This window comes from Chryseobacterium viscerum (assembly GCF_002899945.2).
GTDB lineage: Bacteria > Bacteroidota > Bacteroidia > Flavobacteriales > Weeksellaceae > Chryseobacterium > Chryseobacterium viscerum.
The window spans coordinates 1-57671 of the sequence record NZ_PPEG02000002.1 but is presented as its reverse complement, the minus strand read 5'-3'; the positions used below and the strand labels follow the sequence as shown (position 1 = coordinate 57671).

Genomic DNA, 57671 nt, shown 5'->3' with positions numbered 1-57671 from the left:
ATAGGTTGCCAATTTTCCGTTACCATAAATTTTTAATACCCTGCCTTCCGGCAATGGCATTATTTTAAACCCATCGTTGAAGTCTTCCAATAAGCTGTTGAGCCTTGCTTTTGCATCATCATTACCCAGATACATCGATAAAGCCATATTCTTTTCACGGTTTTTTATCAGTTCAAAGAAAGCATCATATTGTTTTGATTCAATCAAGCTGCTTATTCTTTTGTATATGGAATCCAGCTTATTGTTAAGATAAGATGTATCCTTAGAAATTGAAAGCAAGTCACGACTTTCTTCCCATTTCATCATTTCGTAAGGTATCTCAGCCTGAAAAGATGATGTATGGTGTAATGAAGGCTGTTTCTTTTCTGTTTCTTTTTCTGAAAACTGAAAATTACCACAGTCTTTTTCATGAACAAACTTATCATTAAAGACATCGAATAACTTAATGGTATATTCAAATTTTGTTCTTGAATCTATATATTGTCCTCCTGTAACAGGGAGAAGTTTAATCTCTATTTTTTGCTCCCCGGAATTGCTTATTCCGAAATTAACTGGAACATTGGGAGACATCTGCCCTTCGGTTTCCATGGCAATAACAGGGATATCATTCACCAAAACTTCGAATTTGCAATAAACAGCAGTAAAATCAATGGTATAGTAAGGTTCTTTAGCCATCATTGTTATTATTTATTGTAAAACATATCCAGACTGCGGTAAGAAACCCATTCTTTGTATTTTGGGCTTGTTTTATCTAAAGCAAAGATCTTTAATGTATTTTCATTAGGTTTCTTAGAAAGATTAACGGTGTGAATGGTAAAGAATGTTGTTTTAGCTTCTTTATCTTCCCAAACCTGCACTGTTTCTTCTATATGATCTGTTTTGAATTCTCCGTTTTCATCAAGGAAAATAGGTCTTTCTTTTGTATTTACTTTTTTATCTGAAAAGTCTGCTTTATGGCCTGCTTTTTTTTCAATAGCGCTCAGAATAGCATCTGTATTCGGGTTGTTCTGTAGCACCATTTCGTAGCCCCATACTTTTTTATCGTTCTTTGAATAAAGAACGGAAACGTCATCCGTAGCAGATTGTAAGCTGTTATTAAATAACGACAGGTTCAGATTTTTATCTTTGGGAAATTGAAATTCAACATAATCTACTGAGGTATTAAAATCCCCTGAAGCATTGTCATTAACAGTTAATCCAATTCCTTTAAGCAGGTCTTCTCCGTTGGTTCCGAATTTAAGATCTTTAAAATCCATTTTTCCCTGGGCCTGGTTTGCTGTTTTACTGGTTACATTTGTTTGGGCTGTCTGTGAAACAGATTTGCCTGTTCCTTTTTCCTGACAGTTCATGAGAACAAAACTCAATACGATCTGGCATATAACAATCTTTTTCATTCAACTTTTTTATTTAATTTTCTTCTTTATTATATAGACTATACGGATAGCTTTCTACTTTCTTATTATTTTTTATTCTGAATTTCAAGTATTCCGAATATTTTGTAGTCTGCGTGGCATTAATGATCAGTGTGGTAAAGTTAGTATTTAAACACAACAGATCTGATTCTTTTGTTTTCTCTCCTTGTATTTCGGCATTCCCACTATTCAGAATAAAAATCTTTCCGGATTTTTCCCAGATGATATTCCGCTCTCCTTCATTTCCTTTATCAAAAGCTGGTGTTCCTAATTTTTTAAGAAGCAGTTTTTCAAGTTTTTCACTTTCCTTCTGCGTATACAGATGGATTTTATATCCGTTGATATCTTTTGAATCTCCCAAAAGCTCAAGGTAGTTTTTCCCGGCATATGTTGCAGAATTACTTCCAATTTCATTCGCAAAATACTGTCCATACAGGCTAAAAGCATTCATATCTTTTAGCTGATAAGCAGTAAGATTTTCATCTAATGTAGATTTTTTCTCTGTATAGTCAATACCACTTACAATCTTTTCCTTTTTCGTGGGGAAAAGAACATTGGATAGATCCTCTTTTGCACTACTGCATGATATAAACAAGGACATGATTACAAGTAGAAACATATTTTTATTTTTTCTTTTTTTCCCAAAGTAATATTTTGTTGTCATAACCTACTAATTCTGCTAAATATTTCATAATGTCGAATCCGTCAAAAAATGTACGGGTTCTGTTGTAATTCACCGGAGTCCAGTCTGAGCTTACTTTTTTATAGGTAAATCCGGCTTTTACCATTACCACTACCGTTCCTACACATGGGTCTATGCTTAAGCTCGGAATATAATAAATTCCTGCGGTAGAATCATATTTTAATTTGTGTCCTGAAGTAATTCCCATCGTAGCTCCTGCAGTCAGTTTTCCTTCAATATGTCCTTCCAGTTCCGGTTTTTTTGTTGTACCAATGACTACAAACATTCCTTTTAATTCGAGTCCTGATTTTAATTCAACCGTGATGTTTGAAGTTAAATCAAAATTCACTTCTGCTCCATCTTTAACTTTACTGAACGAGCCGTCAATAACACCATCTACTTTCCCTTTTACTTCCAGGTCAATGTACATTTTAAAGTTGATGACCACCTTTTCGGTTTCATATCCTTTACTTGCCCATTCTCTGACCATATTGAATATTTCAAGGGCAAGTACATTTCCTGTTCCTGCAGTGGCAACGGCAACTCCAGCCTGAACGATTAAAGCCAGAAGGTCAAAAACAATAGCGAGTTCAATTAAAGGTTTTGTTTCAATGAACAGCATCAATTTGGTTCCTATATCGGAATGGTCATCATTGATGTCTGCTTCCCATTCTGCTCCAAAATATAATGCCGGCGCATTTAATTTGATCTCAAATGGTAATTTTCTTCCTACTCCTTTGGATACGACTCCTTTTGTTTGCGAAGTAATCCCCTGAGACATTTTTTTAACCGAAGAAATAATAGAGAAAAGCTTACTGATCTTATCTTTATATTTCAGGGTCAGTTCCGGCTTGCAGTAATAGCTTCCATCTTTTTGTTTGTCATAAGAGGCTTTAAGCTCAACACCGAATTCTACGTCTGTATATTTTCCCTTCTCTTCATTGGCAAGGCTCAATGCTTTACCTCGAAGTTCTTTATGTTTATCAGGAGTCATTTTTTGCCACTTTATACTTAAGCTGTTGCTCAGGTTGATAAAAAAGGCAAATCTCCATTTGATATCCGGATATGCTTTTATTAATACGGTTGTCCGTTTTTCATTGCTGTAATATCTGCAGGTATGCACATGCATATGAAACTGGTTCGGACTGGTAGATGCAGGCCAAATGTATTGCATGACGGTCATTGATTGAGCATCCAGCCCAATTCCTCCTCCAAAATTATATCTGCTTAACGGAGAATATATTTCATAATTGAATGTAGGGGTTTGAAAGGTTTTTTTGGTATCTCCTTTATCTATTGCCTGCCCTACATCTACGATATAAATTTCTTTTTTATGTTTGTTTTTGGTGTCTCTGAAACAGCTGTTAGTATCAAAACCTGTGACATCAATGATGAGTTCCTTTTTCGTAGCAGAAGTAGGGGCTACTACCGCATAGTTGATGGTCTGGGCATCATGGGCATTGAATACAAATGAGATATCTACTCTACGGTTGTTTTCGTAGTCTTTCTCGTTTTTGTATTTGATATTATCTCTTCCCATTTTATCATCTGTGGGATCTACTTCTCCTTTTCCTACTGAGATGATTCTTCTTGGATCTAATCCGCCGTCTGCAAAGAATTTCTTTACGACATCAGCTCTTCTTTGTGAAAGTCCTCTGTTGTAATTTTCTTTTCCTATAACGCAGGCATAACCACTGAGATTCATGGTAGCATCTTTATGTTCCAAAAGGAATTTGAGAACATTATTCAAAATTGTAACTCCATCTTTATCAATGACTGTAGAATCAAATTTATAAAAAATCGTTCTCTGAATATGTTCCTGCAATCCAGCGGAATGGATCTGTTTTACACCGTCTCCATTTTTAAAGACTGTAGCTATAGTATTGTTGGCTTTGCCGTCTTTTATCTCACTCTCAGTGATTTTGATCAACTCAAACTTGCATGGTTCAAGTCTGACGGAATTTACATCCGGCTTATATACTTTGGTTGGAGTCTGATTCTGGGCTCCATTGGTATTGGTAGTGACTATTTTGCTTTTTACATTAAGATAGATAGCATGCAGATCATCACCAAGTTTATCTTTAATATATTCTTTTGAAGCAATATCTTTTACTTTCACATAGAATTCTTCTACATTCTGAATGTTGTCTACAGAGGCCATCCAGGAGAAAGTATTCTCTATTTTCAGATTTACTTCACCATCTATAACGTCTACATTGTTGTATACATGTACGAGTTTATCTTTTTTTGCAGACTGCTGGTTCCAAAGCTCAATGATAAGGGAATTTCCATTGAGACCCTCTGTCATTAAGTTCAGGTGAACGATATGTCCGTAGGAAATATATTCAGTCTTTTTGTTGTTTTTGATGCTCTTGCTGTTCTTTTGTGTAGACCATTTGCTGCTGACAATTTTAGGTTCACACCAGCCTTTTACATATAATCCTGTATTATTTTTAGGATCTCTTACTCCCGAAAGACTGGCTTCTATATAAAAATGATAGCTCCCGCTGTATTGCTTGTCTATTAAAAATTTATATCCGCCTGCAGAAGTCACCTGATTGATGATAATTTTCCTGCTGTTGTTCTGCCTCATCCAGGTAAGAGGTTTCTTTTTGTCTGCATCTGTGGTACCCGGCAGCCATTCGTCAATACCGAACTGTACCCACTGATCAGGTTTTATCGTAACCCTTTGTCCTGATACAGACATTTTGGGATAATAAACTCCACTTACAACTTTTACTTTTTTAACGCCTTTTGCCATTTTTTATCATTTAGATTGCACTATCCTGCCCTCCTCCTGAAGGCTGCTCCTTATACATTTCCTCGGAATCTACCAACGGATTGATCTGCTGCTGGACATCTTTGTCTGCATTTTTAAAATTCTGCTGGCTGGCTTCCGCACGTTGTCCGTGGTCTATAATTTCAATGCATGGGGTACCGGCAATAGCACATACGGCCTTGCTGTCTTCTACAATGATATATCCGCCATTGCTGAGCTGTACTTTATCATAGAATTTCTGCCATTCTGTGACCATGATTTTGCAGGGCGGCGGCGGAACTCCCATTTTGGTACAGTTTCCGAATGTATTTTTTTCAAATGTGGCTCCTCCTATTTCTTTGGTCGTAACGATCAGTTTTTTAGAAGCATTTTTATCATTGGCATATTCTTTTTGGTGTGTAAGTACTTTGAGCTTGTCGGGAGCTTGCCCGAACTGGCATTTGCACATGGCGCCCTGTACTACAATATGTTTTTCTGCCATATTAATTTTATCTTTAGTGAAATGGTAATTTAGTTTTCATCAATTCCTGATACTGATATCGAAATCTTTTTTTCTTCCTGCAGCATGATGGTGCATTCCAGATAAAGTGATTCCGGCAATGCGTTTTCTTCTTTCATATAGCTTATTATTCTGAAAGATCCTTCTTCATTCATCACAGGTTCATCTTCTACAATCAATGAAAAAGGAGATCTTCTTATAAAGTCATCAATATCTCTTTCGTCATTTAATTTTCCTGATCCTTCTATGGTGATCAGGCCTGTTTCTGCTTTTACCGGATCTGTTTCCAGTGTCATTTTGTACCGGGGTTCAATAGCGTTATCCACTACCGGAAAGGTTGTTGTCATTTCTGATCTATAATCCTGTCCGAAACTTTGGTGTACCCCAAAGAACAAAGCACGGATGAAGTAATCATTTTTAAGGTACAGATCAATAGCCTCAGGCTCGCTGATCACTCTTTCTATCTTCCTGCAGTATTCATCTACCGTTTCTCCATCAAATTCTTTATACAATTCTTCTTTAATCCCAGACCATCTTTTGAGAAATACCTCAGCATTTTCAACAGCTTCAAATTTTCCATTCTCGTCTGTACTGATCTGTAAAGGGTATAAAACCTTAGATGTTCTGTAAGCCAGCAAATCTGCAATCTCATTCACTTCTTCTTCATTAAGATAAAGGTTTGATGTTCTGTCTATCTCAAAAAAGTGAAGTCCTTTTTCCTTTTTCAGCCAACGGACTGAGGTTTCATATTTTAATTCGCTTTTATTTTCTCCTTTTTCAATGGTAATAACAACACTGTATTTTCTCACTGAACCTGCCGGCTGAAGGATCAGACTGTTTCCTCTTCCGAACTCTACCAATCTTCTTTTATCGGTAACTGCTGTTCGCGGTATAAAAAGCTCTTTCTGTCCGTTAAGATTGATCAGGATCATATCCTTAACAGTACAGAGATTGTTGTGGAATAACTTTAAAGCATCTGTATCCAGATTGTAAAGTGCCGCAATACTTTTTAAGGTTTCATCTTTCTGAACGGTATGTATGTTATATTTCTGCATAGAAATGTTCCTGCTTCAATTTCTTTCTTTATTCTATTTTATTAAAAATGGATAACCCTTGCTCTGTTTGGTCTCGGATCCATACCAATACCTTCTCTTCTTGCTGACCAGTGAAGATATTCATGGCGAAGCTTTCTTAAATCATCCTGTTCTTTTACTTCTTTCTGGTAAGCAGCATAACGGTCTTCCGGGATTTCGTTTCCGCCATAAGCATCACGCAGCGCTTTAAAATGTTTGAAGGAATAAGGTTTGCCATCTCCCATTACATAAGATCTGAGACGGTCTTTTATTCCTATTAAAAACTGATCATCCAAAATGGAATATTTCTCGTCTGTCAGTTTCTTTATGGTTATAGGAAGATTTTTATCTACACCATATTCCGCCATAAAATGCAAAGGAATGTAGCTGAATGTCTTCAGTAGATAGCGCGATCCTCTTAATGAAAGGTAAAATCCGGGCGTAATGGTAAGCTGCCCTTTTTCATACCATCCTTCGGTTTCAAGCTCTGTTTTTAATGCTTTTAATTTGGTACTGGTTGTCCATGAAGTTTCAACTTCTTCCCATGTTTCCTGTCCGTTTTCGTAAGCTCCGCCTACATCACAGTGTACACCGGGGAAGTTTTTTTCAGTTCCAATATGTACTCTTGTCAGGTCAAAATTTTCCCTGTGCTCATCTTCTGCAGTAAAGTGAATTACAGTCTGGGCTTTCCCGATATCATTCAGGCTCAGTTCTTCAACGTCATTGCTGAAATTGGGTACGGGTGAGAGGTATTTTGAATAGGAAGAAACGGTATCGTAAATTCCCAGGAATCTTACTTTTAAAACATCTACTTTTAGTCCGGCTTCTTCGAGTTTAAGGCCAAGGTGTCCCCATTTTGGAAGTTCTTCTGAACCTACCCCTTTTCCATCATCATCTGAATAGGTGGTCACGGAAACCGCTTCATTCGCAACTGTGCGGGAAGTGGCTTTATATTTTGCTTTTCCAATTTCGTATACAAAATTGCGGGCTGCGGCAGCGCCACGGCTGAAACCGAATACATCAAAAGTAAGCACGGCAATTTTATCGGCTTTCTTTTCTGCTTTAATGGTTTTTACCTTTTTTACGATTTCTTCACAGCCTTTTCTGACTTTAGATCTAATTCCGGTTTCGCCAGTTCCGAAAGCATATCCCAACGTAGCATCTCCTTCTTTATCCTGTGTACCGATACCTTCTATGTAAATACCGAAGTTTTTATCATAATTATCCCACATACGGGCTACATTACTCCAGTCATTGTTGTAGCTGGTATTGTCTGAAGATTTTCCGCCATGTTTTTTATGAGCATCCGTCCCTTTTTTTCTTTCGTCTGTATTGGTTTTATTATTCAGGGTTCCGTCAAAAAAAATCCCAATGGTAATATCCAGTACTTCCTCTTTGGATACAGATGGTGTATAACTTCCAAATTGATTGTTGTGCATAGTTCTCGTTTTTAAATTGACTGATTGAATGCTATCATTCTATCTTTCGGGATACTCTGATTTTTGCTTTGGTAACGGCCAGTTTTTCTTTTTCAGATTCTAAAGACACTAAGATTTTAGTATTGTCTTCGTTTACTGTAATGGTCAGATCAATGTTTTTGTCTTTTCCTAATTTCTGAAACAGATCAAATATTTCCTTGTCATCAAAAGCGTCGATCCATACTGCATATCTGTTGTTGTTTTTATCTTTCCAGTAAAAACCACAGAATCTTGGTACTGCTCTGCTTTTATAAGTATTCTCTTTTAAGCTCTGATCAAAAAGATTTTCCTGTTCACCGTTATAATTGGTAAACCCAAAATCGATCCATGTTGCTCCTTCAGGAAGAATCACGGCAGGTTTCCAGTTGTATTTTTCTCTGTAGGCATTATAAATATCTGCTGCAGGATAGCCTTCTTTTTCAATTTTCTCACGAACTTCCGGCTTAAATGTCTTATAAGACGGGTCTTTCAGCATTCTGTCTGCAAAGCCTTCTTTCAGCATATACTGAGCATTATCGTATGCTTTTTCTTTAGTAATAATGGTATCATGAGCCTGAAAAGCACCTATCTCTTTCTGGTTTCCTGCGCCTTTCATCCAAAGCACAACTCTTCCTTGCGGAGCTAATCCTACAACAAAAGAGTTGTAAGTAGATTTCTTTTTTGTGTCCTGATCTACAAATCCTTCATCAAAAAGGTTTTTTATCTTTTCTTTATCCAGATTCCATTTTCCGGTATAGAATTTTTTTTCTACCAGAGAATACCATGTGAATTCCAGCTCATGAGGAGCATTCATTCTTTCGGTGGTCACGTTCATAGTGCCACCTTCTTTACCCCATCCTGTATTCTGTGTTCCCCAGATTGCATCAAAGCTGTAAGTAAAACCATCGGCAACAATAGCTCCTTCATACACTTCCATCGGGTATTCCTGTGGGGCAGAAACGGTTCCCAGCCAACTGTATTTTTCTTCCATTTTTTTATTCTGACAATTCGTTAATGAAAAACACGCTATAAAAAGAATCAGCAGGTTGTATTTACTTATGACCATGGGACATAATCTTCTTGTTACTTGCTAAAACCAGATTTTCTTTATGGGCTTCCACATTGATTTTCTTTGCGATTTTCTCCACCTTTTTGCCTACGCTCAGATGATAAGAATCTTTGACTGTAATGCGCAGATTGGTTGCTGTCTTTATGATGGCCATATTAGAAAAGTTTTGATTTTTCAGCACTGTTGAATTCTACGATCTTTCCACTTTGCATGGTCATATTTTCCATTTCGCTGAACATGGAAATTTCACCTGCTATTTCGTTAGATGTTTCAGATTGTCTTTTGAATTCTTTTTCAATCATTTCTGTCCGGGTATCTGAAGTTTCTGTAATATCTCCTGATGCCGTAAGTTTCATATCTTTTCCAGCTATAGAAACAATATTGTCGTTGGCTGTACTGGTAATGCTTGCTCCTGCTCCTATTGAAATTTCTTTTCCTGCCGTGATATTGATATTATCGCCTGCATTTAAGGTAAAGTTTTTAGGGGCTTTCATACTGATATTCCCCTGTCCGTCCATAAAGTAGGTATTACCACTTGGATCAAGAATCGTTACGCTTCCTTCCTCATCATTCATTAGAATTCTGATTCCGCTTCTGGTCTGTATTGACTTCAGGTGATTGTTAACGCCTCCTCCTAAAGCAATTCCTCCATGGAACATTCCTCCCATTACAAAAGGTCTGTCAGGGTGACTGTGCACAAAGTTTACCATCACCTGGTCTCCCACTTCAGGAATGGCTACATAGCCTCTGTTTTGGGTAATCTGATCTGTTCCTCCTGCATCAGGACTCATCATACGGATAAAGTGAGTGGTATCGTTGGTCTGCCAGTCAAATCGCACCTGTATTCTTCCCTGTCCCTCCGGGTCAGTATTTGAGATTACTGTAGCAGTCTGCGGCTCAGCCTTTGGAATCGTAAATTCTGGTTTGGGAAGAAAGCCTGTATCTGCAGCAATTCCCACGAAGCTTCCATTATAGTGACCAATGGTATCAATCTCATGTTCTGCTTCTGTAATCATGATTCTGGTGAAATAAGAGGTTTCGTTAGAATCCTGCTTACGCATCTGTACATCTGCTACACAACCCGGATGCAGGAAAGGAACCGTTGTATTTCCTGAAGTGGAAAAAACATTGACCGCTTCACTTCCTGAAGCACTTTTTTGGGAGTATTCAACATCTAAGTGGGTAGAAGCTTTGATGGGAGCCATCTGTAATGCCGGCGTTTTATAAATAGACTCGTTATGACTGTATGCTGTTTTCGCCAGGTCCCCTACGTGTTTGATTGGCGTTGCACCGGAGGTCAGTTTTTCATTCCTGTTGCTGTTATACCCATAGTATTGCGGCTTGGTGTGTACTGCTTTCAGCTCAACTTTTATATCGTTGGCACTGCTTCCGTAGGTAAGGGTAATGGGTTTATTCTGAACGGGAAGCTTTCCAAAGTGTAAGACTTCACCATCATAGTAGAACTGCTCTCCGTAAGCCTCAGCCATTCTTGCCAGGTAGTTATAATGGGTTTCATCATACTGGCTGCTGTAGATAATTTGAGAAAAATTATTAGCCTCTACCCTGATATCGAAACGGCTTTTATCAATTCCCTGTTTAATCACTTCTTCTGCAATAATTCCTACGTTTACGGGCTGCGTACCGCCGAAACTCTGAATATGAGGTGCACCGTCCAGCAGGATGGTAGGACTGTATCCGGTAAGCACAATATTTCCTAAGCTCATTTGTTCCTGGCTGAATCCTACTCCGGTAATCACTCCTACGAAAGTTCTTTCAGGGCTGTTATCTATATCTTTATAGGAAATCACTGCTGTAAGTCTTTTTCCAAGAAACTTATTGGCATCTTCCAATGAATGGGTCTGTCGGTCTCCCAGAGTATCGTGTGCCAGTGTCAGCGTAAATTCGTGGTGTCTTTTGGTGCTTTGTTTAAGTTTGAAATGTTTATAATATTTGATAATTTTCCCTTCTATGACAAGAGAAAGTTTTACCAAACGGTTGATACCTGTATGATGGTTTTCGGAAATACCATCTGCATTCTGCGTGGGACGAAAAGACGTCGCTTGTGATTTTCCAGGTGTATTTGACATATTTTTTGTGATTTGATTAGTTTTTGTAAACGATTATTCAGCAGGGTGGAAATATACAAGGATAACCCAAGGATCCTGCAGAATATCGTTTAAGGTAAAAAAAGACCGTCTTATAAGGACAGTCTTTTATTTTTTGATCATGAAAGACTTAGCTCATTGGCCAAAGTCCATCATAAGATGAATTTCCATAAGAAATGCTTTCAGCACTTATGATAAAGCTGATCAGCATACTGTTGCTATCGATAGCATCAAAGTCTACTTCATGCTGAATTACATATCCGTTTTCCCACTTCAAATTGATCAATGTTCCTTCTTCATGAGACTTATTGAATGTAATCTCTCCGCTTGTAGGTTTATATTTGCTGTTTAATAAACTTTCTAAAACATCAGATTTTTCTGTTGCTTCAATTGTTACTTTAATCAGTGCGTTTGACGGATCAGATGCTACACGTCCTGAAATATCTGTAGATCTTGATACGCTGTAGTTAAGCTTTAATAACTTCTGACCTTCCCCTCCATTGAATTTTAAGATTCCTCTTGAATTTCCTGCCATATTCTTAAATTTTAATCATTAACAACTGTTCCCTGATATAGGATTTATAAAACAAAGATAGACTTCATGTTCTAATGTAAAAAGTTTTTGAAGCACTGTTTCAGAAATTGTAGTAGTTCTACGACATTTATTAAATTTTCGCAGTTGAAATTAATTTTAGAATTTTAAACTAACTTATTTTATTTTTCATTAAAAATCTTCTACACAGACTAATATGTAAAAGGAACTTCTATATCCCATATGATTCACTATTTGATGTCTGGCTTTCCATTTTTCAGCTGTATTAATGATGTTTGTACAGATACGCTGTTATCATAATAATAAGATTAACAATTATCATAATCATTAAGATGTTACTGTATTTTCTTTTTTTATCAATAAAACTCAACCCAAGGGTAAAAAAAAACAGCAGTAAGGTATATACCGCAGGATACATCTGAAAAGCTTCAGAAAACTTCCCTTCAAATACCAGGACAATTGCCCTCTGAGCCCCACAACCCAGGCATTCTACTCCAAGGAACTTTTTACTGGGACAGGAAAGCATGAAATCTTCGATATTCATTTCTGAGGTTTTAGATTAATCCATTCATTAAGAAGAGATTTTAGCTCTCGTATATTGGTGTGGGAAAAAGCAATTTTCCTGCATTTCAAAAGATCCCTGAACGGCAATGTATGGATTTCTCAGAATCTCTCTTGCTACAAAAATAAGGTCTGCATCTCCTTTCTGAAGGATTTCCTCTGCCTGCTCTATCTTGGTAATTAACCCTACAGCTCCCGTATTCACAGAAGCTTCATTTCTAACCTGTGATGAAAGTGGAACCTGATAGCCATCAAAAACCGAAATTTTCGCCCCATGTATATTCCCTCCGCTTGATACATCAACGAGATCAACGGCGTGTTCTTTTAAAACTTTCGCCAATTCAACGCTACTTTCAATATCCCAGCCGTTTTCAGCATATTCTGTTCCGGAAATTCTTACAAAGAGTGCGGTGTTTTCATTGAGTTCTTCATTGACTGCATCTACAATTTCAATCAGAAACCTGATTCTGTTTTCAAAACTTCCTCCATATTCATCTGTCCTGATATTGGAAAGCGGCGACAGAAACTGATGGATCAGATATCCGTGTGCCCCATGAATTTCAATAACATCAAAACCTGCTTTCACTGCTCTTCTGGCAGCTTTTTTAAAGTGCTGAACCATCTCCTTTACCTCATCTGTGCTCAATACATGCGGAATCCTTTCTGTAGGATGATAAGGAATAGGACTTGGTGCAACGGTTTCCCAGCCTTCTTCAATAGAAATCTGCAGGTTATTCCATGTTGAACCTTTTCTTCCGGCATGAGCCAGCTGAATTCCTATTTTGCTGTCAGAATTTTCATGAACAAATTCTACGATTTTCTGTAGCTTTTCCTCCTGCTCATCATTCCAGATTCCCATGCAGTGATTGGTGATTCTCCCTTCGGGCACTACACCTGTAGCTTCCACGAACAGCAATCCCGTACCTCCCTGTGCCCGGCTTCCGTAATGAACGAAATGGAAATCATTGGCCATTCCATTTTCACATGAATACATACACATAGGTGACATTACCCATCTGTTTTTCAACTCTACATTTCTGAATTGTATTGGTGTGTATAACATTTTACTTTTTTCAAAAAATTGAACATATTTACTGGAAGAATAAAATATTGTCCACCTCATTAAAAAGAACTAATTTTACCCCCCTTTTTTAGTTGACAATATATGAAAAAAGACATACAGATCAGTTACGAATATTTTAAAAATAGCAGTGAGCTGAGTGATATCGAAAATAAATTATTTGAAAGAGCCAAAGAGGCTCGTGAGAACGCCTATGCCCCTTATTCTCAGTTTTTGGTAGGCTGTTCCGTGTTATTGGAAAACGGAGAAATCTATTCCGGGAACAATCAGGAAAATGCAGCTTACCCATCGGGACTCTGTGCAGAAAGAACGACTGTTTTTTGGGTAGCAGCCAATTTTCCAAATATGAAAATAAAAAAGATTTTCGTGGTGGGTGGTCCTAAAGAATTCCATGAAAAAAATCCACCGATTCCTCCTTGTGGAGCATGCCGTCAGAGTTTGATAGAGTATGAAACCAAACAGGACGAGGATATCGACCTTTATTTCTCAAGCATGAATGAGGAGGTGGTAAAAGTACACGCGGTGAAGGATCTGCTGCCTTTTTATTTTGATTCTACGTTTTTATAAGACAAAGTAAAGGGCAAATTTGCAAAAACGCGAGATTTCCACCCCATGTCAAGGTTTAAAACCTTGACATGGGGTGATCGTAAAAAGCTTCACATTTCCAGCATAAAAAAAGCTGTTTCATACGTTGAAACAGCTTTTTTATTATTCTTCAGATTCTACCTCCTCATCTTCATCGTCTTCATATTGCTCCAGATAATAACTAAAGCTAAAGTCTTCCACTTCTTCTTCAGCATCTTCAAGAGTCGTCAGCAGGTCTTCAAAAATCTCAAGCTGATCTACGGTCATATTTACGAATTCGATGTGGAGTGGCATTTCCACATCCCCGGTAATGCTATCAAAAAGCGCATCAAGATTATCACCAAAATGTTCAGGAAGTTGAATTTTTTCCTTTAACTGGGTGTAAAAATCTTCATAGTCGCCTATGTCTGTAAAATCGATATATACTGTCTTCATATAGAACTAAATTTCCAATTTTTATTGATTAAAAAAGTTTTGCATTTTTTGCAGAAATCCGTTTCTTCATTGGTGGGATTTTTGCCTTCTGCATCTCTCATAAAACACATTTTTTCAGGGCAATGTGGCAGCCCTTGTGTATGACCCAGCTCATGAATGGCTATTTTATAAAACTGCTCATCCTGGTTTTCTTTGCTTAGTCTGAATTTTGAAGCTACACAAGCTTTTCCCGGTCTATATCCCAATCCCATGATTCCAAAGTCTTTTATTTTTCCTCTGGTGGCACTGATGTCTTTTGAAGTTAAGCCAATCATAACAAAACCTTCTTTTGTTTTACTGCTTAAAAACTTAATGATAGAATCGGCCCGGTACCGGTTTCTCTCTTTATAATAGGTGTTTTCCGGAAAGTCTATGGCAGTCAGAACTTTTACATTCGGGTATACTTTCTTTATTCCTTCCGTTACTTTTTCTACACTCTCCGGTTTAATATCTTTAAACGGCTGAATGAGTATTGTTATGGCTGATTTTTCTACTTTTTTCTTTATTACACTCTGTTTTTCTGAACATGACAATGTCAGAAAGAAGATTACAATAAAGGAAAAGAGGTTATAATCTTTCAAAATTAAGATTTATAATAATTACAATGCAAACTATACATTGGTCATTGCGAGGAGTTATACGACGAAGCAATCTCAGAAAACATCCATAATATTTTCAACATCGCCTGTAAGATCTTTCCAATCAGAATTTATACTATTAATTAAATCCAGTTTCTTTTGTCTGGAACCAGCTTTTATCTGTTTTTCTCTAAATATAGCATCACCTATTTCCTGAAAGGATTCCCAATACACAAGTATATACAAATTATATCTTGAAGTAAAACTTTGAGAATAATATGACTCCTTATGTTGTTGAACGCGTTTGGGCAGATTTGAAGTAACTCCTATATAAAGAGTTGTGTGATTTTTATTCGTCATAATGTAGACAAAACCTGCTTTCACTTCTTTATCTTTTTATTGAGATTGCTTCGTCACTTCGTTTCTCGCAATGACCTGATGTTATTTATACACTATTGTTTTTCAAAGCTTTTGTAATGGTTCTTGGTAAGGTATACTTCGCCATTTTGAGTGTAGATGATACGGTCAGCATTTCTTCCTCCGCAATGATAGTTTACATCTGCTTCAAAATACTTTTCTCCATCCGGCAAACGCCCTTCTCTATTTCCGAATTTATCTCCGCCAATCGCTTTTCCGGGAAGTACATCACACAGGTTTCCCTGGGAAGGGTTCCAACCCATTTTTCTTGCTTCATTTTTGGTGATATAATAATCTGGCAGCTTATGATTCTGTTTCACATAGCCGATTACTGTCTTTTCTTCTGTCAGCTGATCAATAGAAACTTGAGCAGAAGAATTTCCGGCACTGTACTGGCTTTCCGAAGAGGTGCTGCCATATTGTACCGTTTCTTTTTTTACAGAATCTGACTGATCTTTTTTATCTGCAATAAAATTTTTGTAAATATACATTGCAGACATTCCAAAAAGAAGTCCCAGGCATATAAAAAATACAGATCTTATTTTACTGTTCATAACAATGGTTGTATTAATATGACGATTTTCCAATCCAGCAATGCATCTATTTTTGTTACATAATTACATTGCTGAATGGGTATATTTTATGATGCTCTCCACTCTTCAGGAATATCACAAACCGGAATAGGATCTATTTTATGTTTGGCTGCTTTATGCATTCTGTCGAAGATTTGGAACACTTCCTTATCTCTTCCTTCATAGTCGTCAGCTGTTTTTGTTCCGTATTCTTTCTGGATTTTTTCCAGTTCCGGATAAGTAGCACCAATTTGTTGTTCGTCTGTTCTGTCTACATCCCAGAGTCCATCAGTAGGAATCGCTTCCTGAATACTTTTAATAAGGTTTAACCCTTTAGCTAGTTCATATACTTCGGTTTTATAAAGGTCAGCAATTGGAGAGACATCTACTCCGCCATCCCCATATTTTGTGTAAAATCCGATTCCGAAATCTTCCACTTTATTTCCGGTTCCGCACACCAAAAGCCCGTTCAGCTGTCCGTAATAATACAGCGTAAGCATTCTCAGACGGGATCTTGTGTTGGCAAAAGCCAGTTTCTCATTAGGATACAGATCATCTTTTACATCAAATGTTTTGTACAATTCCTCAAACGCAGGAGTCAGGTCAACAGACATAATTTCTACATTCGGAAATCTGGATTTAAGGTCATTCATATGATCCTGTGCGCGGTCTACCTGATCTGCTTTCTGACGGATCGGCATTTCGATCAATAATGTTTTAAGCCCGGTCATCGCTGCCAGTGTAGAAACCACTCCTGAATCTACTCCTCCGGAAACCCCGATTACATATCCATTTACTCTTGCTTTTGTTGCATAATCTTTTAACCAGCTTACAATATGATCTATCACTTTTTGTGTCTGCATCGTTTATATTTTTTTAGTCTATTCCAAATTCCTGAGGGTATTTCACCACTCCTTTTTTATTTTTTAATCCGTCTTTTACCAATTCTACAGCCATTCCGTTTTCTTCCGGAATATCGAATGGAAAAGAAATCCCAAAATTACTTGTTTTTTTGTAATCAAAGCGCGGATAATATTTTTCATGTCCAATCAATATTACAGATTCATATCCTAATTCTTTTGCGATATGATGGCCCTGAAGAATCAATTTCGCCCCGATTCCCTGATTTTGAAACTCCGGTTTTACCGAAACAGGTGCCAGTGCAAGGGAATCAAATGATTCTTTATCATTGATAATTTTAATTTTTGTAAACAGAATATGTCCGGCAATGTTACCATTTTCATCTTCTGCGACTAATGATAATTCAGGGATAAATGCTTCAGATTTTCTTAATTTTTCCACCAGAAATTGTTCCTGATGATCACTGTGCTCCATTTCCCTAAAGGCTTCTTCTGTAAGCTGAAAGACCTGTGGATGATCTTTTTTTTCTTCCTGTCGTATTGTTATCATCTTTTTTTATATTTTTCGCGCTTCAGTTCGTACCATGAGCACATCACGCCATCTTCTTCAAATTCTCCCATATTTTCAAAACCCAATTTCCCAAGAATATATCTTGAGCCTGTATTTCCGGAATCGGCATAAGCATAAATTACATTTGCATTTAGCTCAATAAAACCATATTCAAGTGTTCTTTCAGTGGTCTCAGTGGCATATCCTTTTCCCCAGAACTCTGGAATAAAACGATATCCCAATTCCAGTACATTTTTGTAACCATTGATAGGTTTTGTCAGTAATTTTAAACCACACCACCCTATCAGCAAGCCGCTTTCTTTTTCAATAACAGCAAGCCTTCCCACACCATTTTCTTCATATTGCTTCTGAATCATTTGAATCATTTCTTTCGATTCTTCTTTTGTGGTCACAGGTTTACCCAGATATTTCATCACCTCAGGATTGGAATCCAAAAGAAAAATACGTTCTACATCTGCCTCTTCCAATTTTCTTAAAATAAGTCGTTGGGTTTCTATTTTCATACTCATTAGTTTTATTCTCCAGCTCCAAAAATGGTGACCTCCGTTTTTGTTCCTTTCTTAATATCTGTTTCCTTTATTTTATTCCCGGCTACATTCAATGTTTGTAAGAGCTGATTCCCGGAAATATCAATTTTTTGAAGCTTATTATGTTCTACATTCAGTTTTCTTAATGCTTTAAACTGAGTCAGGTCAATTGTTTTTAATTGATTTAAAGATAATGTTAATTGATCAATTTTCGGAATTCCTGTCAGCGAAATACCTTCCAACAGATTATTATCCAGGTATAATGAACTTAAATGCTTCAGGTTTTCGGCTTTGAATGAAGAGGTTTTACATCCTGTACACGAAAACAATTCCAGTTGGTCCAGGTTGCTTATCACCATATTGGAGATCACATTATTATCCAGGACAATCATTTTTACATTTTTAAAAAAGTGCAGATCTTCCGTGGAAGTAATTCCCTTTTGAACAAGGAACAAATTGGTAACCGGAGAAGCTTCCGGAGATTCCAATATTCCATTTTTATTCAGATCAAAATTTTCAAGAATTGCTTTTTCAAAGTTTTTATCTTTAAACTCAATCTTTTGCCCATAATAAAAAGAAAGTCCCGAAATAAGGCAAAAGGCTATAAATATTTTAATTTTCATCATGAATTGTGTATTTAATCCTTATTTTTGTCAACTTAAATTCCATGTAAAAATAATGAAGATTTTTAGATATATTGCGCTTTCTTCTGTTTTAGCTGCCGGACTTGTTTCCTGCAAAAAAGAAACTGAAAATCAATGGAAGGTAGAAGTCAAAGAAACTGCCGAAAAAGTTGACATCACTGATATTTCCAAAGAATTTTACAACCCGAATGTTCCGTTGGATCAGTTTAAAGCTCAATTCCCATGGTTCCAAGGAAGTGTTTCTGATTCCGATTTTGGAAAGAGAAGAACTGATGCTGAAGAGATAAAAATCTACAAGGAGGCCATCGGAAAAATAGATCAGACTAAACTGCAAAAGGAACTTCAGAGTTTATTTTCACATATTAAATATTACTTCCCACAGTTTAAAAGTCCAAAGGTATATCTGTTTTCATCTGCTCTACAGATGGTGCAGGATCCTATTTTTTATGATCAGAAAGGAAATCTGGTATTTATAGATGTTACCGGTTTTATGGGAGACGGAAATGCTCATTATAAAGGATTGGAGTTGTATTTCCAAAAATCGATGAATCCGCAAAATATTGTCCCGAAAGTGTCACAGCTTTTTGCAGAAAATATCGTAACAGAATCTCCTGATCATCAGAAATTTATTGATCAGATCATTCTGAATGGAAAAGTAATGATTCTTCAGGATGCTTTTCTTCCGGATTTTCCGGATTATCTGAAAATGAATTATACTAAGAAGCAGTATGAATGGGCAACAGGCAATGAAGCGAATATCTGGAATTATTTTGTAGAAAGCAACCTGATCTTCGGAGATGATCCGAGACTTGGAGAGCGTTTTATCTCGCCGGGACCTTTCTCGAAATTTTATACGGAGATCGACAACGAATCTTCCCCACAAATCGGAATTTTTACAGGTTGGCAGATCTGTAAAGCATACCTTAAGGAAAAACCAGAAACGAAGTTAACAGCTTTCCTGAAAATGGATGCCACCACCATTTTTAATCAATCCGGTTACAAACCAAAGTTAAAATAATTTTATAAAATTAAATATCAACATCCTTTAGCACAAGTTAAAGGATGTTTTTTTTTTGACGAATAAATACAAACATATTACCTTGTATTGCATATTACCTTTTTATTGTATAGATTTGTGCTAAATAAATCACACATGAAAAATATTATCGATATTCAAAACTTAAATTTTGAATTTTCAAAACAAAAGAAAATTTTGAAAAACCTCAATATTTCGGTACCTACGGGTAGTATCTTTGGTTTTCTGGGAGCCAATGGAGCGGGAAAATCCACAACAATGAAATTATTGATTGGCAGTATTCCGGACGAAAACAACCGCATACAGGTTTTCGGAAAAAATCTTTCTACCCTTTATCCGGACGGCTTCAATAAGATTGGTAGTCTTATAGACAGTGGAGCCTATTATGATCATTTATCCGGATGGGATAATCTGATGATCATTTCCAGACTAAGATATTTACCTGAGACAGAATGTGAGCGAGTACTGCATCTGGTCAATTTATGGGAAAGCAGAGATATTAAAATGAAGAAATATTCTTTGGGAATGAAACAAAGACTTTCTATTGCTATGACACTTTTGGGAAAACCTGAACTTTTGATTCTGGATGAGCCTGTGAATGGTTTGGACCCCAACGGAATGCTGGAAATACGTGAGTTATTAATAAAGCTGAACAAGGAAGAGGGAGTGACGATATTTATTTCAAGCCATCTTCTGCAGGAAATTGAAAAAATGATTACCCATCTCGCAATTATTTCGCATGGTGAAATCAAATTTACAGGCAGCATAAAAGATCTGAATGAACTGTACCGATACAATCATATAAGAATTGGACTGAATCAGGCATCAAGGTTTATCGGTGAAATACCAGAAAATTATTCTCCAAAATTAATAGATGAAAACACGCTGGAAGTTACTGCCGAATCAAAGGAGGATATTATTGATCTTGTAAAGAAGCTTGTTTTGAACAATGCAGAAATTTTTGAAATCAAAAGCAGTGCTGGTCTGGAAGATTGGTTTATGGAAATTACAAAAAATTAAAATTACAAAAATGAAAAAGTTAATAATAGCAGTCAATATAGAATGGTTGAAAATAAAAGGGCTTGGATTAGTCTACATCGCCATTATTTTAGGAACTCTGATTCCGTTAATCAATTTATTTACATCCGAACCCGTATTCACAGAAGAACTTAAATATTCGATTTTTGAAAATGGAATACGTGATTCTTTAAAGTTTTTCACTTTTTTCCTTATGCTTCTTTTCATCATCATTGCCGCAAACAGAATTGCACAAACTGACCATAAAAACAATGGTTGGCAACTGATGGAAACCCAGCCGGTAAGCAAATTTCAACTTTATTTTTCAAAATATATTATTTTAATTCTGTTGAGTTTTATTTGTATTACTTCATTTTTCCTTTCCAATGTAGTGTTAGCACTGGCAGATTATTATATTCATCCGAATGCTGCAAAATTGCTGACGTTTGATGGAATATGGATGCTCAAAACATATCTGAGGCTTTGCATTACTATTCTGGGAGTTGCAGCGTTGCAGCTTTGTATCTCTGTGGCCTTTCCCGGATTCATATGGCCATTTCTAATTGGAGTATTGGGACTGGCTTCAAACATTACTTCTATCATCTATAAACAGGCTTTTTCCTTTAATCCTTACAGCTCTTTTTATATCTTCTGGAAAGCCCCGGAAATCAGAGACCTCAACAGTTTCATTTCTCATTCCGAATACATGAGTTTTTTCTGGATGGCTATTTTTCTGATCCTCGGATATTTCTGGTACAGTAAAAAAGGGTTTAAAAATGCTTTTCTTACAAATAAAAAGCAGATTTCAATTTCAATTCTTACACTCATTGCGGGAGTAGGGCTACTCTATTTTTTCCAAAAGCCGAAACCTTATACAAGTGACGGTACAGGAGTATCCATCACTGGAAAATTAGAAACAGATCTTAAAATTGATTCTATTAAAATTTATTCAAAAGATTTCCATAAAAAAATAGGAGGAGCAAAAATTAAAGACAATACTTTCAGCTGGGTTACAACTCAAAATCTTCCACTGGATGAATATATACTGGAAATCGGAAATAAAAAACTTGAGCTTATTATGGGAAGCGGAGACTGGTTTGATTTTGATATTCATTTAAATGATATAAAAATGTTATCTCATCTGCGTTCAAACAGAAAAGCTGACCAAGATTATAAAGAAACTGCAAATTCTTTTGGAACAGAATTCTGGTATGCAGTAGAAAACCAAACTTTAATAAATAATCCGGAAAAGTTTTATGAAGTAGCCCAATCTGACTGGAAAGACAATCAAAGAATTTTAAATGGTTTTACCAATCCGGAAAACAATGCTCTTTCGGAAGATTATAAAGCGTATAGAAAAAAGTTGATGGCTGTTGAATACCTCAATGAAATTAATAATTACAGAAAAATGACATCATGGGCAGATTCAAAATTTGCTCCTCCTAAAGAATTTCTGAATGAACTGAATAAAAATATTTCAAACCCAGATCAGCTTCTAAGTAAAAATGATAATTACCTTCAATATAAGCTGGATCAAATGCTTACAGAAAAAGAACAGCTTTCTAATGCAGACAGCATTTTATTTATAAAAATTGACCAGCTACCTAAAGGACGGATGAAAGATCAGCTACTATCTAAACATCTATTAAAAAACATGGATCTCCAAACCGACAGTATAGCGAGAACTAAGCTTTTTTCAGCTGAGATTGGCAACGTGGACAATATAGATTATAAAAATATGCTTCATGCAAAACTTGAACAGATTAACAGGTCTCAGAAAGGGGCACCGTTCCCTGATATGAAACTTCTACAGGATAATGGAAGTTTTCAAAATCTTTCAAAATATAAAGGAAAATATGTCGTAATAGATTTATGGGCAAGTTGGTGCGGTCCGTGCAAGCAAATTCGTCCTGTATTCGAAAAAAGAAGTTATCAGTATAGAAATTATAAAAATATACAGTTTATCTCTATAAGTTTGGATGAGGACAAATCAAAGTGGCAGAATTACCTAAAAACAAAACCATCAAACGTTCCACAGTATTGGCTTACGAACGCTATTCAATTTATGAATACTTACAAAATACTGTATATCCCGAGATTTATCATCATTGATCCCGAAGGTAAAATTTTTAACTTTGACAGTCCATTTCCTGATGAAGATAACTTTGTAGAAATTTTGGATAAGCTGAAGAAATATTAACTTTGCATAAAATTAGAAACAAAAGAAAGTTATGAGAAAAACTCAGATTACGATAGATGTAGAGCTTGATGAAAACCACATCCCTGAAAGCATTATATGGAACGCTCAGGATGGAGGTGTTGAAAAACAGGAGACTAAAGCAACGATGATTTCTGTTTGGGATGAAAAAGCAATGGAGGCACTAAGAATAGATCTTTGGACCAAAGAAATGCCTGTAGACCAAATGAAGATGTTTATTCATCAGATTTTGATCTCTTTAGGAAATACTTACCAGAGAGCAACAGGTGAAGAGGATGTAGCACAGTGGATAGAAGAAATTGCGGAAGAGTTTGCCGTGAAATCTGCTATTAAGTAAAAAAATATAATATGCGATACACTGCAGGCAGTAAGCGGTAAGCTTTTTGCATTCAGCCTAGAGCAAATTTTAATAAAAAAACAATGAGCTTAAGCAATATTTCCTATTGCTTAAGCTCAAAGCCTAAAGCAAAAAATTATGAATTTTAATACAAAAGTAATTCACGGAGGGCAGCACCATGAGTCTGCAACAGGTTCTGTAAATGTACCTGTATTTTTGACCTCTACGTTTGCACAGAAAAGCCCGGGTGTACATTCCGGATATGAATATTCAAGAGCTGCTAACCCTACAAGACAGGCATTGGAAGATTCTTTGGCAAGTATTGAAAATGGAGCGAGAGGTTTAGCTTTCGGTTCTGGTCTTGCCGCAATCGACTGTGTTTTGAAATTATTGAATCCTGGTGATGAAGTAATTGCTGTAGATGATCTTTACGGAGGTACTTACAGAATGTTTACAAGACTTTTCGAAAAATATCAGTTGAAATTTACTTTCGTTAATTTTGATGATGTTTCTAAAATAGCTGATGTTATTACAGATAAAACAAAACTGATCTGGGTAGAAACACCAACCAACCCATTGATGAAATTGGTAGATATCAAAGCGGTTGTTGAGATTGCTAAAGGAAAGGATATCTTAGTTGCGGTGGATAATACTTTTGCAACACCTTATATCCAGAGACCGATTGATTTGGGAGCTGACATCGTGATGCACTCTGCAACAAAATATCTGGGTGGACACTCTGATGTAATCGCAGGAGCTCTTATCGCTAAAGATGCTGAATTGGGAGAAAAACTTCACTTTATTCAGTTTGCAAGCGGTGGTATTTTAGGTCCTCACGATTCTTATCTTGTATTGAGAGGGATCAAAACCTTGGCACTAAGAATGCAGAGACATTCTGACAATGGTCTTGCCGTAGCCAAATATCTTGAAACTCACCCTGCCGTAGATAAAGTAATCTACCCGGGACTAGAGTCTCACCCTCAATATGAATTGGCAAAATCTCAGATGAAAGAATCAGGAGGAATGGTTTCATTCACATTCAAATCTGGAAAGAAAGAAGATGCGATCAAATTCCTGGAGAAAGTGAGAGTATTCACACTAGCAGAATCTTTAGGAGGGGTAGAATCTCTGGCTAACCACCCTGCCTTGATGACTCATGCTTCAATCCCGGCAGAAAAACGTGCTGAATTGGGAATCACTGATGATCTTGTTCGTTTAAGCATAGGTATTGAAGATGCAGAAGATCTTATTGCAGATCTTGAGAAAGCTTTTTCTTAAACATACAATACACTAAAATGAGAAGGGTTATCAAATCCTTCTCATTTTATTATAACCACCAAACACCTATGAAAAATACAAGAAAAGCAGTCATTTCTGACTTGCCTCAATTGGCAGAATTATTTGATCAGTACAGAATATTCTATCATAAAGAATCTGATATTCCCGCAGCGACAACTTTTCTTCAAGAAAGGCTTGAAAGTAAAGATTCAGAAATTTTTGTTGTGGAAGAAAATGGTGAACTGACAGGTTTTGTACAATTATATCCGATATTTTCATCTACAAGAATGCAGCGCTACTGGTTGCTGAACGATCTCTACGTGAAGGAAAACCACAGAGGAAAAGGCTATTCCAAAGAATTGATTGAGGAATCTAAAGAACACTGCCGATCTTCAAAAGCGTGTGGTATTCTTTTAGAGACAGGGAAAAGCAATGATATCGGAAATCAGCTTTACCCAGCCTGCGGATTTGAGCTTTATGACTCTGTCAACTTTTACGAGTGGACTAATCATGAATAATAGGTAATGAGTAATAAATAATTTATACATAATATTCTCCGTCTCGGATCTCGGATCTCGGATCTCAAAACCTCGAATCCCGAACCTCGTAACCCAAAACCAACACTAAAAACAAAAAAATAACATGAGCGATTTTCAAAAATATATTCAGAGATATTTAGATCAGATTCCCTCCGGAAACTGGTTGAATGAATTAAAAATTTCAGCAGAGAGAACCATAGGAATCTATTCTAATCTTACAGAAGAGCAATCTACCTTTGCTTATGCAGAAGGAAAATGGACTTTAAAAGGACTTTTACTCCATTTATCGGATACAGAAAGAGTTTTCCAATACAGAATATTAGCTTTTGCCAGAGGAGAAAAAAACAATCTTCCGGGATTTGATGAAAATGAATATGCTGACCAATCTTTCGCTGATCAAAGAACACTTGAATCTTTATTAGAAGAATACAAATTGGTGAGAAAATCTTCCCAGATTTTACTGGAAACCCTTCAACCTTCCGCTTTACAAAATACCGGTACAGCCAATGGTCATGAAATTTCTGTAGAAACCATCGGAAAACTGATTGTAGGACACAATTACCATCATCTGAACATTATTGAAGAGAGGTATTTATCGAAGTTGGGATGGATGTAGGAAAACGGATAGCACTTCTCAGTATGTTAATCTTTGCACTCTCTCTTTGTTTTACAGCTTTTAAAATTGAAGACATGGGAGCAATTAAAGATTATAAATCATTTGAAGTATTTCTTATGGGTCCAATTAGTTTTTTGGGTGGTGGCCTATTTGAATTTTTGGTATGGACTGCCAATGGCTGGTTTTTTATTTCGGCTGTATTTTGTTATAAAAGATATTTTTCGGTTTCTATTATACTGGGTTTAATAGCTTTTTTAACCGCTAGTTCATTTTTTTTCTGGAAGGAAATTTTAGCAGCTGAAAATGGAAGAATGGGAAGGATATACAGTTTAGAAACAGGTTATTTTCTATGGATAACCTCTATTTTATTTTTAACTGTTGGTTCGGTTTATTCAATCATAAAATCTAAATTTAATGGAAATAAAATATCGTCCTAATTTCCAATGAGATCACTAAAAAAATTAAAAATCACAGAAAGTATTCAATCTAAAAAATTAGTTTTTGAAGAAAGCTCATATGACAAGTTTGATACTATCTCAATCTATTTTGGATTTTCAGTATTAGCAGTGGCCACTCTGTTCTTTTTAAAAGATTTAACTTTTTCACTGAATAGCGGCTTAGAACAATTTATCCTTACCTGTTTACTGATCTTTAGCTTATATGTACTATACTGTAAATTTACAGAGAAACATTTAAAGCAAATTACATTTACTATTCACAAAGAAGAAGCCAAAAAGAGAATCCTTGAGTATGGAAAAAAACATCATTACAGAATTTCAAAGATTTCTGGGAATCTGATTTTTCTTAATGAACCTTGTGATATTTATAGCCCCGGAAAAGATTATGAACAGACAACCATTGTATTTTTTAAAGACAATACTATTCTTTATACTTTCATTAAAGAAGGATCAAGATCAAATTTTCCAGTATTATTTTCAAAATATCTAACCAAAATGGATTTCAAAAAAATACTTAGATCAGACTATATTGAACCTGTTAAACGTACAACCTATTTTAATTCATTTTTTCACGGATTATAATCATTCTAGACATACGGTTTAATCCGTTCTCACACATTTACATCTTATTTTTTTGCCTAAAATTCATAGATTTTCTACCTTTATCCATTCTTTGAATTCACTTACAATTATGGAACATATTATCGAAGTATTAAAATCCGGCGGAACAATCCTTTACCCTACAGATACTATTTGGGGAATTGGTTGTGATGCGACTAATATAGAAGCTGTCAATAAGATTTTTGACATCAAAAAGCGCGAAAAGAACAAATCCATGATTATTCTTGTAGAGTCTGAAAAAAGACTTCAGGATCTTGTGGATGTTCCTGAAATGGCTTGGGAAATTATTGATCTTAGCGAAAAACCGGTAACAATCGTTTATGAAAATCCAAAAGGTTTACCTAAAGAACTTCTTGCTGAAGATGGAAGTATTGGAATCCGTCTTGTAAAAAATGATTTTTGCAAAAAACTGATTACAAAACTGAACAAACCTTTGGTTTCTACCTCTGCCAACTTCAGTGGTGAAAAAAGTCCGTTGAAGTTTTCCGATATTTCTGAGGAGATGATCAGCCTTGTAGATTATGCAGTGGAAGAAGACAGAGAAAAAGTTTCAAAATACTCGGGTTCTTCTGTGATCAAAATATGGAGTGATAACAGAATAAAGGTTCTTAGGGAGTAGAAATTTTGAACCTTTTTGTTTATTTTTTTAGAGTCTTGTCAGTTCATATCGGCAGGATTTCTTTTTTTTAATTCTATCTTTGCAAACTCAACTCATAAATTATTTGCTATGAATCATCAGGAATTTGCTCAAATATGGGTTAATGCATGGAATTCTCATGATTTAGAGGATATTCTCTCCCATTACTCAGATGATATTGAGATCACAACTCCCATGATTGCTATGGCTACAGGCGGTAAGGAAAGCTCTTTGAAAGGAAAGACAGCAATCCGTGAATATTGGAGGAAGGCACTGGATAAATTTCCGGATCTTCATTTTGATTTGATTCATTCTACGGCAGGAGTAGATTCGGTAGCATTATTTTATAAGTCGATTATGGATAAACATGCTGTTGAAGTCATGTTTTTTAATGAAGAAGGAAAAATTAGTAGAATGTACGCTCATTACGATTAATGGGTAACATTGGTAGAAATTGACACTATTATTAACGATGATAATTAATCTTAATCAAAATAAAAATTTAAAACTCTTTAAAATAATTTCTGAAGCAGCAGAAAGGAATAATCAGTCTGTATATATTGTGGGCGGTTATGTTCGTGACCTTCTGATGAAAAGAAAAGCTTCTACAGATATAGATTTTGTAACGGAGCAAAGTGGTATTGAACTTGCCCAGAATGTAGCTCAGGATATAGATCCTAAATTAAAGGTTTCCGTATTCAAAACTTATGGAACAGCCATGATCAAGTATAAAGAACTTGAACTTGAGTTTGTGGGAGCAAGAAAGGAAAGCTATACAGAAAACAGCCGGAAACCAGAAGTGGAAGGAGGAAGCCTGGAAGATGATCAGAAAAGAAGAGATTTCACCATCAATGCGATGGCTATTTCTTTAAATAAAGGTAATTTCGGAGAACTGATTGATCCATTCAATGGAATTGAAGATCTTGAAAAAGGAATTTTAAGAACTCCTTTAGAACCTGCACAGACCTACTCTGATGATCCGTTGAGGATGATGAGAGCGGTGCGTTTTGCTTCCACTTTAAATTTTAAAATTGAAGAAAACTCTCTGCAGGCTATTCAGCAGGAAGCAGAAAGGATCAGTATTGTTTCTATGGAAAGAATCATGGTAGAATTCAACAAAATCATGCTTTCTGAAAAACCTTCTGTCGGACTAAGATTAATGGAACAAACAGGTCTTATGAAGCTTATTATTCCTGAACTGATCGAACTGAAAGGTGTAGAAGAAGTGGAAGGACAGACTCATAAGGATAACTTTTACCATACCTTAGAGGTCGTGGATAATATTTCTGTGAATACAGATAACCTTTGGCTTCGTTGGTCTGCCCTGCTCCATGATATTGGAAAGGCTCCTACAAAAAAGTATGTAGAAGGCACAGGATGGACATTTCACGGACATGAATTTTTAGGTTCAAAAATGGTAAAGGCACTTTTCCAAAGATTAAAACTACCGTTGGGAAGTGATATGAAATATGTGCAGAAAATGGTAAAGCTTTCGTCAAGGCCTATTGCTTTGATCACTGATGATGCTTCAGATGCTGCGCTGAGAAGACTTTTATTTGATGCCGGAGAAAACCTTGAAGACCTTTTCACACTTTGCAAGGCAGATATTACCACTAAAAACTCTAAAAAACAGGAGAAGTTCAAAAGAAACTTTGAATATGTAGCGGTAAAGATCAAAGAAGTGGAAGAAAAAGACCAGGTAAGAAATTTTCAGCCACCGATTACCGGTGAAGAGATCATGGAAATGTTTAATCTTAAGCCAGGACGTGAAATTGGTATCTTGAAAGAGAAAGTAAAAGAAGCTATTCTTGAAGGTGAAATTCCTAATGAAAAAGAAGAAGCTACCAAGTTTGTCATTGCTGAAGCAGAGAAACTGGGATTGACAATCTAATTCAATCTATAGATAATATAAAAAGCCCGGCGGGATGTTCCACATCCCGCCGGGCTTTTTTTGTTCCAGTATAAAACAAAGCCGGCCGGTTTCGAAGAAACCGACCGGAAAAAAACACAAATGATGAAAAAATAAAAAATTATTTCTTTATATGCTGTGAAGCATTATTGATTCAAAACAGTACCGTTAGCACCCAGACCTCCTGTGGTAACAGACATGATCTTGCTCCCTGTAGCAGCTGAATACACAACCATTTCGCTATTTTCTGTGAACTTCTTAACATCTGATGCAAAAATTCTTCCATCAATAACGTTAAATCCATAAAGAGTATAATACTGACCACCATCAGCAGCTGTTAATAATGGAGTTGTAGGAACTGTTGGAGCAGCTAAGCTTGTTGTATACACTTTATTGGCAGAGCTGAAATAGATTTTATCGTTATCAATCTGAAGATTTGTAGCATTTGGAATTCCTGTCAGTGTAATTACTGGAGTCATTGTTCCTGTACTTGTAATCTTGTAGATATAAGAATCTGCAGCCGTTGAAGAAATTATGTACACATTAGAGTTATACGAAACGGTGTTATTTACACTACCATTCGGAACGGTAATTTCAGTTTTACTATCATTGGAAGTATTGATATAAGTAATCTTATTCCCATACCCAGATGAAGCATTCTGTATGAAAACATTTCCTCCTGCTTCTACTGCTTTATCAGAAACTTCAGTCATGTTGATTTTACTTACAAATGAAAGGTCAGAAATTTTATATTTCGTTACACTTTTCGTGTTGGCAGTGAAATTCGTGTTGGCAACATAGATAAATCCATTAGCAAAAGTAATCCCTCTTGGGTTATCAATCTGATCCGTAATTACTCCTACTCTTTTAAATGTATAACGGTCTACAACAACAATTTTGTTAGAGTTATTGATTACAAGATACGCCTTATTTCCGTTAAGACCAATGGTCTGAAGTACGTCACCCAAAATATCTTTATTGTTGTTATACCCATACACATCGTCTTGCTTCAGGCTTAAGTCTCTTGTCAGGAAAGTTACTTTAGCCCCCTGGCTGTTGAAGTTCCCTTCATTAGAGATAAAATACCCATTCTGATACGTGATCGGGGACATTTCAAACTCTGCAGAATCACTTGAACATGAAGAAATGTTAAACAATAACACTACTGCAAATAATACAGTTAAAAGTTTAGTTATTTTCATATTTACTCAATTTTAATTTTTAAAAATTTATTGCGGCATACACACTATAGTTTCTTTTAGGTAAAGGATAAAAAGAAGCTGTTTTATAGTAGGTATCCGTTAGATTATTCACTTTGAACCCTAAGGTATATTTTTTTGCTAAGGTTGCAGAAACTCCTACATTCAAAAGAAAATAAGGATCAATAGCATCTGATCTCTTTTCATCACTTGTCGTGTAGGTAACACCATTCAGCAGTCCCTGTGCGAAAAACTTAAAGAAGCGATATTCATAATCTATATTGGCATTCCCTCTATGCATAGGAACATAAGGTCTCTGCATATTCGTTTCTTTATCGATAGATCTTGCATAATAATATCCTGCATTGGCTCGGATCTTATGATTGCCCAATTGTTTACTGAAAGACAGCTGAGATTCTAATCCGTAAGATTCAGATTTATTGACATTAAATGCCTGCCAGTAGCCCAAAGCCGTCGGAAGCCATACAATAAGATCTGTCACATTCATATAATAAGGAGACAAAGCAAGCTTGAAATCTCCTACTTTGAACTCGTTCGTCATATCTACCTGCGTAGATGTTTCCGGCCTCAGGTCTTTATTTCCTCCCGGTTCATAATAAATATCATTAAATGAAGGATATCTGAAATTCTTTGATACATTAATGCTCACATCATACCATTTTGCAGCGCTCCATTTTCCGGAGAATGAATACAAAAACGGTGACTTTACATCTTCCACAAAGTCTTTCTTAAATCCACCCTCAAAACGAAGGTCTTTTGTTGCAAAATACCTCAACAATCCGGAAACAGAACCAATATTTCTACTGACACTGGATATTCCGCTCTGATACCCTTCTCCTTTATTGACCTGAAATTCCCCAATAAGGTTAAAATTCCACTTTGAACTCAGGAAATAATTGAAATCATTTTTAAAGATATAATTCTTCCCTGTTCCGCCACTTGATTTAGGAAGATTTAACGAGCCGAAATACTGAAAGTTCTCTTCTGTATAAGCCGCTTTCAAGGAGTTACTGAACTTTGTTTTGTTCCAATCCCAGGAAAGAAGACTTCTTACACTCTGAGTTTTATATTTCGTTTTGGTTCCCGTTTCTTCATACACAGGGAAATGCTGTGAAGAATCAAAAAATTGGCTCTGCCAAGAAATTTTATGATCAGTGTTGATCTTATAGGATGCTCCTACATTGAATGTCGTATTGTAATAACGTCCGTTTCTGTTGATATAATTCAGTTCGCTTACCTTATAATCGTTTTCGCTTACAGAATAATTTCCGGAAGCTTTAAAGCTGAACTTATCATTGCTGTAAGATCCTTTTACAAAATTATTATAGGTATTAAAAGAAGCTACTTCAGAAAATAATGAACCATGGAAACCTTTATTAAAATCAAGGGTATTATTCAGGTGGATACTTCCCCCGATCGCACCGCTTCCATATACTACACTTCCACCGCCGGCTTTTATACCAATCTGGTCATATCCGAACAAAGCAATATTATTGATATCTCCCTGCCCTAAAAAATTGGAGTTGATATTAATTCCGTTCCATACAAAAGCCGTCTGCTGAGCAGTAGTTCCCCTGAAAGATGGTGAAGAAACAGCACCACGCCCATTTTCTTTGATATAAACCTGCGACTGAAATCTCAGGAGTTCTGAAAGGTTACTGGAGTTTTTCTCGGCCTCTTCCGCCGAAATTGTTTTTACAGGATGAAAAAGTTTCACCCTATTCATCTGGTTGTCGAAGACATAAATAGTGTCAATGGTATTCTCTTGTCCAAAAAGAAAACAGCCATAAGACGAAAAAAGCAGTACTAATGATCTTTTTATATCCATACTCTTTTACTTTTCCTCCGAAAGCAATATGTTTTTTTGATTATAATTCTGGCAGGTCTCCTGACTTTCGCATTCTGCTCCTTCCCGTTTTTAGACAGTGGTTTTTTGCAGAAACTTTTGTTGCGATTTACAGTTGCGGGGACAGTCCGGGGGTTACACCCGATTCCCTTTTCATTCCAATATACTGGAAACCAAAATTTTTGCAAAGATAGCTTTTTATATGTATTTGCCAAAAACCTGACTTATGCTTAAAAAAACCTATCTCCCTAATTAAGTAAAAAAAGAACAGCCGCTTTCAACATTGAAAACGGCCATTCATCCCACTACTTTTACTATTATATATGTTTAATTTTTTATGAATTTATAAGCGTGTTTTTCTCCTTTCATTGAGTATTGCAGAATATAATCTCCTTTTGACAAGGATGAAACATCAATCTGCCCTTCTACAGTATTGAATGTTTTCACCCTTTGTCCAACCAAATTATAAATTTCAGCTTTCTCTATTTTTCCTGTTCCTTTAAAATAGAGCATATTAGTTACCGGATTTGGATAAATACCAATACTATTTTTCTCTTTCACTGTATCATTTACTGATAAAAATTCAGAGGTATCCAGATAAAAAGCGACTATCTGACCGGAGGCATTAGTTCCCGTTCCTGCAATTTTCTTCCCATCCTGTGAAATGGCCAGAGGAAGTCCCATTGTTACTCCATTCGTTACAATTCCTAAGGATACTGCATAGTTATTCAGATTGACCCTTCCGGTGGATGAAGTCCAGATAAAGCCTTCTCCCGACATTGGAGGCGCTCCAAATGCTCTGTAATATCCAATTACCGTTTTCCCGTCGGCCGAAACTCCTGTGGCCCCTCCTTTGAAATTGAAAGAAGCATTAGGATGCGTTATATAAGTAAGTCCACTTGTGGCATTCCAGACATAGGGATTAGGATTTGCCGCTCCTATGATGGTATTTCCGTCAGCAGAAATGCCTCCTGCTTCACCTACATTATTTCCGTTATTATCTGTAATAAAACTTTCTACGCCATCCTGCCATTTTGCACCACTTCTGGTACCTGTCGGCTCATCCTGCCAGCCCACAATCACCGTTCCTGCCGCATTGATTGCATTGGCTCTGGAACTACGCCCGGGAACCATACTTCCCAAGTCTATCATTCCGCCTACTTCATCCCATTTCACAGCGTGTGCATTGGCTGCGGTAAGATATCCCAGACCTACAACTGTGCTTCCGCTAGTAGACATTCCCCAGGTAGAGCTTACGCTTCCGTCCCATCCGGTAGGAACAAGCCCACCTCTGTTTACCCATGTGGAGGCCGCCACATCATAAGTAGATATTTCATTGAACCCCGTTGCTGCATTGGTGATGGAAGAAGATATTTTGGTTCCATCATTTGAAACCACAGTTCTTCCTGCAGCCGGATATCCATTGGATATTGATCCTATCTGTACAAGTCCGCCGGCAGCATTCCATTTATAGATTCCTCCTGCACTGGTATGCATACTTACCACTCCATTATCTGAAACGGCACCTACATTATAATTTCCCAAACCCATTACAGTAAGTTGTGCTTCTGCAAAACCAAATTTCAGGAAAAGACAAGCCGTCAATATTTTCATTGACATTCTGTAAAAATTTTTCATATTTTATTATATTTAGCGTTCCGAATTGGTGAAAACAATATTAATACAATATTCACCCTTTCAAAAGAAATTGACTTTCAGAATTCGTGAATTTAAAAAGAATTTAATTTATAAAACACTAATAACCAAATAGATATAAAACCACATTTTGAATATGGATTTTACCGGAACTATTCAAAAAAACACAGAAAACAAATTATCAAGACAAAAATTATTTCAAAATAGCAGAAGAATCAAACTGTTTATCTTTATTTTCATCTCTATTTTTATTAATGGGCAGTCCGGTCCGGACTTTACTATTCTCGCTGATAAGGCATTTCTGAAGCTCTATCAAAATTCTGACGAATGCATCAGCTATACCCAGGGAATTCTTGCCAGTGATCAGAATACTGAACATAAAATGGTGCTTCAAAATATCATTTCCCAAGCGTTTGCGATGAAAGGTGATTATGTACAATCTGTGAATATTTTCGCTCAATATGAAGATACTGATCAAAAAACAGGTCTTTCTTATTTCATGCAGGTCTTCAATGATTATAATCTGGCAGATCAATATCAAAATCTGGGCTTGTACAATCAGTCCAAAAGAATAATTACCCATCTTTTATCTGATCAAAAGCTTCTTAAAAGCCCTGATCCGGCTCTGAGAATCACCACGGCAAAATTGTATCAGCTTCAGGCTTTGAACTCGGGAATCAACAGAGATTATCCCACGGCATTACAAAATCTGGATAAAAGCAATCAGTACCTGGGTGATTATAATGAGGAGAATACAATTATAAAAATGGAAAACAGGATTTTCCGGGCTTCTTATCTGTTAAAGCAAAATAAATTAGCTGAATATAAAACACTTATAGAAAGTATTATTTCTGATATTGAGCATCAGGAAAACAAACCTTTTCTGCTAGGTCTGGCTTATGAGAATCTTTCCCAATATTATTTTTTGAAACAGGATTATACAACCTCTATTGAAAAACTGGAAGCCGGACTTTTATTGATTGAAAACCTACCTTTCAACAATTTAAAAATTAAAATTTACGAATCTCTATCCCGCAACTATTACGCGGTTCATAATGATGCAAAATACCATCAGTACAATACACTTCACAATGATTTAAAAGCAAAAACGGATTCAAGTTCGAAAGAAGGAATACGATATCTTGTAAAACTTGTTGAAACCAATCAAAATAAAAATATTGAATTCCAAAAGCATATACTGACCAGATCTTCCTGGTCTTTGGTTCTCGTTTTATCATTGATTGTCATAGGGCTGTTTATTTATTTTTTAATCATTAAAAGCAAAAATAAAGACTTAAAAAAGCAGTTTGATTTCTTTGAAAAACAGATCAATGAGAAACCTCAACCACTCTTATTAAATAAAGCTTCTGCAACAGCAAAAGATCCTAGCTCCACAAAAATATCCAGAGAAAAGGAAGATGAAATTCTCCAAAAACTTGAGGAATTTGAAAAATCTGACGGCTACTTAAATAAAAACATGTCACTATCACTGCTTTCCTCTCAAATGGAAGTTAATACCAAGTATCTTTCTGAAGTCATCAACAATAAGGAGAAGAATTTCAACGGATATATCAACAACCTCAGGATCAATCACATTGTACAGCTGTTAAGGAATGATTCTACTTTTCTTAATTATAAAGTGAGTTATCTTGCAGAATATTCTGGGTTTTCGTCGCACAGCGCCTTTACAACCGTTTTCAAATCTGTTACAGGAATGTCCCCCAATGTTTATATTCAGGAAATCAGTAAAACTAAAGCCGTATGAAACCATTTTTAAAGATATTACCCTTATTCCTTTTATTCCTTTGTGGTTTCACAAAAGCTCAAAAGACACCAGATAGTGTCTTAATAAAAAAGGCTAAACTTGAAATTTATGATAACCCTGACAACGCCATTAAAATCGGAGAACAGTTATTAAAAAAATCTCATGATGTAAAAACCTCCATCAATCTTTATATGCTTCTTTCTACGGCCAATATTGCTAAAAGAAACTTTGAGGAATCATTAAAGTATATTTTAAAAGCAAAGGAACTCTCTCAGAAAACCAATGATCCCAGGAATCAGGCGGGAGTTCTTATTTCGGTGGCTATCCAGTATCAGCAAATGGAACTTTTCAGCAAATGCCTTGAAACACTGAATGAAGCAGATCAGTATATTGCAAAAATCCCGGAGAAAAATCCTGAAAAATATATTGAGACCGCTGCAAGCCATGCGATAAGAGGAATGGTGTATAAAAGCCAGTCTAATTCGGAAATTGCTTTGGAGAAATTTTTGATTTCGATACAAAATTATGAAAAGGTTCCCGTGAAGAAAACCACCTATTCCAATATGAGTGTGGTGTATTACAATATTGGGTACTGCTATCTCAATCTCAATCAAATTGACAAAGCACAGGAAGCTTTTTTGCAGTCTATCAACTACGCCCGAAAGAATTATGCAAAAAGCCTGGAAGCATTCGCCTTGAAAGGAGTTGCTGAAATCCACAAACAAAAGCATGAAAACCAATCTGCCATCAATCTTTTACTAAAAGCTGAAAATCTTTGTAAAAATACCGGAGATATCACCCTGAATGAAGGACTTTATAAGGAATTAGCCGACAATTATCTGGCTATGGGACAGCAGAATCTCTATCAGCAGTATAATAAAAAACATTTGGAAATGCGTTTTAAAAGAAAGCAGAATGAACTGAAATCCATTAACCAGGTGATCGATAATCATAATAAGGAAACCTCTTTAAAAAGTGAAAACCTAAAATCTCATTTCCGTTACATTCAAATTGGTTCTGTTTTGCTGGGATGTATTTTTATTGGTATTCTTTTATATTATATTCTAAAAATCAGAAAACAGAATAAGAAGTTTCATAAAGAGATACAGCAAATGATCAGAACGTCATAAGCTATGAAAACAAAAAAGCATTCCTGAATGGAATGCTTTTTTTATCATGTATAAATTTCAATTTATCTACCAATAACTTCCGTAATCGGGTTTCCTACATTTCCACTTGGGAACTGAATTTTCAATAAAGAAGATACCGTAGGTGCAATATCTGTCATGTGATAAGCCTTGTTGCTTTCTCCCTGCTTCACACCCCATCCCATAAAGATCAATGGAATATGAGAGTCATAAGAGTTCCAAACGCTGTGTGTAGTTCCGGTTTTAGAATACGGAGGAAGCATAGAGTCATGAGAAATTAACTGGATATCTCCACTTCTCTGTCTGTTGATTCCGTTGATAATTCTTTGTTTGATCGGCTCCGGAATACTTGACTCCTGAACTCTATCCACTGAAACAGCATATAAAACGGTAGGATCTTTCTCTAGTTCTTTTACCGCAAAGTTTCTCACATCATCCAATTCAAGCTTGCTGTCTGCCAATACTTTTCTGTCAAAATAAATCTGATAGTTATCAATCGCATTGATCAATTTATCTGCCCCAAATTTATCTTTCAGTTTTTGGTTCAGGTTCTTTTCCGCATCTTCACCGAAGAAACCAGTCGTGATTTTATGTTCTTTAAGGAATCCTACAGAATGCGCTCCACCGTGGTCAGCAGAAAGGAAAACCGTATACTCTCCTTTTCCTACTTTTGAATCCAGATATTTAAAGAATTCTGCTAAATCCTGGTCTAATCTGATATAAACATCTTCCACTTCAATAGAATTCGGACCAAATTTATGTCCTGCATAATCGGTAGAAGCAAGGTTAATTGCTAAAAAGTCTGTAATATTATCTCCACCCAGTTTTTCACCTTCTACAGAAGCTTCTGCCAGTTTCAATGTCAGTGTATTTCCAAAAGGTGTATAACGGATATTGTCTTTTTTCTTCTGATAATCCTGAGCTAAATTACTGTAAGGGAAAGTAGGTGTTTTTGAACTTCCCAATAGACCTTCCCAAGGAGAATTGTCCGGTGCACTTTCTGTATATTCGTTGATTGGAAGTAAGGTATTCCAACCGTTGGCTACTAATTTTTCAGGAAGATTCTGAGAGTTGAATGATTTTACCCATTGAGGAAGATCATTCATATACCATGTACTGGTAATAAAATTTCCTGTGCTGTCATCAAACCAGAAAGCTCCGTTTGGAGTGTGTCCTGCAGGAAGAATAGAAGCTCTGTCTTTCAAAGAAACTCCAATTACTTTTCCCTGGAAGTTGGTAGCCAGCCTCAATTCGTCAGTTACCGTAGTAGACCAAAGGTTTTTCGGAGAGTGGCTTCCGATTTTCACATTGGTAGTTCCTACCGGCTGAACGCTCTCATCTGCGGTACAGTAAACTCCTTTACCTGTTTCTTTATCTGTCCAGTCGTTTCCTGCAATTCCATGAATAGCCGGCACAGATCCTGTATAAATACACGTATGTCCCAAAGCTGTAATAGTAGGCACATAAGGAATATGTACATTATTCAAAGAATATCCTGTATTCAAAAGTCTTTTGAAACCATCGTTTCCATACTTACCATAAAAACGGTATAAATAGTCCCAACGCATCTGATCTACTACCAGACCTACAACTAATTTTGGTCTCTCAAGTTGGGTATTTCTGTTCTTCTGCGCATTGATTGTAACTACGGACAAAAAAGTAGCTGCCGCAATTGAAATGTTCCTAAGCATCCAAGTAAATTTTTATTGACAACAAATTTAAGGGTTTTGAAAGTTTTGGAGTGTGAAATTTTATTTAATTTTGATTATTGTACAATTCATCAATCAACCCTCTATGATTCTAGGCGTATACTGGTATTTCAAATTCCCAGATCATTTATATGATTTTCAGTTTTTCAAATTTTATCCGGGATATGGTGGGCATGCCGATAATCCAGCCGAGCTGGCAGCAAGAGTTCAGGTTGAAAATACAGATGATTTTATCCGAAAACTGGAAGAATTGAAAACAGATTTCAAAGAAACCTACTTACATATGAACATCGATGGAAATCAGCTGATCATCAATATCGGAGACCATCTGCTTTTTGATTTTCATTTTCAATTTGCCCTAGAAATTGAAGAATTGCTGATTTGTGAAAATGCTGTATTATTAGATTCCAGTGCTCCTTTTACCATTCAATCCAGCAAAACTTATGCACCGGAAAGAGAAGGATTCAAAAATATTGAACATCGTTTCATTCAAATGGTGGGTTCAGATTTTAAAAAGTATAATGCTGAAAATTTTTCAATTAGAATCGATTGTAACATGCCTTTACAGGATAAAAGAAGCTTTATCAATGACTTGATACAGCTATGTCATGAAGAAAACCTCAATGTATTCTATTATACTGATTTCGATTTTGAAAATCATTGCAACCTGATGCTCTTTTTCACCAATGGCAGACAGAAGAAAGAGAGGATTCAAAAGGTGGATATTAATTCTTTTGGAACTAAAGTACGGCAGCTTGCCCAGAAATACCCTCTTCACTTCGGTCATTTCGGAAGTTTCAAAGAGTATCCTTTACAGGGTCCTCATATAAGGCTGATGGTAGATGAAGAATACATTGTAAATAAAAAATAAAACCATTTTAATTCAAAAATATGATCAAATTCAAATATGTCATTCTTTATGTTGAAAATGTAGAACAGTCCATGAATTTTTATAAAAATACTTTTGGTTTTGAAATAAAATTCATCACTCCGGAAAAAGATTACGGAGAATTATCTACTGGAGAAACCAGTCTTTCATTTGCTTCTGTAAGCCTTGCAGGTTCCAATATCAAAAAAGGCTTTTTAACCTCAAAAGCTGAAGACAAACCTTTTGGAATGGAACTGGGGTTTGTAACTGATGATGTAGAAGCATTAGTTGAAAAAGCAATACAAAATGGAGCCGTTCTTTATGAAGATATTGCAGTAAAGCCATGGGGACAAAAAACAGCTTATATCAAAGATCCGGACAATTATCTGGTAGAAATATGTACTGAAATTCAATAAGCTTAAAAATACTTGATGTGGAAATAAGAAAATTACAACAATTAGCTTCTAATCCAAGCTTAGACTGGGGACATAATGGGTATACAACAGACAGAATATACTCAGTTTCCTCCATTGAATTTGGAGGTTCTTTTGAGTTTAGCTTAAAAGAAAAGTCTTTACCTTATACCAAAATCTGGGAAACCACTTCTGAAGACCTTGAAGAACTGAATATCATCATTGAAAAAGGAAATTCTTTTGGGGCTTTTATAAGTGAAGAGCTGGCAGGCTGGATCATCTGTGAACATAGAACATGGAACAACAGCTTTTATATAGAAAACATTCTGATCGACGAGAAACAAAGACGGCAGGGAATCGGAATTATGCTGATTAAAAATGCTATTAAAGAAGCCCGGAAATTAAACTGCAGAGTTATTGAACTCGAAACACAGAATACCAACTACCCTGCTATCCAGTTTTACCGAAGAATGGGATTCAATATTACCGGACTCAATACAAGACTCTACAATAATACAGAGGAAATCGCTCTTTTTATGACCTTAGATGTGGAATAAATACATGATAAAAAATGATATTATGATAAAATCTTTTACTTCTTGTTAATTAAAACACTTGTAGGTGTGCTAATTTTTCTATACATTAGTAATCAGCAAATTAAAACATGATTATTATGAAAAATGTAAAAAAATTAAAGAGAAGCCAGCTTGTGCTGATCAGTGGTGGTGACACTCCCTATGCAATATGTGATATGGATGGCAATTGCCCGCCAACGATAGGTTCTTACTATTGCAGCGATGGTACCTGTTACAGAGTTTCCGGAGGAGGCGGTGGCAACCCAGGATGCAACGAACCAATGCGTCTTTGCCAGGAATGGGAAACTGGATGCGGATGCGTTTATATGTAAAATATTTTGTTAGATAAAATCTTGTGGGGGGCGGTTTTTACCGCTCTTTTTTTATATCCGTTTCAAAGGAATTTTTGAAATAAATAATTAAAAAACAGATAATCATTAACAATTACCTGTTTTTATTTTGTCAACATCAACAAGTTCCCCTTCCAAAATAACACTAATATTTTATCACAATTTTTCCTGTTGCACCCTTTTCCAGATGAGAAAAAGCAGATTTTACATCTTCAAATGGATATACACGATCAATGACAGGATGTATTTGATGCGCTGCTAAAGCTTCGTTCATGTGGGTAAACATTTCTTTAGAACCCACTTCTATTCCCTGCAGTCTGATTTGTCTGGACATAATTTTCACGGTATTCAGTTCCGCACTTAATCCACCGATCAAGCCAATGACTGCGATGGTACCGTCGAGGGCAATTACATCCATGGATCTGTTGATATTACTACCTCCTACCACTTCTACAATATGGTTTACCCCTCTTCCACCAGTAATATCCATAACGTTTTTTTCCCACTCGGGGATTTGACGGTAATTAATAAGGTGGTTAATTCCCATCTTTTTACCTAACTCCAGTTTCTCATCACTGCTTGATAATAAGATCACTTCAGCACCAGCCATCAGTGCAAATTGAGCAGAAAATAAAGAAACACCTCCTGTCCCCTGAATGAGTACTGTAGTACCAGGTTTAAGATCTCCTTTTTCCATTATGCCATGCCATGCTGTCAATCCCGCGCAAGGTAACGTTGCTGCTTCCTCATCGCTTAAAAAATCTGGGACCTTAATGACTTCATTTTCATGAAACACGGCATATTCCTGCAACAGTCCGTCTGTTTTTGCACCCCCAAGAGAACCACCTGTCTTTTCATCTGTCAGATTTCCATCTATCCATTTGGGCAAAAATAATCCGGCAACGCGGTCATTTATGGCTAAAGTTGTGACTGCACTTCCTTTTTCGACAATAATTCCCACTCCATCAGAAACCGGCACCCTTCCTACAGGAGGTTTCCAGGAAGAATAGCCTATTACCACCATCAGATCTCTATAATTAAGAGAATTGGCTTTCATTTTCACTAATACTTCATTGGGTAAAAGTTTGGGATAGGATTTATCAACCAGTTCAAGAGAAGATATACTGTACTCTTTATTTACCTGATATGCTTTCATTTTACTTATTTTAAAATTGTTACACTATAGAGAAAAACCGTAATTTTATAAGACAAATGTATGCTGAAAAAGTCACGAAGAATAACCTACAGCCCATTGTGAGCTACTAATAAATAAGTGAGTATGAGTAAAAAGAAGCTGAGTTCTACCAATACAATCAATGAACATTATCTGGACGACAGATGTACCCTGAACAAAGTACTAAAGATTATTGGTAAGCGATGGGTAGCAGAAGTTTTATTACTCATTACCCATGATGTCTCACGATTTTCTCAATTGAAAGAAACTTTGACTGGAATCTCAGACAATGTATTATCTTCAGTACTCAATGAATTGGTTAAATCAAACCTGATCACTAAGAAAATATTCAATGAGGTTCCTCTAAAAGTTGAATATCATATTACACCCAGCGGATCAGAATTAACAAAGGTGATGCACCAGCTCTGCAGTTGGGGAAAACAAAATATTCCTTATGAAGTCAGAATTCTTCCGGGGTCTATGAAATAGTAAACGTGACCATCATGACCTTTAGATGGGATAAGACAAAAGGAAGAAAATTTCTTATTTTAGTAATAAACAGCCCTTTACAATTGTTATGAATATATGAAAACAATCTCTTTCCTACTCTTTTTTTTCGTTTCACTGACTATTGTTTCAGCTCAGAATCATTCTTCTGAAGGCTTTTATGAAACCTCTGATCATGTCAGGATCAAATATAAAATCTCCGGAAAAGGAGAAGCCTGCTTTTATATTCCCGGAGGTCCCGGCCAGGGATATCCATCGTTTGAACTGATGGGTGGAAATAGTCTGGAAAAAAATATGCAGATGGTTTATATGGATCAACGGGGTTCCGGGGCCTCCGGCACATCGGAAAATTATCATCTCGATAAAATGGTTCAGGACATTGAAGAACTGAGACAGCAGCTCAAGTTGAAAAAAATCTTTCTGCTGGCACATTCCTTTGGGGGAATCATAGCAGTCAGTTATGCAAAAAAATATCCCCAGCATACCAAAGGGCTTATCCTTTCCAATGTCACTCTCCATTTCCTGAATGATGAATCGGTCAAAGAACAGATTGAATATGGAAACAGCCTTTTACAGGCAAAAAACAGAGAGGTTCCTAAAGACAGTCTTTCTTCAGAACTTTCAAAAATCAGCAGTGCATTAAGAAAAAAAAGAATAGGATATAAATTCCTGACCGAAGATATCGAAACCATAAAACAATCGGATAAGATTGATTCTCTTTATCCCCGCATTATCGATTTCGGAATGGCGGTAATCTCAAAACCTAAAGACTTCCCGGAATACTATTCCGATTACGCTCCTATCACAAAAGATATTCATGTCCCTGTACTTATCATCACAGGAAAGAAGGATAAGGCAGTCGGAACTCAGCATTATAAAACCTTCCGGTTTCCCAATCAGAAAGTAGTTTCCATTGATGGTGGACACCTTTTGTATTATGAGAAAAATAAAGACTTTGTAAACGCTGTAAGCCATTTTGTGAATACAACCAAGTAATATTGGATTGACAATTTTATTATACTACGTTTCGGCGCGGCCTTCGGCCGCGCCGAAACCCTTACTACCCCTTACCAAAGCCTCTCCAGCTACTTCATAAACGGTATCTAACCGGTTCATAACGACCTCCACCCACTATCACAAGTCCATATAGCCGGTTCCATAACGGGCTATACCCCGTTCAAAACACCCTCCAGCCCCTTCATTAACTGCCTTTAGCCCGTTCTATAAGTCCCTGTCACCACTTATCATAGGTGCTATCACCCCTTCCGAACTACCTGTACCCCCACACAACCGGGTATCCCCCCTTACCTAAGGGGGTAGCGGGACTTACTGAAGAGGATAAACAGTTCTGAAAGTGGCTGTAAATAATCTTGCTCCAATTATGGCTTCCCACAATGATCAAGATAAAAGATTCTTTATATTTGAACATTATGAGCTACTACAAATAATTGATATATCATAGATCACAACTAAAAAAACTTTATTATGAAAAAAATATCTATCATCTTCTTCTTATCATTATGTCTATTTTCTAAAGCACAGGAAAATGAAAGTTTAAATTCAGCTACAAGAAAATTCATTAATGGTGCTGATTTCACTCAAATCAATAAAGATTGGAATGTAACCGCTGATTTCAGATCAGGGATTGGTGAACAAGTATCTTTCTTTCCTGTAGAAGCTATTAATCTTAAAACAAACCAAAAAATGAAATCTATTCAAGTTAATATGAATATAAAATCAGATTTCATGGGAAAGTCAAAAGAGTTTTTCAAAACATCCTGGTTAGATTTAGATGAGGTAGAAGAATTTGTTCTATTTATAGAACAATACGTAATTCCCAATCTAAAAGATAAAACAGAAGGTAAACAATCCACAAATTATATTTTTAACTCTAAAGAAATATCTTTCAATTTCTATATTGAAAAAAATACTCGTCGAATCTCTATTTATCTAAAAGATTATGGTATAACTGATAATGAACATTATTTTTGGACAGAATCTCAGGTAAATAAAATACCTGAATTATTGGAAATTTTAAAAAAAATAAATGGAAAATAGCACAAAATCATTCGACATTCCTTAATCAATCTTACCTCTTCATTTTTCTTAATGGTTCAAATTATAAAGACCCTCAAAAAACAAAACAGGCTGTTTCAAATTGAAACAGCCTGTTTTTATCTATTGTAGTACCTGCTTAAAAGCCGGTCAATTATTAGAATTTAAGATCTCCATTCACCTCTCTTACTGCGTTTGCAGCTTCAGCGAACTTCAATTGCTCTTCAGCAGTCAATGTTACGTTTACGATTGATTCTACTCCGTTTGCTCCGATGATAGCAGGAACTCCTAAGCAGATATCGTTTTGTCCGTATTCTCCTTCAAGCATTAAAGAACAAGGGATCATTTTCTTTTGGTCGCATGCAATCGCCTGAACCATTACAGAAACAGCAGCACCTGGAGCATACCAAGCTGAAGTTCCTAATAATTTGGTAAGAGTAGCTCCTCCTACTTTAGTTTCTTCGATTACATATTTTTGCTGCTCTTCGTCTAGGAATTCAGTTACAGGAACACCATTTCTTGTCGCTTTGCTCAATAGAGGAAGCATACCTGTATCACTGTGAGCTGCGATTACCATTCCGTTTACATCAGAAATTGGAGCTTCCAATGCTTCAGCCAATCTGTACTGGAATCTTGCAGAGTCTAATGCACCACCCATTCCGATGATTTTGTGCTTAGGAAGACCTGAAGTTTTGTGTACCAAATAAGCCATAGTATCCATTGGGTTAGAAACTACGATGATGATTACTTCCGGAGATTGTTTTACTAAGTTTTCAGTAACTTCTTTCACGATACCAGCGTTGATACCGATCAATTCTTCTCTTGTCATTCCAGGTTTTCTTGGAATACCTGAAGTGATTACTGCTACATGAGAACCTGCAGTTTTACTGTAATCTCCTGTTGTACCCGTAATTTTTGTATCAAATCCGTTAAGAGATGCTGTCTGCATCAAATCCATTGCTTTTCCTTCAGCAAACCCTTCTTTAATGTCTACCAAAACTACTTCTGAACAGAAGTTCTTCATTGCGATGTATTCCGCACAGCTTGCTCCTACAGCGCCTGCACCTACTACAGTTACTTTCATATTGTTACTTTTTAAAAATTATTTTTTGTTAGTTAAGTTTAAATTTGAAACTCCCCAAATTTAACAATTCCTGAAAAAATGCGCAATCTTTCAGGAATTTAATTAGAATTAAAATAAATTAGTTGACGTTCAGTAAAAACGTATAAAGTTTTTTCGCCCCGGAAAGCACGTCGTTGTAGTTTTCTTCAGCGACTTCGGTATCCAGAACTTCTTTAAAATTCTTCCACATAGGTCCCGTATTCTCCTGATAACATCCGAAAAAGTTGAAAGTAACCTCATCAAAACCTTCTGTTTTGGAAAGCTGCTTAGCAATAACGTTACCCCCCAGCGTAGAACCTTCAATCACGTACATTGCTCCCAATGCTTCATGCTCATTCTCAAATTCAAGATCGTGAGACTCTATCTGGTTTTCCAAAGAAAGACTTTTAAGATCTTTTTCAATAAGAGAAAGCTTCTTTCTTGCATCAAGCTGAAGTTTTTCTGAATACTTATCAGAAAGGCTGCTGAATATTTTATTTTCACTGTGAAGAAGCATCAGATAATTCGTGTGAATAATCTTTTTATAATCTTCTAAAGTAAAGGTTTTATTAAAAATCTTTTCAGAATTAAAAAGTTTTTCTGCCGCATCGTGATAATCTGCTGTATTCTGTTTAAGATATTCTGATACCATACATAACGTTTTAAAAGTTTCTCAAATGTAAGGCTTTTTGAACGTTAAAATAAAGGAAGTCCCCTCTTTATTGCTCTCAAAATCTACATTCCCTCCTATTCTTTTCATAATACGGTGCACAATAGACAACCCTACCCCATTTCCTTTGAATTTCTTGGCATTGTCCATTCTGTTGAAGATTTTAAACATTTTATGCTTCTCCTCTTCAGGAATACCAATTCCATTATCAGAAATCCTGTAGATAATAGTCTGCCCGTCTTCCGTTCCTTCAATTTCTACTTTCGGATGATCCTGATGGGAAGAATATTTCACGGCATTATTGATAATATTGAGAAATACCTGATGCAACATGGTTTTATCGGCCAAAACATCCGGACATTCTTTAATAATAACTTCGCTTGCTGCGCTGCCATACGTCATCTTTGCATTTTCAGAGATTTTATGGATCGTAGGAGCTGTTTTCAGACTTTCAAGCTGAACTTCACTATGTTTGGCGCGGCTCAGCTGCAATACATCCTGCATCATTTCAGCCATATTATCAATCTCCTCGATAATCGTATTGATCTTGGTTTTGCTCTTTTCAGCATCAGCCATTAGATTTCCCAACAGCATCTGGGCATTCAGCTTCATCACCGTCAATGGAGTTCCTAAGTCGTGAGAAATAGTATAGGAAAAACTGTCAAGCTCTTCATTCACTTTTTTAAGCTCATCATTAAGACCTTTGATCGCATTATAGTTTTTGTGGGATGTTTCTAAAATCAAATCCCTTACAGCATGTACTGCACTTATATTTCGTGAATTCCATCTTGTGGAATACCCTTTAATATTCTCTGTAAAAATACGGAAAGACGTTCTTGGTGATATCATCTGTTTTTCCTCTCCGTTTTGAGAAAAAACAGTTACCCTTTTTTGAGGATTACCAGCCCAGTCGATATGCTCATTAAACTCCTTACGGAACCAGATCAGCATTTCATTTTTATCCCTTTCGATGAAATAAATAACCACTCCGGCTGCATTTTCAGACAGCTGAAGTTCTTCACCGTAATCTTTAAGGAAACTTCTGCTGACATAGATACGGTCATTTGTATTTGTCAATCCCCATTGTGCAATCTTCGCAATATTTTTGAGATCCGGAGTACTTCCGGCTGTTACAATACTTCCATCCGAAATAATAGCCAGCCCATCGGCTTCCGGTAGGTTTTGAATCTCTGTTTTACTTTCAATAAGGGAATCAAAAAGATGATTATGTTTTAAAAATTTTGTTTTCAGCTGAGATATCTTTTCATTCAGCTCCAGACGGTAGTTCAGTTCACGTTTGGATTTAAAGGAAGAATAGGCATTCGCGGCTAAAGCTGTAAAAATACCCGCCTGTACCCTGTCCTCAAGATCAATATGCTTAGGATCTACATTCTGACAAGTGACCAATCCCCAGAGATGGTCATCAATAATAATGGATATGCTGAAACTGGAAGCCGCTCCTGAATTTTTAAGATACTGTCCATGAACTGGCGACATTCCCCTGGATGCAGAAAAAGTAAGATCTATATTTTCAGGGCTCTTACTTAGAATCGGAACCATATCAGCATACACATTGCTGAAGATTCTTTTTCTTTTTTTAAGATAAAGATCCCTTGCCTGTTTCGGAATATCAGATTCCGGGTAATGAAGTCCCAGAAAGCTTTCCATATTTTCATTCTTCTTCTCGGCAATGACCTTTCCGGAACCATCCATCATGAATTTATAAACCATCATCCGGTCATAATTCACCACCTTTGAAAGGGTCTCCAAAAGATGATCCCAAAGCTCTTTTTCATTATCGATGATATAAAAATTATCATACTTATTCGAAATCCGCTTATTGGGATTAATCAGAACCTCCTCAAACTCTAGGAAAATATAAAGATCACTCCTGAAAACAGAAAAGTGATATTCTTTATCATTAATAAAAATCTTGTCAAAGTAGGTTTCGTTTTTACGTCTCGTAAACCGGTCTAGTGAAGTATAGATCTCTGAATCAATAATGCTTTGAAAACTATGGGGAAAGTCCGTAATCTTTCTCCCGAATAGTGCATCTGAACTCTCGATTTTAAATATATCCGAAATATTCCTGCTAAAAAAAGTAATGGTACGGGACTCTGCATCAATGCCAATCAAATAACCAAAACTTTGAATAGAACCCGGAATATGGATAGGTTCTTCATGGCATTCTATAAAATTCATATATCTCTTCAGTCTATTAACCAAATATAACATTTTTTCTTAACAGCATTCTCTTTTGTGGTACTTAATTTTAAGAGTCCTTCAGCCTGCATCCATCGAATATTTTATTAGAAAAAAAGGTTGAAAAATACATTGAAGTATTCTCCATTTTAACCCCATTTTTATATGATATCACTAAAAGATACGAAAAAAAATCCAATGAGAATACTTTACAGTCATTAACCATGATTCATTACATGAATTACGGATTATTAACCGTAAATATTATGTTATTTAAACTAATTTTTCTAAATTTATGTCACCAAATAATGAATACAGCCTCAATACATTGAATTATTCATAATAAATTCAACGTAAAATTTAAATTCAAATAATACTATTATGAAAAAGTTCCCATTAATTTTATTTTCTCTAGTCCTTTCTATAGGATTATGGAATCCATCAGAAGCCTGCACAAGGGTGGTTTACAAAGGTCCTCAGAATACCATTATCACAGCCAGATCTATGGACTGGCGCGATGAAATCCCGGCCAACCTTTGGGTTTTCCCAAGAGGAGCAGACCGCAACGGGCAGGTAGGTTCTAAATCTGTAAAATGGACTTCTAAATACGGAAGCCTCATCAGCTCTTCCTGGGATATTGCTTCAGCCGATGGGATGAACGAAAAAGGATTGGTTGCCAACATGCTTTGGCTGGGAGAATCCCAGTACCCGAAATTTGATGGAAAAGGAAGTAAAAAGGGAATTGCCATTTCATTATGGGCCCAATATTATCTTGATAATTTTGCCACAGTAAAAGAAGCTGTAGAATTTTCACGAAAAGAACCGTTCGTCATTGTAAGTGATTATATTCCGGGAACAGAGAAGTTTACAACAGTTCATCTTTCCATTTCGGACGCTTCAGGAGACAATGCGGTATTTGAATATATTGACGGAAAACTGGTGATTCATCATGATCCCTCTTATACGGTAATGACCAACTCTCCTGTTTTTGAAGAACAGCTGGCCCTTAACAATTACTGGAAAGGAATTCCGGGAACGGTAATGCTTCCGGGAACCAACCGTGCTGCGGACCGTTTCGTAAGAGCATCTTACTATATTAATGCAATACCACAGACTGCCGATACCCGTACAGCGGTGGCGAGTGTTTTCAGTGTCATCAGAAACTGCTCGGTCCCTTATGGAATCACTTCTGAAACGGAACCTAATATTTCATCAACGAGATGGCGTTCTGTTTCAGATCAGAAAAACCTGGTGTATTATTTTGAAACCGTTTTCACTCCAAACACGTTCTGGGTAGATCTTAAAGATTTTGATCTGAGCCCTAAAGGAAAGGTGATGAAGCTGGATTTGAGTAATAACAACACCTATAATGGTAAATCCAATGCGAATTTTAAAGAATCTGCACCGTTCACATTCTTAGGATTAAAATAAATATTTCACCACAAAGACGCTTACGCTAAGTAAAATAATCTGTTTTCAGCAGAGGAAAGGACGTAAGTATGCCACATGACGATTGAATGGGTGACCTTTCTCTTCCTCCGAAAGGAGTGTCAAGTCAAAGATTTGATGGGTGGTTTAAAATACTTTTAAGTTCATTTACAGTAAGAAACTAGTGGTAACATAAAGTTCCACAATAAAAAAACAAAAAAGATATGGCCTTTTTTTCGATTAAAAAGAAAAGCCTGATCCTGTGCATGCTGGCCTGCGGGTTATCAGCTTATGCACAAAATCAGGATTCTCTGAAGACCACACCTCCTCCACAGGAAGAAGACAATGTAAAATATCCGCAGCTGCAGATCAAAGGCCTTTTTCAGGCGCGTTATCTGGTAGGGATGTCTAAGGATGTTGATGTAAACGGACTTCATCATACCGATGGCTCCGGAACTGATAATAATTTCATGCTCAAATACATGAGGGTTCAGGTTCGGGCACAAATCAGTAAACGTACAGAAGTTGTTGTCTTGGCCAACCTTGCCGATTTTAAAAATGATCCTAAAAGCAGAGTTCTTGAAAATGCTTATCTGAAATATACCTTCAATCCAAAATTAGCGATTACTGTAGGACAGTTCAGACCCTGGTTCGGTATTGAAGAGACTTACCCTATTGACATTATTAAATCTTTAGACTGGTCCAATCAGTATACAGAGTTTGGGAAACTGGGCTGGACAAGTTTCCAGATCGGGATGTCTGCCACAGGACAGCTTCAACTTGGAGAAATACCCTTCCAATACGCAGTTTCTATCGTCAATGGAAACGGAAAAAATCAAATCAATGACAACGACAACGGAAAACAGTATTCTACCCGTTTGGTTTTTGGACTTTCCAAAAAATACAATTTCAATGTAGGTCTGAATGGAGGTACCGGGGAAGTTTTCAGCAAAAAGGTATACGCTTTGGGAATAGATCTGAGCTCACTGATCCAGTTCGATCCAAAATGGAGCATGGATATGCAGCTGGAAGCCAAACAAGCTACCAACCACGTGCTCTACAACTCCATTGCCCCCGAATTACGTCCGGATAATCCTGATCAGTATCTGATACGCGGTGCTTATTTCCTTCCGAATTTAAGATATGAGATCAATCACAAAAATCTGAGTGCTTTTGAATTATCCTGCCGATACGAATATCTTGACACCAATTTCAGGCTGGCTTCCAACCCAAGACAAACAATTACCCCAATGTTCGGATTGGAATTTTTAAAAAATTACGGAGCAAGAATTCAGCTGGGAGTACAGTTTGACCGTTACAAATATCAGGTAGAAAATACCTCACAATACAATAACAATCTATTCATAGTGCAAGTACAAAGTAGATTTTAACCCACTAAATAGTTAGTATCATGAAAGAAATTAATATCAGAAACGTAGCGATCACATTTGCCGTTGCGTTGATCATATGGTTCATCCCTGCCCCGGAAGGCGTTGCCGAGAATGCATGGCATCTGTTTGCCATCTTTGCAGCAACCATATTAGGAATCATCCTTAAGGCAGCCCCTATGGGCACCATGTGTATGATGGCCATTGGCTTTACAGCCCTTACACAGGTGGTAGCTCCGGGAGATGCCGGAAAATCTATTACAAAAGCGCTTTCGGGTTTTGGAGATAAAGTGATCTGGCTGATCGGGATCTCATTTTTTATTGCCAGAGGATTTATCAAAACAGGGCTTGGAAACCGTATCGCTTTTGTATTCATAAGAGTTTTTGGTAAAAGTTCATTGGGATTAGCATACGGATTAGGACTTGCCGATGTTTGTCTGGCTCCTGCTATTCCGAGTAATACCGCGAGAGGAGGCGGAATTATCTACCCGATCATGAAATCTATGGCTATAAGCTTTGATTCCGTTCCTGAAAAACCTGAAACCCATAGAAAGCTAGGGTCATTCTTAACATTGAACAGCTACTATATGAACCTCATCGCTTCTTCTATGTTCCTTACCGGTACTGCGAGTAACCCGATGTGTCAGAAATTTGCAGCCAACCTTGGTATTGATATTACCTGGATGTCATGGGCAGCAGCAGGATTTCTTCCCGGTGCGGTAGCATTCTTTGTCGTTCCTCTGGTATTGTACAAATTATATCCGCCTGAATTGAAAAAAACCGGTGATGCCCCGAAAATGGCCGCACAGAAGTTAAAAGAAATGGGGCCTATCTCTAAAAATGAATGGCTGATGTTATTAGCATTTTTCATTCTATTAGCCCTTTGGATATTTGGTGGAGCACTTTCTATTGATGCAACCACCACTGCATTCATTGGATTAACATTGCTACTGTTAACCTCAGTACTAACCTGGGAAGATGTAAAAGGAGAAAAAGGAGCATGGGATACCATCGTTTGGTTTGCCGTTCTGGTGATGATGGCGAGTTCTTTAAACGAATTAGGCTTCATTGGCTGGTTTAGTGATCTTATCAAAGTAAAAATCGGTGGTCTGAGCTGGCAGGTAGCTTTCCCTGTAATCATTCTGGTGTATTTCTTCAGCCATTACATCTTTGCAAGTGCTACCGCTCACGTAGCGGCTATGTATGCAGCATTGCTTGGTGTAGGGGTTTCTCTGGGAATTCCTCCTATGTTATTGGCTATGATGCTGGGTTTCATGGGTTCAATTTATGGAGTGCTTACCCATTATGGACACGGTCCGGCTCCGGTATTTTTCGGAAGCGGATATGTAGACCTGAAAGCCTGGTGGGTAAGAGGTCTTGAAATAGGAATCGTTCTGCTGATCATTTATATGGTTGTAGGAGGATTGTGGATGAAAGTCTTAGGATATTATTAATTTTTAAATCGAAAATATGTTATCAACATTGTCAAGAAAAATGCTGATGTGCCTTACAGGACTCTTTTTGGGATTCTTCCTGTTGATTCATTTCCTTGGAAATCTTCAGCTTTTTCTGCCACAAGAACAGGCACACCTGCAGTTTAATGCTTATTCGCATTTTTTATCAGGAAACATCATTATCAAAATAGTGTCTTATGTTTTGTATGCCAGTATTATTCTGCATGCCGTAGACGGGCTGATTATTACTTTAAAAAATAAAAAATCCGGAGGCGGTTATCAGTCGGACAGACGCGGAAGAGCCAGCCAATGGGCTTCCAGAAATATGGGAATCCTCGGAACATTAATTCTGATCTTCCTAGTGATCCATTTCCAGAACTTCTGGTATATCTACAAATTTGGAAATCCTCCTTTGGATGAGAACGGGAATAAAGATTTATACATTCTGGTAGTGAATGTTTTCAAAGAATGGTGGTATGTTATCATTTATGTACTCTCAATGATTGCTCTGTGCTACCATTTGATCCACGGGATTAATAGTGCCGTAAGAACATTGGGACTCTATCATCCTAAGTTTGTCAAATGGTTCAAAACTATCGGAATTGCCTATTCAATCATTATCTGTATCGGTTTTGCATTGATGCCGGTGTATGTATTCTTTACTTATCAATAAACAGACTGTTATGATTTTAGATTCAAAAATACCACAAGGCCCATTGGAGCATAAGTGGGAAAATTATAAAAAGAAAGCCAGACTGGTGAATCCTGCCAACCGTAAGAAACTGGATGTTATCGTAGTAGGAACAGGACTGGCGGGAAGCTCTATCGCAGCTTCTTTAGGAGAGATGGGATACAATGTGAAATCATTCTGTTTCCAGGACAGCCCGAGAAGAGCACACTCAGTGGCGGCACAGGGAGGGGTAAATGCTGCAAAAAACTATAAAAATGATGGTGACAGTGTCTACAGAATGTTTGTAGACACCTTGAAAGGAGGCGATTTCAGAGCCCGTGAAGCCAATGTATACCGTATGGCAGAATGTTCTCTAAACCTCATCGACCAGGCCGTGGCCCAGGGAGTTCCTTTCGGCCGTGAATATGGAGGATATCTGAACAACCGTTCATTCGGAGGAGTTCAGGTAAGCCGTACTTTCTATGCGAGGGGACAAACCGGGCAGCAGCTACTTCTTGGAGCATATCAAGCTTTAATGAGACAGGTGGGAAAAGGCTCTGTACAATTGTTTTCAAGACATGAAATGCTTGATCTGGTAACTATTGACGGTAAGGCCAGAGGCATTATCGTAAGGAATTTAGACACAGGAGAAATTGAAAGACATGCAGCCCATGCAGTCGTACTGGCAACCGGAGGCTATGGAAAAATCTATTACCTGTCTACCCTTGCCATGGGCTGTAACGGATCGGCAATCTGGAGAGCTCATAAAAAGGGCGCTTTAATGGCTTCCCCAAGCTGGATTCAGGTACACCCTACTTCCCTTCCTCAATCTGGAGATTATCAGTCTAAGCTGACATTAATGTCCGAATCATTACGTAATGACGGACGAATCTGGGTACCCCTGAAGGAAGGTGAAAACAGACCCCCAAATGATATTCCGGAAAATGAAAGAGACTATTATCTGGAAAGAAGATATCCGGCTTTCGGAAACCTTGCTCCAAGGGATATTTCTTCCCGGGCGGCCAAGGAAAGAATTGATGCAGGTTTCGGAATCGGACCTTTAAAAAATGCTGTATATCTTGATTTCTCAAAGGCCATACAGGAACAGGGAAAAGATAAGATTAAAGAAAAATATGGCAACTTATTCGATATGTATCTGAAAATAACAGGATACGACGCGTATAAAGAACCCATGATGATCTCCCCATCAGCCCACTTCTCTATGGGTGGACTTTGGGTAGATTATGAACTGATGACTACCGTTCCGGGATTGTTTGCTTTAGGGGAGGCTAATTTTGCGGATCATGGAGCCAACAGACTGGGAGCAAACTCTCTTTTGCAAGCTTCTGTAGATGGATATTTTATTGCCCCTTATACGATTGCCAATTATCTGGCTGATGACATTCATACCGGGAAAATTTCACCGGATGCTCCTGAATTTGAGCAGGTTGAAAATGCAGTAAAAAACCAGATTCAGTGCTTTATGAATATCAAAGGAACCAAAACCGTTGATTATTTCCACAAAACATTAGGAAAGCTTCTGTATGATTACTGCGGACTGGCCAGAAACGAAGAAGGGCTGAAATATGCCATTCAGGAAATCAGAAAACTAAAAGAAGAATTCTATAAAGACGTAAGAGTTTCCGGACAGGGAAACCAAATGAATACCGAACTGGAAAAAGCAGGCCGTGTTGCCGATTATTTCGAAATCGGAGAACTGATGTGCTATGATGCTTTAACCCGTAACGAATCCTGCGGAGCTCATTTCCGGGAAGAATTCCAGACTCCGGATGGAGAAGCCATGAGAAATGATGCGGAATACCAATTTATCTCTGCATGGGCATGGAAAGGTGAAAATGGAGAACCAGAGCTGGTTAAGGAGCCTTTAGCCTTTGAAGAAATTCAGCCAACGGTAAGAAGTTACAAATAAAAAACAGAAAATTATGGATTTACATCTTAAGATATGGAGACAGAAAGATAGAAAAAGTGAAGGAAAACTGGTCAACTACGACCTGAAAGGATTGAATTCCCATATGTCTTTCCTGGAAATGCTGGACACCTTGAATGAAAAACTGATCATTGAAGGAGATGAACCCGTAGAATTTGATCATGACTGCCGTGAAGGAATCTGTGGACAGTGTGGAATGATGATCAATGGTATTGCCCATGGTCCTTTAAAAAATACAACGACTTGTCAGCTTCATTTACGGTCTTTTAAAGATGGGGAAACCATTCTGATAGAGCCATTCCGTGCCGGAGCATTCCCTGTGAAGAAAGATTTAAAGGTAGACCGGTCTGCTTTTGACAGAATTATATCTTCAGGAGGTTTTGTATCGGTAAATACAGGTCAGGCTCCTGATGCAACAGCTATTCCGGTTACCCATCAGACTGCTGAAGAAGCCTTTGATTCTGCAGCGTGTATCGGATGTGGAGCTTGTGTTGCGACTTGTAAAAACGGAAGTGCCGCTTTATTTACGTCTGCAAAGATCACCCATATGGCACTCCTTCCTCAAGGGAAAGAAGAACGAAGCAAACGGGTTTTGGACATGATCGCTCAAATGGATACCGAGCTATTTGGCCACTGCTCCAATACAGAAGCCTGTGAAGTGGAGTGTCCACAAGGAATTTCCGTTCTGAATATCGCCAGAATGAATTTTGAGTATAACAGAGCCTTGTTTTTCAAAAAGAAAAATTAGATCAAAGAATAAAAAGATAAAAGCGCGAATTTATACATAGATAAATTCGCGCTTTTGTTTTTTAGAAGAATGTTTTCACCTATTCATTTATCATGGCCACTACTCTTGCCGGAGCTGCAGATCCACCCACAATTTTAAGGGGGAATACGCATATTTTAAATCCGGATGGAGGCAGCGCGCTCAGATTTGTAAGCTGCTCTATATGTAAATATTCTTTTTCAATTCCTACGCGGTGACCTTCCCAGAAAAATTCAGGGTCATTCATTTCTTTGGCTTTTTTAGCCATATATCGTAAAGGAAGATCCCAACCCCATTGGTCAATTCCCATGACTTTTACGCCCTGGTCAATCAGCCATTCTGTTGCTTCTTTGCTCATTCCCGTTCCTTTTTCTACAAAATCTGCAGTGCCCATCATCTTATCACGATCAGTCCTGATAAGCACTATATTTCCTTCCTCTATGGTGATTCCGTTTTTATCAAGATCTTTTTTCAGATCATCAACCGTGATGGCAATAAAGTCTTCTTTATGAGTACAGTCGATTACAATACCGTCACCATAACACCATTCCAAAGGGATCTGATCAATTGTTTTTGCAGGTTTCCCTTCTACTACAGGACCGTAATGCCATGGAGCATCAATATGGGTTGTGGCATGAAGTCCCATATTTTTGATGGTATCATCTGCCCAGCCCGTCCAGTTTTTAGGAAAAAGCCTCGCTGGAAGTCTCAGCGCCAGACGAATCAGCCAATGTGATTTTCTATGTGCTTTATGTTTGATTTTCACCCGCATGAACCATGGGTCTCCTGCATTGTACTGAATCGGTTTTGTTAAATCGACAAGTGTTGTTTTCATATGATGTAGGCTAAAGAGACAAAGATAGCGAATACGAAGATGGAAGAAAAAGTAAATTTGCTATACTTGCCTTTAGCATTAGAAAAACATCTTTGGAATCATAATCTTTTTGGGATCATTCTCATCATACATGATCTCAACTATTCCCTGTTTAGGAACGGAAGAGAGATTCAGGAGCGTTACAATTTTCTTGTAAACAGCAATATGTTCAACCCCTTTGAAATCTTTGAAACTCACCTGAAACATGATCTGTGGCTGATCATTTACTGTAAGACCGGTCTGGCTTACACTGATGATAGGGTAAACTTCCCTGTTTTTCAGACCAATTAAAATTATTAAATTTAGTTTGTTAAACATTATGAAAAAGAGCAAATTTTCAGAACATCAGATTATCAATATTCTGAAAGAATATGAATCTGGGAAAGCGACAAAAGACATCTGTCGAGAACATGGGATTTCTGCACCTACTTTCTATCAATGGAAGCAAAAGTATGGAGGAATGGATGCGCAGCATCTTAAGGAGCTTAAAGCTCTACAGGAGGAAAACGTACGTCTTAAACGCATGTTTGCAGATCTGAGCCTGGATCATCGTATCTTAAAGGATATCATTGAAAAAAAGCTTTAAAGCTCTGTGAACGAAAAGAACTGGCAGAGGGGGTTATTAGCGAAACAGGAATCAGTGTTCATAGGGCTTGCAAGATCGTCTGCATGAGCCGCAGTATGTATTATTATGGGCATAAAAAAGACGACCAACCCG

The 57671-nt window shown here is 37.0% G+C and carries 59 protein-coding genes and 1 riboswitch (1 of these 60 running past the window's edge); of the genes, 28 read left to right on the top strand and 31 right to left on the bottom strand.

Features of this window, described 5'->3' with window-relative positions; all coding sequences use genetic code 11:
- The 13 genes from C1634_RS03925 to namA all read right to left on the bottom strand — a co-directional run.
- Positions 1-678: the 5' portion of a hypothetical protein gene (locus tag C1634_RS03925; RefSeq protein WP_109737922.1), read on the bottom strand. 117 nt of this gene lie to the left of the window's left edge; 678 of the gene's 795 nt are visible here — the first part of the coding sequence; it begins with the start codon at positions 676-678; its stop codon lies off the left edge, out of view.
- Between the two features lie 5 nt (positions 679-683).
- Positions 684-1394: a hypothetical protein gene (locus C1634_RS03920; RefSeq protein ID WP_123921374.1), complete on the bottom strand. Its 711-nt coding sequence runs from the start codon at positions 1392-1394 to the stop codon at positions 684-686.
- Between the two features lie 13 nt (positions 1395-1407).
- The gene (locus tag C1634_RS03915; protein WP_123921372.1) at positions 1408-2031 is read right to left on the bottom strand and encodes a hypothetical protein; all 624 of its coding nucleotides are present in this window, start codon (positions 2029-2031) and stop codon (positions 1408-1410) included.
- Between the two features lie 4 nt (positions 2032-2035).
- Positions 2036-4855, bottom strand: coding sequence for an OmpA family protein (locus C1634_RS03910; protein WP_109737921.1), 2820 nt, complete (start codon positions 4853-4855; stop codon positions 2036-2038).
- Between the two features lie 10 nt (positions 4856-4865).
- Entirely contained in the window at positions 4866-5354 is a 489-nt protein-coding gene (locus C1634_RS03905) for a DUF4280 domain-containing protein (protein WP_103231523.1), read from the bottom strand.
- Between the two features lie 29 nt (positions 5355-5383).
- A complete protein-coding gene (locus C1634_RS03900) occupies positions 5384-6427 on the bottom strand; it encodes a LysM peptidoglycan-binding domain-containing protein (protein ID WP_103231524.1) in 1044 nt (347 codons plus the stop codon).
- A 41-nt stretch (positions 6428-6468) separates the two neighbouring features.
- On the bottom strand, positions 6469-7884 hold the full coding sequence (locus tag C1634_RS03895; RefSeq protein ID WP_103231525.1) for a phospholipase effector Tle1 domain-containing protein: 1416 nt from the start codon (positions 7882-7884) through the stop codon (positions 6469-6471).
- Positions 7885-7918: 34 nt separating this feature from the next.
- Positions 7919-8893 (bottom strand): DUF2931 family protein, encoded by a 975-nt coding sequence (locus C1634_RS03890; RefSeq protein WP_228409974.1) that lies wholly within the window; start codon positions 8891-8893, stop codon positions 7919-7921.
- 61 nt (positions 8894-8954) lie between these two features.
- Positions 8955-9125, bottom strand: coding sequence for a hypothetical protein (locus C1634_RS25865; protein WP_153816338.1), 171 nt, complete (start codon positions 9123-9125; stop codon positions 8955-8957).
- Position 9126: 1 nt separating this feature from the next.
- Positions 9127-11058 (bottom strand): type VI secretion system Vgr family protein, encoded by a 1932-nt coding sequence (locus tag C1634_RS03885; RefSeq protein ID WP_103231527.1) that lies wholly within the window; start codon positions 11056-11058, stop codon positions 9127-9129.
- A 148-nt stretch (positions 11059-11206) separates the two neighbouring features.
- On the bottom strand, positions 11207-11611 hold the full coding sequence (gene tssD / locus C1634_RS03880; protein ID WP_103231528.1) for a type VI secretion system tube protein TssD: 405 nt from the start codon (positions 11609-11611) through the stop codon (positions 11207-11209).
- Positions 11612-11894: 283 nt separating this feature from the next.
- Positions 11895-12173, bottom strand: a complete 279-nt coding sequence (locus C1634_RS03875; RefSeq protein ID WP_103231529.1) for a DUF2752 domain-containing protein — start codon at positions 12171-12173, stop codon at positions 11895-11897.
- Positions 12174-12200: 27 nt separating this feature from the next.
- The gene (gene namA, locus C1634_RS03870; protein WP_103231532.1) at positions 12201-13253 is read right to left on the bottom strand and encodes an NADPH dehydrogenase NamA; all 1053 of its coding nucleotides are present in this window, start codon (positions 13251-13253) and stop codon (positions 12201-12203) included.
- 102 nt (positions 13254-13355) lie between these two features.
- On the opposite strand from namA, the gene cdd reads away from it, so the two are divergent.
- Positions 13356-13838, top strand: a complete 483-nt coding sequence (cdd, locus tag C1634_RS03865; protein ID WP_109737919.1) for a cytidine deaminase — start codon at positions 13356-13358, stop codon at positions 13836-13838.
- Between the two features lie 141 nt (positions 13839-13979).
- Here cdd and C1634_RS03860 read toward each other — a convergent pair whose 3' ends face one another.
- The 8 genes from C1634_RS03860 to C1634_RS03825 all read right to left on the bottom strand — a co-directional run bounded on the left by C1634_RS03860 (position 13980) and on the right by C1634_RS03825 (position 18481).
- Entirely contained in the window at positions 13980-14291 is a 312-nt protein-coding gene (locus C1634_RS03860; RefSeq protein ID WP_103233961.1) for a barstar family protein, read from the bottom strand.
- Complete coding sequence (locus C1634_RS03855; RefSeq protein WP_228409972.1) at positions 14288-14911, bottom strand: Zn-dependent protease; 624 nt, start codon at positions 14909-14911, stop codon at positions 14288-14290. Before C1634_RS03855 ends, C1634_RS03860 begins: the two co-directional genes overlap by 4 nt.
- Before the next feature lie 72 nt (positions 14912-14983).
- Positions 14984-15292 carry a GIY-YIG nuclease family protein gene (locus C1634_RS03850; protein ID WP_103233960.1) on the bottom strand — a complete coding sequence of 103 codons (309 nt, stop codon included), beginning with the start codon at positions 15290-15292 and terminating at the stop codon, positions 14984-14986.
- Between the two features lie 68 nt (positions 15293-15360).
- Complete coding sequence (locus C1634_RS03845) at positions 15361-15879, bottom strand: ribonuclease domain-containing protein (protein WP_228409970.1); 519 nt, start codon at positions 15877-15879, stop codon at positions 15361-15363.
- An 86-nt stretch (positions 15880-15965) separates the two neighbouring features.
- Positions 15966-16760, bottom strand: coding sequence for an NAD(+) synthase (nadE, locus tag C1634_RS03840; protein ID WP_103233958.1), 795 nt, complete (start codon positions 16758-16760; stop codon positions 15966-15968).
- Between the two features lie 13 nt (positions 16761-16773).
- Positions 16774-17307: a GNAT family N-acetyltransferase gene (locus C1634_RS03835; protein ID WP_109737918.1), complete on the bottom strand. Its 534-nt coding sequence runs from the start codon at positions 17305-17307 to the stop codon at positions 16774-16776.
- The gene (locus C1634_RS03830; RefSeq protein ID WP_317047480.1) at positions 17304-17831 is read right to left on the bottom strand and encodes a GNAT family N-acetyltransferase; all 528 of its coding nucleotides are present in this window, start codon (positions 17829-17831) and stop codon (positions 17304-17306) included. The genes C1634_RS03835 and C1634_RS03830 overlap by 4 nt, the downstream gene beginning before the upstream one ends.
- A gap of 11 nt (positions 17832-17842) precedes the next feature.
- Entirely contained in the window at positions 17843-18481 is a 639-nt protein-coding gene (locus C1634_RS03825; RefSeq protein ID WP_103233955.1) for a leucine-rich repeat domain-containing protein, read from the bottom strand.
- Between the two features lie 52 nt (positions 18482-18533).
- Between C1634_RS03825 and gldB the strand changes: the two genes are divergently transcribed.
- From gldB to C1634_RS03765, 11 genes are all read left to right on the top strand, one after another.
- A complete protein-coding gene (gene gldB, locus C1634_RS03820) occupies positions 18534-19517 on the top strand; it encodes a gliding motility lipoprotein GldB (protein WP_185145116.1) in 984 nt (327 codons plus the stop codon).
- A 135-nt stretch (positions 19518-19652) separates the two neighbouring features.
- Entirely contained in the window at positions 19653-20555 is a 903-nt protein-coding gene (locus tag C1634_RS03815; protein ID WP_109737917.1) for an ABC transporter ATP-binding protein, read from the top strand.
- Positions 20556-20565: 10 nt separating this feature from the next.
- On the top strand, positions 20566-22752 hold the full coding sequence (locus C1634_RS03810) for a thioredoxin-like domain-containing protein (RefSeq protein WP_109738082.1): 2187 nt from the start codon (positions 20566-20568) through the stop codon (positions 22750-22752).
- A gap of 31 nt (positions 22753-22783) precedes the next feature.
- The gene (gene gldC, locus C1634_RS03805) at positions 22784-23107 is read left to right on the top strand and encodes a gliding motility protein GldC (protein ID WP_103233952.1); all 324 of its coding nucleotides are present in this window, start codon (positions 22784-22786) and stop codon (positions 23105-23107) included.
- 135 nt (positions 23108-23242) lie between these two features.
- Entirely contained in the window at positions 23243-24385 is a 1143-nt protein-coding gene (locus tag C1634_RS03800; protein ID WP_317047484.1) for a cystathionine gamma-synthase, read from the top strand.
- 68 nt (positions 24386-24453) lie between these two features.
- The gene (locus C1634_RS03795) at positions 24454-24903 is read left to right on the top strand and encodes a GNAT family N-acetyltransferase (RefSeq protein ID WP_109737916.1); all 450 of its coding nucleotides are present in this window, start codon (positions 24454-24456) and stop codon (positions 24901-24903) included.
- 124 nt (positions 24904-25027) lie between these two features.
- Entirely contained in the window at positions 25028-25540 is a 513-nt protein-coding gene (locus C1634_RS03790) for a DinB family protein (RefSeq protein WP_103235676.1), read from the top strand.
- A gap of 74 nt (positions 25541-25614) precedes the next feature.
- Complete coding sequence (locus tag C1634_RS03785; protein ID WP_228409968.1) at positions 25615-25977, top strand: hypothetical protein; 363 nt, start codon at positions 25615-25617, stop codon at positions 25975-25977.
- A 712-nt stretch (positions 25978-26689) separates the two neighbouring features.
- Positions 26690-27238, top strand: coding sequence for an L-threonylcarbamoyladenylate synthase (locus C1634_RS03775; protein ID WP_103234424.1), 549 nt, complete (start codon positions 26690-26692; stop codon positions 27236-27238).
- Between the two features lie 108 nt (positions 27239-27346).
- Positions 27347-27691: a nuclear transport factor 2 family protein gene (locus tag C1634_RS03770; RefSeq protein WP_109737914.1), complete on the top strand. Its 345-nt coding sequence runs from the start codon at positions 27347-27349 to the stop codon at positions 27689-27691.
- Between the two features lie 37 nt (positions 27692-27728).
- On the top strand, positions 27729-29147 hold the full coding sequence (locus C1634_RS03765) for a CCA tRNA nucleotidyltransferase (protein WP_103234422.1): 1419 nt from the start codon (positions 27729-27731) through the stop codon (positions 29145-29147).
- 164 nt (positions 29148-29311) lie between these two features.
- On the opposite strand, the gene C1634_RS03760 is transcribed toward C1634_RS03765, so the two are convergent.
- The 3 genes from C1634_RS03760 to C1634_RS03750 all read right to left on the bottom strand — a co-directional run bounded on the left by C1634_RS03760 (position 29312) and on the right by C1634_RS03750 (position 33869).
- Positions 29312-30367: a DUF5074 domain-containing protein gene (locus C1634_RS03760; RefSeq protein WP_103234421.1), complete on the bottom strand. Its 1056-nt coding sequence runs from the start codon at positions 30365-30367 to the stop codon at positions 29312-29314.
- A 19-nt stretch (positions 30368-30386) separates the two neighbouring features.
- Entirely contained in the window at positions 30387-32213 is a 1827-nt protein-coding gene (locus tag C1634_RS03755; protein ID WP_103234420.1) for a TonB-dependent receptor plug domain-containing protein, read from the bottom strand.
- Positions 32214-32246: 33 nt separating this feature from the next.
- Positions 32247-32424: riboswitch (cobalamin riboswitch) on the bottom strand.
- 134 nt (positions 32425-32558) lie between these two features.
- Positions 32559-33869 carry a T9SS type A sorting domain-containing protein gene (locus tag C1634_RS03750; RefSeq protein ID WP_103234419.1) on the bottom strand — a complete coding sequence of 437 codons (1311 nt, stop codon included), beginning with the start codon at positions 33867-33869 and terminating at the stop codon, positions 32559-32561.
- A 154-nt stretch (positions 33870-34023) separates the two neighbouring features.
- On the opposite strand from C1634_RS03750, the gene C1634_RS03745 reads away from it, so the two are divergent.
- Positions 34024-35652 carry a helix-turn-helix domain-containing protein gene (locus tag C1634_RS03745; RefSeq protein ID WP_103234418.1) on the top strand — a complete coding sequence of 543 codons (1629 nt, stop codon included), beginning with the start codon at positions 34024-34026 and terminating at the stop codon, positions 35650-35652.
- Positions 35649-36782 carry a tetratricopeptide repeat protein gene (locus C1634_RS03740; protein ID WP_109737913.1) on the top strand — a complete coding sequence of 378 codons (1134 nt, stop codon included), beginning with the start codon at positions 35649-35651 and terminating at the stop codon, positions 36780-36782. Before C1634_RS03745 ends, C1634_RS03740 begins: the two co-directional genes overlap by 4 nt.
- Positions 36783-36844: 62 nt before the next feature.
- Here C1634_RS03740 and pafA read toward each other — a convergent pair whose 3' ends face one another.
- Positions 36845-38491 (bottom strand): alkaline phosphatase PafA, encoded by a 1647-nt coding sequence (pafA, locus tag C1634_RS03735; protein ID WP_103232736.1) that lies wholly within the window; start codon positions 38489-38491, stop codon positions 36845-36847.
- Between the two features lie 103 nt (positions 38492-38594).
- Between pafA and C1634_RS03730 the strand changes: the two genes are divergently transcribed.
- The 4 genes from C1634_RS03730 (at position 38595) to C1634_RS03715 (ending at position 40697) form a co-directional block, all read left to right on the top strand.
- On the top strand, positions 38595-39380 hold the full coding sequence (locus C1634_RS03730; protein WP_109737912.1) for a hypothetical protein: 786 nt from the start codon (positions 38595-38597) through the stop codon (positions 39378-39380).
- A 20-nt stretch (positions 39381-39400) separates the two neighbouring features.
- Positions 39401-39793 (top strand): VOC family protein, encoded by a 393-nt coding sequence (locus tag C1634_RS03725; protein WP_103232738.1) that lies wholly within the window; start codon positions 39401-39403, stop codon positions 39791-39793.
- A gap of 17 nt (positions 39794-39810) precedes the next feature.
- Entirely contained in the window at positions 39811-40347 is a 537-nt protein-coding gene (locus C1634_RS03720) for a GNAT family N-acetyltransferase (protein ID WP_103232739.1), read from the top strand.
- 116 nt (positions 40348-40463) lie between these two features.
- Positions 40464-40697 carry a hypothetical protein gene (locus tag C1634_RS03715; protein WP_103232750.1) on the top strand — a complete coding sequence of 78 codons (234 nt, stop codon included), beginning with the start codon at positions 40464-40466 and terminating at the stop codon, positions 40695-40697.
- Between the two features lie 163 nt (positions 40698-40860).
- Here the strand turns inward: C1634_RS03715 and C1634_RS03710 are convergent, their stop codons facing one another.
- Complete coding sequence (locus tag C1634_RS03710) at positions 40861-41871, bottom strand: zinc-dependent alcohol dehydrogenase family protein (RefSeq protein WP_103232740.1); 1011 nt, start codon at positions 41869-41871, stop codon at positions 40861-40863.
- A gap of 123 nt (positions 41872-41994) precedes the next feature.
- On the opposite strand from C1634_RS03710, the gene C1634_RS03705 reads away from it, so the two are divergent.
- The 3 genes from C1634_RS03705 (at position 41995) to C1634_RS03695 (ending at position 44454) form a co-directional block, all read left to right on the top strand.
- Positions 41995-42378, top strand: coding sequence for a winged helix-turn-helix transcriptional regulator (locus C1634_RS03705; protein ID WP_047378668.1), 384 nt, complete (start codon positions 41995-41997; stop codon positions 42376-42378).
- 96 nt (positions 42379-42474) lie between these two features.
- Complete coding sequence (locus tag C1634_RS03700) at positions 42475-43392, top strand: alpha/beta fold hydrolase (protein WP_103232741.1); 918 nt, start codon at positions 42475-42477, stop codon at positions 43390-43392.
- 489 nt (positions 43393-43881) lie between these two features.
- Complete coding sequence (locus tag C1634_RS03695; RefSeq protein WP_109737911.1) at positions 43882-44454, top strand: hypothetical protein; 573 nt, start codon at positions 43882-43884, stop codon at positions 44452-44454.
- A 154-nt stretch (positions 44455-44608) separates the two neighbouring features.
- On the opposite strand, the gene C1634_RS03690 is transcribed toward C1634_RS03695, so the two are convergent.
- The 3 genes from C1634_RS03690 to C1634_RS03680 form a co-directional block, all read right to left on the bottom strand.
- Positions 44609-45535 carry a malate dehydrogenase gene (locus C1634_RS03690; protein WP_103232743.1) on the bottom strand — a complete coding sequence of 309 codons (927 nt, stop codon included), beginning with the start codon at positions 45533-45535 and terminating at the stop codon, positions 44609-44611.
- A gap of 118 nt (positions 45536-45653) precedes the next feature.
- A complete protein-coding gene (locus C1634_RS03685; RefSeq protein ID WP_103232744.1) occupies positions 45654-46205 on the bottom strand; it encodes a biliverdin-producing heme oxygenase in 552 nt (183 codons plus the stop codon).
- 21 nt (positions 46206-46226) lie between these two features.
- A complete protein-coding gene (locus C1634_RS03680) occupies positions 46227-48425 on the bottom strand; it encodes an ATP-binding protein (RefSeq protein WP_109737910.1) in 2199 nt (732 codons plus the stop codon).
- Positions 48426-48806: 381 nt separating this feature from the next.
- On the opposite strand from C1634_RS03680, the gene C1634_RS03675 reads away from it, so the two are divergent.
- The 6 genes from C1634_RS03675 (at position 48807) to C1634_RS03650 (ending at position 56061) form a co-directional block, all read left to right on the top strand.
- Positions 48807-49856 carry a linear amide C-N hydrolase gene (locus C1634_RS03675; RefSeq protein ID WP_103232746.1) on the top strand — a complete coding sequence of 350 codons (1050 nt, stop codon included), beginning with the start codon at positions 48807-48809 and terminating at the stop codon, positions 49854-49856.
- Between the two features lie 221 nt (positions 49857-50077).
- Entirely contained in the window at positions 50078-51244 is a 1167-nt protein-coding gene (locus C1634_RS03670; RefSeq protein WP_103232747.1) for a porin, read from the top strand.
- 20 nt (positions 51245-51264) lie between these two features.
- Positions 51265-52695: an anion permease gene (locus C1634_RS03665; protein ID WP_103232748.1), complete on the top strand. Its 1431-nt coding sequence runs from the start codon at positions 51265-51267 to the stop codon at positions 52693-52695.
- Positions 52696-52711: 16 nt separating this feature from the next.
- Positions 52712-53368 (top strand): succinate dehydrogenase cytochrome b subunit, encoded by a 657-nt coding sequence (locus tag C1634_RS03660; RefSeq protein WP_103232749.1) that lies wholly within the window; start codon positions 52712-52714, stop codon positions 53366-53368.
- Between the two features lie 10 nt (positions 53369-53378).
- Positions 53379-55295: a fumarate reductase/succinate dehydrogenase flavoprotein subunit gene (locus C1634_RS03655; protein WP_109738081.1), complete on the top strand. Its 1917-nt coding sequence runs from the start codon at positions 53379-53381 to the stop codon at positions 55293-55295.
- Positions 55296-55308: 13 nt separating this feature from the next.
- The gene (locus C1634_RS03650; protein WP_103235536.1) at positions 55309-56061 is read left to right on the top strand and encodes a succinate dehydrogenase/fumarate reductase iron-sulfur subunit; all 753 of its coding nucleotides are present in this window, start codon (positions 55309-55311) and stop codon (positions 56059-56061) included.
- Between the two features lie 79 nt (positions 56062-56140).
- Here the strand turns inward: C1634_RS03650 and C1634_RS03645 are convergent, their stop codons facing one another.
- Both C1634_RS03645 and C1634_RS03640 read right to left on the bottom strand, forming a co-directional pair.
- Entirely contained in the window at positions 56141-56914 is a 774-nt protein-coding gene (locus C1634_RS03645) for a cyclase family protein (protein WP_103235535.1), read from the bottom strand.
- Positions 56915-56992: 78 nt separating this feature from the next.
- Positions 56993-57271, bottom strand: coding sequence for a hypothetical protein (locus C1634_RS03640; protein WP_103235534.1), 279 nt, complete (start codon positions 57269-57271; stop codon positions 56993-56995).
- A 1-nt stretch (position 57272) separates the two neighbouring features.
- Here C1634_RS03640 and C1634_RS03635 point away from each other — a divergent pair, with 1 nt between their 5' ends.
- On the top strand, positions 57273-57539 hold the full coding sequence (locus C1634_RS03635; RefSeq protein WP_073337027.1) for a transposase: 267 nt from the start codon (positions 57273-57275) through the stop codon (positions 57537-57539).
- The last annotated feature ends 132 nt before the right edge of the window (positions 57540-57671 follow it).

Bases quoted from the DNA above. Each gene is read 5' to 3' on its own strand.
- C1634_RS03890 (WP_228409974.1), bottom strand. From the start codon at position 8,893: ATGGAAGAAAAATACAGTTGGCTGGGAACCGTTTCTGCCCCACAGGAA.
- C1634_RS03775 (WP_103234424.1), top strand. From the start codon at position 26,690: ATGGAACATATTATCGAAGTATTAAAATCCGGCGGAACAATCCTTTAC.
- C1634_RS03920 (WP_123921374.1), bottom strand. From the start codon at position 1,394: ATGAAAAAGATTGTTATATGCCAGATCGTATTGAGTTTTGTTCTCATG.
- gldC (WP_103233952.1), top strand. From the start codon at position 22,784: ATGAGAAAAACTCAGATTACGATAGATGTAGAGCTTGATGAAAACCAC.
- C1634_RS03825 (WP_103233955.1), bottom strand. From the start codon at position 18,481: ATGATGAAAATTAAAATATTTATAGCCTTTTGCCTTATTTCGGGACTT.
- C1634_RS03760 (WP_103234421.1), bottom strand. From the start codon at position 30,367: ATGAAAATAACTAAACTTTTAACTGTATTATTTGCAGTAGTGTTATTG.
- C1634_RS03655 (WP_109738081.1), top strand. From the start codon at position 53,379: ATGATTTTAGATTCAAAAATACCACAAGGCCCATTGGAGCATAAGTGG.
- C1634_RS25865 (WP_153816338.1), bottom strand. From the start codon at position 9,125: ATGGCCATCATAAAGACAGCAACCAATCTGCGCATTACAGTCAAAGAT.
- C1634_RS03725 (WP_103232738.1), top strand. From the start codon at position 39,401: ATGATCAAATTCAAATATGTCATTCTTTATGTTGAAAATGTAGAACAG.
- C1634_RS03915 (WP_123921372.1), bottom strand. From the start codon at position 2,031: ATGTTTCTACTTGTAATCATGTCCTTGTTTATATCATGCAGTAGTGCA.
- C1634_RS03770 (WP_109737914.1), top strand. From the start codon at position 27,347: ATGAATCATCAGGAATTTGCTCAAATATGGGTTAATGCATGGAATTCT.
- C1634_RS03685 (WP_103232744.1), bottom strand. From the start codon at position 46,205: ATGGTATCAGAATATCTTAAACAGAATACAGCAGATTATCACGATGCG.
- C1634_RS03835 (WP_109737918.1), bottom strand. From the start codon at position 17,307: ATGATAACAATACGACAGGAAGAAAAAAAAGATCATCCACAGGTCTTT.
- gldB (WP_185145116.1), top strand. From the start codon at position 18,534: ATGAAGATTTTTAGATATATTGCGCTTTCTTCTGTTTTAGCTGCCGGA.
- C1634_RS03750 (WP_103234419.1), bottom strand. From the start codon at position 33,869: ATGAAAAATTTTTACAGAATGTCAATGAAAATATTGACGGCTTGTCTT.
- C1634_RS03695 (WP_109737911.1), top strand. From the start codon at position 43,882: ATGAAAAAAATATCTATCATCTTCTTCTTATCATTATGTCTATTTTCT.
- C1634_RS03885 (WP_103231527.1), bottom strand. From the start codon at position 11,058: ATGTCAAATACACCTGGAAAATCACAAGCGACGTCTTTTCGTCCCACG.
- C1634_RS03810 (WP_109738082.1), top strand. From the start codon at position 20,566: ATGAAAAAGTTAATAATAGCAGTCAATATAGAATGGTTGAAAATAAAA.
- C1634_RS03785 (WP_228409968.1), top strand. From the start codon at position 25,615: ATGGGAGCAATTAAAGATTATAAATCATTTGAAGTATTTCTTATGGGT.
- C1634_RS03660 (WP_103232749.1), top strand. From the start codon at position 52,712: ATGTTATCAACATTGTCAAGAAAAATGCTGATGTGCCTTACAGGACTC.
- C1634_RS03665 (WP_103232748.1), top strand. From the start codon at position 51,265: ATGAAAGAAATTAATATCAGAAACGTAGCGATCACATTTGCCGTTGCG.
- C1634_RS03740 (WP_109737913.1), top strand. From the start codon at position 35,649: ATGAAACCATTTTTAAAGATATTACCCTTATTCCTTTTATTCCTTTGT.
- C1634_RS03710 (WP_103232740.1), bottom strand. From the start codon at position 41,871: ATGAAAGCATATCAGGTAAATAAAGAGTACAGTATATCTTCTCTTGAA.
- C1634_RS03675 (WP_103232746.1), top strand. From the start codon at position 48,807: ATGAAAAAGTTCCCATTAATTTTATTTTCTCTAGTCCTTTCTATAGGA.
- C1634_RS03845 (WP_228409970.1), bottom strand. From the start codon at position 15,879: ATGAACAGTAAAATAAGATCTGTATTTTTTATATGCCTGGGACTTCTT.
- C1634_RS03705 (WP_047378668.1), top strand. From the start codon at position 41,995: ATGAGTAAAAAGAAGCTGAGTTCTACCAATACAATCAATGAACATTAT.
- C1634_RS03640 (WP_103235534.1), bottom strand. From the start codon at position 57,271: ATGTTTAACAAACTAAATTTAATAATTTTAATTGGTCTGAAAAACAGG.
- C1634_RS03765 (WP_103234422.1), top strand. From the start codon at position 27,729: ATGATAATTAATCTTAATCAAAATAAAAATTTAAAACTCTTTAAAATA.
- C1634_RS03895 (WP_103231525.1), bottom strand. From the start codon at position 7,884: ATGCACAACAATCAATTTGGAAGTTATACACCATCTGTATCCAAAGAG.
- C1634_RS03830 (WP_317047480.1), bottom strand. From the start codon at position 17,831: ATGAAAATAGAAACCCAACGACTTATTTTAAGAAAATTGGAAGAGGCA.
- C1634_RS03745 (WP_103234418.1), top strand. From the start codon at position 34,024: ATGGATTTTACCGGAACTATTCAAAAAAACACAGAAAACAAATTATCA.
- C1634_RS03635 (WP_073337027.1), top strand. From the start codon at position 57,273: ATGAAAAAGAGCAAATTTTCAGAACATCAGATTATCAATATTCTGAAA.
- C1634_RS03815 (WP_109737917.1), top strand. From the start codon at position 19,653: ATGAAAAATATTATCGATATTCAAAACTTAAATTTTGAATTTTCAAAA.
- C1634_RS03875 (WP_103231529.1), bottom strand. From the start codon at position 12,173: ATGAATATCGAAGATTTCATGCTTTCCTGTCCCAGTAAAAAGTTCCTT.
- C1634_RS03690 (WP_103232743.1), bottom strand. From the start codon at position 45,535: ATGAAAGTAACTGTAGTAGGTGCAGGCGCTGTAGGAGCAAGCTGTGCG.
- C1634_RS03700 (WP_103232741.1), top strand. From the start codon at position 42,475: ATGAAAACAATCTCTTTCCTACTCTTTTTTTTCGTTTCACTGACTATT.
- C1634_RS03900 (WP_103231524.1), bottom strand. From the start codon at position 6,427: ATGCAGAAATATAACATACATACCGTTCAGAAAGATGAAACCTTAAAA.
- namA (WP_103231532.1), bottom strand. From the start codon at position 13,253: ATGTTATACACACCAATACAATTCAGAAATGTAGAGTTGAAAAACAGA.
- C1634_RS03730 (WP_109737912.1), top strand. From the start codon at position 38,595: ATGATTCTAGGCGTATACTGGTATTTCAAATTCCCAGATCATTTATAT.
- C1634_RS03645 (WP_103235535.1), bottom strand. From the start codon at position 56,914: ATGAAAACAACACTTGTCGATTTAACAAAACCGATTCAGTACAATGCA.
- C1634_RS03795 (WP_109737916.1), top strand. From the start codon at position 24,454: ATGAAAAATACAAGAAAAGCAGTCATTTCTGACTTGCCTCAATTGGCA.
- C1634_RS03790 (WP_103235676.1), top strand. From the start codon at position 25,028: ATGAGCGATTTTCAAAAATATATTCAGAGATATTTAGATCAGATTCCC.
- C1634_RS03905 (WP_103231523.1), bottom strand. From the start codon at position 5,354: ATGGCAGAAAAACATATTGTAGTACAGGGCGCCATGTGCAAATGCCAG.
- tssD (WP_103231528.1), bottom strand. From the start codon at position 11,611: ATGGCAGGAAATTCAAGAGGAATCTTAAAATTCAATGGAGGGGAAGGT.
- C1634_RS03680 (WP_109737910.1), bottom strand. From the start codon at position 48,425: ATGAATTTTATAGAATGCCATGAAGAACCTATCCATATTCCGGGTTCT.
- C1634_RS03650 (WP_103235536.1), top strand. From the start codon at position 55,309: ATGGATTTACATCTTAAGATATGGAGACAGAAAGATAGAAAAAGTGAA.
- C1634_RS03670 (WP_103232747.1), top strand. From the start codon at position 50,078: ATGGCCTTTTTTTCGATTAAAAAGAAAAGCCTGATCCTGTGCATGCTG.
- C1634_RS03860 (WP_103233961.1), bottom strand. From the start codon at position 14,291: ATGAAGACAGTATATATCGATTTTACAGACATAGGCGACTATGAAGAT.
- nadE (WP_103233958.1), bottom strand. From the start codon at position 16,760: ATGCAGACACAAAAAGTGATAGATCATATTGTAAGCTGGTTAAAAGAT.
- C1634_RS03755 (WP_103234420.1), bottom strand. From the start codon at position 32,213: ATGGATATAAAAAGATCATTAGTACTGCTTTTTTCGTCTTATGGCTGT.
- cdd (WP_109737919.1), top strand. From the start codon at position 13,356: ATGAAAAAAGACATACAGATCAGTTACGAATATTTTAAAAATAGCAGT.
- C1634_RS03910 (WP_109737921.1), bottom strand. From the start codon at position 4,855: ATGGCAAAAGGCGTTAAAAAAGTAAAAGTTGTAAGTGGAGTTTATTAT.
- C1634_RS03715 (WP_103232750.1), top strand. From the start codon at position 40,464: ATGAAAAATGTAAAAAAATTAAAGAGAAGCCAGCTTGTGCTGATCAGT.
- pafA (WP_103232736.1), bottom strand. From the start codon at position 38,491: ATGCTTAGGAACATTTCAATTGCGGCAGCTACTTTTTTGTCCGTAGTT.